At 68.1% G+C, this 54,130-nt stretch carries 56 protein-coding genes (1 of these 56 cut by a window edge); 36 read left to right on the top strand and 20 right to left on the bottom strand.

Annotated features, from left to right (window positions below; translation table 11 throughout):
• Positions 1–295, bottom strand: the beginning of a protein-coding gene (locus QYL93_RS19280) for a LysR family transcriptional regulator (protein WP_305745161.1). 683 nt of this gene lie to the left of the window's left edge; 295 of the gene's 978 nt are visible here — the first part of the coding sequence; the start codon lies at positions 293–295; the stop codon falls past the left edge of the window.
• Positions 296–442: 147 nt separating this feature from the next.
• On the opposite strand from QYL93_RS19280, the gene QYL93_RS19275 reads away from it, so the two are divergent.
• The 7 genes from QYL93_RS19275 to QYL93_RS19245 all read left to right on the top strand — a co-directional run bounded on the left by QYL93_RS19275 (position 443) and on the right by QYL93_RS19245 (position 7,545).
• Positions 443–1,453 (top strand): TRAP transporter substrate-binding protein, encoded by a 1,011-nt coding sequence (locus QYL93_RS19275; RefSeq protein WP_305745160.1) that lies wholly within the window; start codon positions 443–445, stop codon positions 1,451–1,453.
• A gap of 68 nt (positions 1,454–1,521) precedes the next feature.
• Positions 1,522–3,303: an IlvD/Edd family dehydratase gene (locus QYL93_RS19270; protein ID WP_305745159.1), complete on the top strand. Its 1,782-nt coding sequence runs from the start codon at positions 1,522–1,524 to the stop codon at positions 3,301–3,303.
• A gap of 51 nt (positions 3,304–3,354) precedes the next feature.
• Positions 3,355–4,569, top strand: a complete 1,215-nt coding sequence (locus tag QYL93_RS19265) for a fumarylacetoacetate hydrolase family protein (protein ID WP_305745158.1) — start codon at positions 3,355–3,357, stop codon at positions 4,567–4,569.
• Positions 4,570–4,607: 38 nt separating this feature from the next.
• Positions 4,608–5,192 (top strand): TRAP transporter small permease, encoded by a 585-nt coding sequence (locus QYL93_RS19260; RefSeq protein WP_305745157.1) that lies wholly within the window; start codon positions 4,608–4,610, stop codon positions 5,190–5,192.
• Positions 5,189–6,469 (top strand): TRAP transporter large permease, encoded by a 1,281-nt coding sequence (locus QYL93_RS19255; protein WP_305745156.1) that lies wholly within the window; start codon positions 5,189–5,191, stop codon positions 6,467–6,469. Before QYL93_RS19260 ends, QYL93_RS19255 begins: the two co-directional genes overlap by 4 nt.
• A 114-nt stretch (positions 6,470–6,583) precedes the next feature.
• A complete protein-coding gene (locus tag QYL93_RS19250) occupies positions 6,584–6,904 on the top strand; it encodes a hypothetical protein (protein WP_305745155.1) in 321 nt (106 codons plus the stop codon).
• Positions 6,905–7,035: 131 nt separating this feature from the next.
• Positions 7,036–7,545, top strand: coding sequence for a low molecular weight protein tyrosine phosphatase family protein (locus QYL93_RS19245; protein ID WP_370877004.1), 510 nt, complete (start codon positions 7,036–7,038; stop codon positions 7,543–7,545).
• 22 nt (positions 7,546–7,567) lie between these two features.
• Here QYL93_RS19245 and QYL93_RS19240 read toward each other — a convergent pair whose 3' ends face one another.
• A complete protein-coding gene (locus tag QYL93_RS19240; protein WP_305745154.1) occupies positions 7,568–8,503 on the bottom strand; it encodes a class I SAM-dependent methyltransferase in 936 nt (311 codons plus the stop codon).
• Between the two features lie 247 nt (positions 8,504–8,750).
• Between QYL93_RS19240 and QYL93_RS19235 the strand changes: the two genes are divergently transcribed.
• Entirely contained in the window at positions 8,751–9,419 is a 669-nt protein-coding gene (locus QYL93_RS19235) for a CPBP family intramembrane glutamic endopeptidase (RefSeq protein ID WP_305745153.1), read from the top strand.
• Between the two features lie 27 nt (positions 9,420–9,446).
• On the opposite strand, the gene QYL93_RS19230 is transcribed toward QYL93_RS19235, so the two are convergent.
• A complete protein-coding gene (locus tag QYL93_RS19230) occupies positions 9,447–10,088 on the bottom strand; it encodes an NAD(P)-dependent oxidoreductase (protein WP_305745152.1) in 642 nt (213 codons plus the stop codon).
• Between the two features lie 124 nt (positions 10,089–10,212).
• On the opposite strand from QYL93_RS19230, the gene QYL93_RS19225 reads away from it, so the two are divergent.
• The 5 genes from QYL93_RS19225 to QYL93_RS19205 all read left to right on the top strand — a co-directional run bounded on the left by QYL93_RS19225 (position 10,213) and on the right by QYL93_RS19205 (position 14,285).
• Positions 10,213–11,115, top strand: coding sequence for a LysR family transcriptional regulator (locus QYL93_RS19225; RefSeq protein ID WP_305745151.1), 903 nt, complete (start codon positions 10,213–10,215; stop codon positions 11,113–11,115).
• Between the two features lie 156 nt (positions 11,116–11,271).
• Positions 11,272–11,568, top strand: coding sequence for an antibiotic biosynthesis monooxygenase (locus QYL93_RS19220; RefSeq protein WP_305745150.1), 297 nt, complete (start codon positions 11,272–11,274; stop codon positions 11,566–11,568).
• Positions 11,569–11,766: 198 nt separating this feature from the next.
• Positions 11,767–12,726, top strand: coding sequence for a chemotaxis protein (locus QYL93_RS19215; protein ID WP_057203486.1), 960 nt, complete (start codon positions 11,767–11,769; stop codon positions 12,724–12,726).
• A 263-nt stretch (positions 12,727–12,989) separates the two neighbouring features.
• Positions 12,990–13,514: a hypothetical protein gene (locus QYL93_RS19210; RefSeq protein ID WP_305745149.1), complete on the top strand. Its 525-nt coding sequence runs from the start codon at positions 12,990–12,992 to the stop codon at positions 13,512–13,514.
• Between the two features lie 30 nt (positions 13,515–13,544).
• The gene (locus QYL93_RS19205; RefSeq protein ID WP_305745148.1) at positions 13,545–14,285 is read left to right on the top strand and encodes a DUF4124 domain-containing protein; all 741 of its coding nucleotides are present in this window, start codon (positions 13,545–13,547) and stop codon (positions 14,283–14,285) included.
• A 213-nt stretch (positions 14,286–14,498) separates the two neighbouring features.
• Here QYL93_RS19205 and QYL93_RS19200 read toward each other — a convergent pair whose 3' ends face one another.
• A complete protein-coding gene (locus tag QYL93_RS19200) occupies positions 14,499–15,446 on the bottom strand; it encodes an SDR family oxidoreductase (protein ID WP_305745147.1) in 948 nt (315 codons plus the stop codon).
• Between the two features lie 43 nt (positions 15,447–15,489).
• On the opposite strand from QYL93_RS19200, the gene QYL93_RS19195 reads away from it, so the two are divergent.
• Together QYL93_RS19195 and QYL93_RS19190 are read left to right on the top strand one after the other, a co-directional pair.
• Entirely contained in the window at positions 15,490–16,551 is a 1,062-nt protein-coding gene (locus QYL93_RS19195) for a CDP-6-deoxy-delta-3,4-glucoseen reductase (protein WP_305745146.1), read from the top strand.
• Between the two features lie 91 nt (positions 16,552–16,642).
• Positions 16,643–17,626 (top strand): tripartite tricarboxylate transporter substrate binding protein, encoded by a 984-nt coding sequence (locus QYL93_RS19190; RefSeq protein WP_305745145.1) that lies wholly within the window; start codon positions 16,643–16,645, stop codon positions 17,624–17,626.
• Positions 17,627–17,669: 43 nt separating this feature from the next.
• Here QYL93_RS19190 and QYL93_RS19185 read toward each other — a convergent pair whose 3' ends face one another.
• Positions 17,670–18,983 (bottom strand): aspartate aminotransferase family protein, encoded by a 1,314-nt coding sequence (locus QYL93_RS19185; protein WP_305745144.1) that lies wholly within the window; start codon positions 18,981–18,983, stop codon positions 17,670–17,672.
• 116 nt (positions 18,984–19,099) lie between these two features.
• On the opposite strand from QYL93_RS19185, the gene QYL93_RS19180 reads away from it, so the two are divergent.
• Positions 19,100–19,828: a TetR/AcrR family transcriptional regulator gene (locus tag QYL93_RS19180; protein ID WP_305745143.1), complete on the top strand. Its 729-nt coding sequence runs from the start codon at positions 19,100–19,102 to the stop codon at positions 19,826–19,828.
• 264 nt (positions 19,829–20,092) lie between these two features.
• Here the strand turns inward: QYL93_RS19180 and folK are convergent, their stop codons facing one another.
• The 4 genes from folK to hda are packed head-to-tail and all read right to left on the bottom strand — an operon-like array spanning position 20,093 to position 23,702.
• The gene (gene folK, locus QYL93_RS19175; RefSeq protein WP_305745142.1) at positions 20,093–20,593 is read right to left on the bottom strand and encodes a 2-amino-4-hydroxy-6-hydroxymethyldihydropteridine diphosphokinase; all 501 of its coding nucleotides are present in this window, start codon (positions 20,591–20,593) and stop codon (positions 20,093–20,095) included.
• Positions 20,594–20,607: 14 nt separating this feature from the next.
• Positions 20,608–22,260, bottom strand: coding sequence for a polynucleotide adenylyltransferase PcnB (gene pcnB, locus QYL93_RS19170; RefSeq protein ID WP_305745141.1), 1,653 nt, complete (start codon positions 22,258–22,260; stop codon positions 20,608–20,610).
• Entirely contained in the window at positions 22,257–22,961 is a 705-nt protein-coding gene (locus QYL93_RS19165; RefSeq protein WP_057264727.1) for an HAD family phosphatase, read from the bottom strand. Before QYL93_RS19165 ends, pcnB begins: the two co-directional genes overlap by 4 nt.
• 42 nt (positions 22,962–23,003) lie before the next feature.
• Positions 23,004–23,702 carry a DnaA regulatory inactivator Hda gene (gene hda / locus QYL93_RS19160; protein ID WP_057203477.1) on the bottom strand — a complete coding sequence of 233 codons (699 nt, stop codon included), beginning with the start codon at positions 23,700–23,702 and terminating at the stop codon, positions 23,004–23,006.
• A gap of 476 nt (positions 23,703–24,178) precedes the next feature.
• Here hda and purM point away from each other — a divergent pair, with 476 nt between their 5' ends.
• Together purM and QYL93_RS19150 are read left to right on the top strand one after the other, a co-directional pair.
• A complete protein-coding gene (gene purM, locus QYL93_RS19155; RefSeq protein ID WP_179683866.1) occupies positions 24,179–25,222 on the top strand; it encodes a phosphoribosylformylglycinamidine cyclo-ligase in 1,044 nt (347 codons plus the stop codon).
• A 14-nt stretch (positions 25,223–25,236) separates the two neighbouring features.
• Complete coding sequence (locus QYL93_RS19150) at positions 25,237–26,382, top strand: AI-2E family transporter (protein WP_305745140.1); 1,146 nt, start codon at positions 25,237–25,239, stop codon at positions 26,380–26,382.
• 125 nt (positions 26,383–26,507) lie between these two features.
• On the opposite strand, the gene QYL93_RS19145 is transcribed toward QYL93_RS19150, so the two are convergent.
• A complete protein-coding gene (locus QYL93_RS19145; protein WP_305745139.1) occupies positions 26,508–27,614 on the bottom strand; it encodes a PHB depolymerase family esterase in 1,107 nt (368 codons plus the stop codon).
• A 296-nt stretch (positions 27,615–27,910) separates the two neighbouring features.
• Here QYL93_RS19145 and QYL93_RS19140 point away from each other — a divergent pair, with 296 nt between their 5' ends.
• The 3 genes from QYL93_RS19140 to QYL93_RS19130 are packed head-to-tail and all read left to right on the top strand — an operon-like array spanning position 27,911 to position 29,810.
• Positions 27,911–28,477, top strand: a complete 567-nt coding sequence (locus QYL93_RS19140; RefSeq protein ID WP_305745138.1) for a cysteine hydrolase family protein — start codon at positions 27,911–27,913, stop codon at positions 28,475–28,477.
• Positions 28,478–28,491: 14 nt separating this feature from the next.
• Positions 28,492–28,800: a DUF1272 domain-containing protein gene (locus tag QYL93_RS19135; RefSeq protein ID WP_305745137.1), complete on the top strand. Its 309-nt coding sequence runs from the start codon at positions 28,492–28,494 to the stop codon at positions 28,798–28,800.
• A gap of 17 nt (positions 28,801–28,817) precedes the next feature.
• Positions 28,818–29,810, top strand: coding sequence for a GlxA family transcriptional regulator (locus QYL93_RS19130; protein WP_305745136.1), 993 nt, complete (start codon positions 28,818–28,820; stop codon positions 29,808–29,810).
• Between the two features lie 55 nt (positions 29,811–29,865).
• Here QYL93_RS19130 and ppk2 read toward each other — a convergent pair whose 3' ends face one another.
• Positions 29,866–30,780: a polyphosphate kinase 2 gene (gene ppk2, locus QYL93_RS19125; RefSeq protein ID WP_305745135.1), complete on the bottom strand. Its 915-nt coding sequence runs from the start codon at positions 30,778–30,780 to the stop codon at positions 29,866–29,868.
• Between the two features lie 142 nt (positions 30,781–30,922).
• Here ppk2 and QYL93_RS19120 point away from each other — a divergent pair, with 142 nt between their 5' ends.
• The gene (locus QYL93_RS19120) at positions 30,923–32,005 is read left to right on the top strand and encodes a transporter (RefSeq protein ID WP_305745134.1); all 1,083 of its coding nucleotides are present in this window, start codon (positions 30,923–30,925) and stop codon (positions 32,003–32,005) included.
• A 77-nt stretch (positions 32,006–32,082) separates the two neighbouring features.
• Positions 32,083–32,919, top strand: coding sequence for a plasmid replication/partition related protein (locus tag QYL93_RS19115; protein WP_305745133.1), 837 nt, complete (start codon positions 32,083–32,085; stop codon positions 32,917–32,919).
• 36 nt (positions 32,920–32,955) lie between these two features.
• Here the strand turns inward: QYL93_RS19115 and QYL93_RS19110 are convergent, their stop codons facing one another.
• On the bottom strand, positions 32,956–33,807 hold the full coding sequence (locus QYL93_RS19110; protein ID WP_305745132.1) for a SirB1 family protein: 852 nt from the start codon (positions 33,805–33,807) through the stop codon (positions 32,956–32,958).
• Positions 33,808–33,896: 89 nt separating this feature from the next.
• Positions 33,897–35,468, bottom strand: coding sequence for a murein biosynthesis integral membrane protein MurJ (gene murJ, locus QYL93_RS19105; protein ID WP_305745131.1), 1,572 nt, complete (start codon positions 35,466–35,468; stop codon positions 33,897–33,899).
• A gap of 293 nt (positions 35,469–35,761) precedes the next feature.
• Between murJ and rpsT the strand changes: the two genes are divergently transcribed.
• On the top strand, positions 35,762–36,061 hold the full coding sequence (gene rpsT / locus QYL93_RS19100; protein ID WP_057203467.1) for a 30S ribosomal protein S20: 300 nt from the start codon (positions 35,762–35,764) through the stop codon (positions 36,059–36,061).
• A gap of 195 nt (positions 36,062–36,256) precedes the next feature.
• Here the strand turns inward: rpsT and QYL93_RS19095 are convergent, their stop codons facing one another.
• Positions 36,257–36,592 (bottom strand): DUF3579 domain-containing protein, encoded by a 336-nt coding sequence (locus QYL93_RS19095; protein WP_057203466.1) that lies wholly within the window; start codon positions 36,590–36,592, stop codon positions 36,257–36,259.
• 246 nt (positions 36,593–36,838) lie between these two features.
• Here QYL93_RS19095 and QYL93_RS19090 point away from each other — a divergent pair, with 246 nt between their 5' ends.
• From QYL93_RS19090 to QYL93_RS19075, 4 genes are read left to right on the top strand one after another with little or no spacing between them, the layout of a single operon-like run.
• The gene (locus QYL93_RS19090; protein WP_305745130.1) at positions 36,839–38,035 is read left to right on the top strand and encodes an aspartate aminotransferase family protein; all 1,197 of its coding nucleotides are present in this window, start codon (positions 36,839–36,841) and stop codon (positions 38,033–38,035) included.
• A 33-nt stretch (positions 38,036–38,068) separates the two neighbouring features.
• Positions 38,069–38,977 (top strand): ornithine carbamoyltransferase, encoded by a 909-nt coding sequence (argF, locus tag QYL93_RS19085; RefSeq protein ID WP_305745129.1) that lies wholly within the window; start codon positions 38,069–38,071, stop codon positions 38,975–38,977.
• Positions 38,974–39,138 carry a hypothetical protein gene (locus QYL93_RS19080; protein ID WP_305745128.1) on the top strand — a complete coding sequence of 55 codons (165 nt, stop codon included), beginning with the start codon at positions 38,974–38,976 and terminating at the stop codon, positions 39,136–39,138. Before argF ends, QYL93_RS19080 begins: the two co-directional genes overlap by 4 nt.
• Before the next feature lie 11 nt (positions 39,139–39,149).
• Entirely contained in the window at positions 39,150–39,830 is a 681-nt protein-coding gene (locus QYL93_RS19075; RefSeq protein ID WP_305745127.1) for a hypothetical protein, read from the top strand.
• 20 nt (positions 39,831–39,850) lie between these two features.
• On the opposite strand, the gene QYL93_RS19070 is transcribed toward QYL93_RS19075, so the two are convergent.
• Genes QYL93_RS19070 through QYL93_RS19060 form a run of 3 tightly spaced genes read right to left on the bottom strand, consistent with a single transcriptional unit; the run spans position 39,851 to position 42,479 of the window.
• On the bottom strand, positions 39,851–40,225 hold the full coding sequence (locus tag QYL93_RS19070) for a copper-binding protein (RefSeq protein ID WP_305745126.1): 375 nt from the start codon (positions 40,223–40,225) through the stop codon (positions 39,851–39,853).
• Between the two features lie 25 nt (positions 40,226–40,250).
• Positions 40,251–42,215 (bottom strand): S9 family peptidase, encoded by a 1,965-nt coding sequence (locus QYL93_RS19065; RefSeq protein WP_305745125.1) that lies wholly within the window; start codon positions 42,213–42,215, stop codon positions 40,251–40,253.
• A gap of 42 nt (positions 42,216–42,257) precedes the next feature.
• Positions 42,258–42,479 carry a hypothetical protein gene (locus QYL93_RS19060; protein WP_305745124.1) on the bottom strand — a complete coding sequence of 74 codons (222 nt, stop codon included), beginning with the start codon at positions 42,477–42,479 and terminating at the stop codon, positions 42,258–42,260.
• Positions 42,480–42,581: 102 nt separating this feature from the next.
• Between QYL93_RS19060 and QYL93_RS19055 the strand changes: the two genes are divergently transcribed.
• From QYL93_RS19055 to QYL93_RS19025, 7 genes are all read left to right on the top strand, one after another.
• Positions 42,582–43,238 carry a response regulator transcription factor gene (locus tag QYL93_RS19055; RefSeq protein ID WP_305745123.1) on the top strand — a complete coding sequence of 219 codons (657 nt, stop codon included), beginning with the start codon at positions 42,582–42,584 and terminating at the stop codon, positions 43,236–43,238.
• Positions 43,235–44,668, top strand: coding sequence for a HAMP domain-containing sensor histidine kinase (locus QYL93_RS19050; protein ID WP_305745122.1), 1,434 nt, complete (start codon positions 43,235–43,237; stop codon positions 44,666–44,668). The genes QYL93_RS19055 and QYL93_RS19050 overlap by 4 nt, the downstream gene beginning before the upstream one ends.
• An 11-nt stretch (positions 44,669–44,679) precedes the next feature.
• The gene (locus QYL93_RS19045) at positions 44,680–45,012 is read left to right on the top strand and encodes a YkgJ family cysteine cluster protein (RefSeq protein WP_305745121.1); all 333 of its coding nucleotides are present in this window, start codon (positions 44,680–44,682) and stop codon (positions 45,010–45,012) included.
• Between the two features lie 110 nt (positions 45,013–45,122).
• A complete protein-coding gene (kynB, locus tag QYL93_RS19040; RefSeq protein WP_305745120.1) occupies positions 45,123–45,779 on the top strand; it encodes an arylformamidase in 657 nt (218 codons plus the stop codon).
• A 25-nt stretch (positions 45,780–45,804) separates the two neighbouring features.
• Positions 45,805–47,112, top strand: a complete 1,308-nt coding sequence (gene kynU / locus QYL93_RS19035; protein ID WP_305745119.1) for a kynureninase — start codon at positions 45,805–45,807, stop codon at positions 47,110–47,112.
• 3 nt (positions 47,113–47,115) lie between these two features.
• On the top strand, positions 47,116–48,006 hold the full coding sequence (kynA, locus tag QYL93_RS19030; RefSeq protein ID WP_305745118.1) for a tryptophan 2,3-dioxygenase: 891 nt from the start codon (positions 47,116–47,118) through the stop codon (positions 48,004–48,006).
• Positions 48,007–48,109: 103 nt separating this feature from the next.
• Entirely contained in the window at positions 48,110–49,366 is a 1,257-nt protein-coding gene (locus QYL93_RS19025; RefSeq protein WP_370877003.1) for a nitrate/nitrite transporter, read from the top strand.
• Here the strand turns inward: QYL93_RS19025 and QYL93_RS19020 are convergent.
• Complete coding sequence (locus QYL93_RS19020) at positions 49,338–49,796, bottom strand: hypothetical protein (protein WP_305745117.1); 459 nt, start codon at positions 49,794–49,796, stop codon at positions 49,338–49,340. The genes QYL93_RS19025 and QYL93_RS19020 overlap by 29 nt on opposite strands.
• 86 nt (positions 49,797–49,882) lie before the next feature.
• Between QYL93_RS19020 and QYL93_RS19015 the strand changes: the two genes are divergently transcribed.
• Complete coding sequence (locus tag QYL93_RS19015; RefSeq protein WP_305745116.1) at positions 49,883–50,236, top strand: MerR family DNA-binding protein; 354 nt, start codon at positions 49,883–49,885, stop codon at positions 50,234–50,236.
• Here QYL93_RS19015 and QYL93_RS19010 read toward each other — a convergent pair.
• On the bottom strand, positions 50,233–51,471 hold the full coding sequence (locus tag QYL93_RS19010) for an FAD-dependent monooxygenase (RefSeq protein WP_305745115.1): 1,239 nt from the start codon (positions 51,469–51,471) through the stop codon (positions 50,233–50,235). The two genes, QYL93_RS19015 and QYL93_RS19010, sit on opposite strands and share 4 nt — an antisense overlap.
• A 37-nt stretch (positions 51,472–51,508) precedes the next feature.
• Positions 51,509–54,073, bottom strand: coding sequence for an EAL domain-containing protein (locus QYL93_RS19005; RefSeq protein ID WP_305745114.1), 2,565 nt, complete (start codon positions 54,071–54,073; stop codon positions 51,509–51,511).
• Positions 54,074–54,130: the final 57 nt, after the last annotated feature.

Below are 54,130 nucleotides of genomic sequence, written 5' to 3'. Positions count from 1 at the left end.
ATTTGCGGTGCCCGGCCAGCGAGGAGGCGGCATAGCGCAATGTGAACAGGCCCAGTTCGTTGGGCCGCATGCCACGCGACAGGCGCTCGAACAGGCGCGATTCGAGGATCTCCTCGATGTCCATCAGGATCTTGGTGGCCGCTGGCTGGGTGATGTGCATCTGCTCGGCCGTCAGCCGCAGGTTGCGCGTCTGGCCCAGGATGTCCAGAAACTGCAGGTGCCGGAAACGCAGCCTCGCGCAGGCCTGGGCCAGGGACAGGGGTTTACCCGGAAACGGGCCTGAAGTCATAAGCATTTGGAATGGATGCTAGCAAAAAAGTGAGTGGACCCGGCAAGGCCCAAAACCTAATCTCTGCCTTGCGTTCAGGAGGGTCCGTGAGAGACCTGATGGCGCCGATGGGGCAGCCCACCGTGTCCAGCCATTCCATATTTGGAGACATTCATGAAGTTCAAAACACTGGCCCTGGCGGCCACGATCCTGGCCGCCCTGGCCACTCCGGTTTCTGCACAGATCAAGGAACACGTGTTCAAGGTGGGCATCGGCCTGAACGATGACCACCCTCAGGCGCTGGCCGTCAAGCACTTTGCCGAGCAGTTGTCGGCCAAGAGCGGCGGCAAGCTGGTGGCCAAGCTGTACGCGAGCGGGTCGCTGGGCAACGACGTGACCATGACCTCGGCGCTGCGCGGCGGCACCCTGGAGATGACGATTCCCGACAGCTCGACCCTGATGTCGCTGATCAAACCCTTCGGTGTGCTGAACCTGCCCCTGACCTTCAACACCGAGCAGGAGGCCGATGCCGTGCTCGATGGCCCCTTCGGCCAGAAGCTGCTGGCCAAGCTGCCTGAAAAAGGCCTGGTGGGCCTGGGCTTCTGGGAGAACGGGTTTCGCCACGTCACCAACTCGCGCCGCCCGATCACCAAGGCCGATGACCTGGCGGGCCTGAAGCTGCGCGTGATCCAGAGCCCCCTGTTCCTGGACACCTTCAACGCCCTCGGGGCCAACGCCACGCCCATGCCGTTCACCGAGCTGTATTCGGCGATGGAGCAGGCCGCCGTGGATGGCCAGGAGAACCCGCCCGCCACCATCCTGTCGAGCAAGTTCTACGAGGTGCAAAAGCACCTGGTGCTGTCGCGCCACATGTACAGCGCCTGGGTGCTGTTGATGTCCAAGAAGGCCTGGGACGGCCTCTCGGCCCAGGAGCAGAAGATCGTGCAGGAGGCAGCCCGCGAGGCCACGCTGTTCGAGCGCAAGACCATCCGCGCCTTCAGCGAGACGGCCCTGGGCGAACTCAAGAAGGTGGGCATGCAGGTGACCGAACTGTCGCCCGCTGAACAAGCCAGGATGCGCACCAAGCTGCAGCCGGTGCTGGCCAAGTACGGCAAGGAATTCGGGGAAGAGACCACCGGCGAGCTGAACGCCGAACTGGCCAAGGTGCGCGGCACTGCCAAGTGATCCGGCCGGCGCGGGCTCTGCCCCGCGCCAACGCGACAGCCCTTCTCCCCTTTTTCAGAAGCCACGCCATGGACAAGACACCCCGCCGCCCGTTTCGCTCGCGCGAGTGGTTCGCCGACCCCGAGCGCTCGGACATGACCGCGCTCTACCTCGAACGCTTCATGAACTACGGGCTCACGCCCGAGGAACTGCGCTCGGGCCGGCCCATCATCGGCATTGCGCAGACCGGCAGCGACCTGTCGCCCTGCAACCGCATCCATGTGGACTTGGCGCGGCGCGTGCGCGATGGCATCCGCGATGCCGGCGGCATTCCGATGGAATTCCCGGTGCACCCGATCTTCGAGAACTGCCGCCGCCCCACGGCCGCGCTGGACCGCAACCTGGCCTACCTGGGCCTGGTCGAGATCCTGTACGGCTACCCCATCGATGCCGTGGTGCTGACCACGGGCTGCGACAAGACCACGCCGGCCGGCATCATGGCGGCCTCCACCGTGGACATACCGGCCATCGTGCTCTCGGGTGGGCCCATGCTGGATGGCTGGCACGACGGCGAGCTCGTGGGCTCGGGCACCGTGATCTGGCGCAGCCGGCGCCAGCTGGCGGCGGGCGAGATCGGCGAAGAAGAATTTCTGCAGCGCGCCTGCAGCAGTGCCCCGTCTGCCGGCCACTGCAACACCATGGGCACGGCCTCCACCATGAACGCGGTGGCCGAGGCGCTGGGCCTGTCGCTGCCGGGGTGTGCCGCCATACCGGCGCCGTACCGCGAACGCGGCCAGATGGCGTACGAGACCGGGCGGCGCATCGTCGAGATGGCCTTCGAGGACCTTCGGCCCTCGCGCATCCTGAGCCGTGAGAGCTTTCTCAACGCGCTGTCGGTGGTCAGCGTGGCGGGCGGATCGAGCAATGCGCAGGTACACATCATGGCGATGGCGCGGCATGCCGGTGTGGACCTGCGCGCGCAGGATTGGACCACGCACGCCTACGACCTGCCGCTGCTGCTCAACATGCAGCCGGCGGGCAAGTTCCTGGGCGAGCGCTTCTTTCGCGCCGGGGGCGTGCCGGCGCTGATGTGGGAGCTGCAGCAGGCCGGGCGCTTGCGCGGCGACTGCCTGAGCGTGACCGGCAAGACCGTGGCCGACAACCTGCAGGGCCGCGAGACCCGTGACCGCGAAGTGATTTTCCCCTTTGAAGCGCCCTTGATGCACAAGGCCGGCTTCCTGGTGCTCAGGGGCAATCTGTTCGACTTCGGGATCATGAAGACCTCGGTGATTTCCGAGGCGTTTCGCCAGCGTTACCTGAACCGACCCGGGGCAGAAGGCGTCTTCGAGGCCCGTGCCGTCGTGTTCGACGGTGCCGACGACTACCACGCGCGCATCAATGATCCGGCTCTAGACATCGACGAAGGCTGCATCCTGGTGATGCGCGGTGCCGGCCCCATCGGCTGGCCGGGCTCGGCCGAGGTGGTCAACATGCAACCACCCGACGCCCTGATCCGCCGTGGCATCACCACCTTGCCCACCCTGGGGGATGGCCGCCAGTCGGGCACGGCCGACAGCCCGTCGATCCTCAACGCCTCGCCCGAAAGCGCGGTAGGCGGCGGCCTTTGCTGGCTGCAGAGCGGCGACACCATCCGCATCGACCTCACGGCCGGCCGCTGCGATGCGCTGGTGGCGCCCGAAGAGATCGCACGCCGCCGCCGCGAGCTGCCGGCGCCCCCGGTGCCCAAAAGCCAGTCGCCCTGGGAAGCGCTGTACCGCGAGAAGACCGGGCAACTGGTCGATGGCGCCACGCTGGACTTTGCCCTCGACTACCGCCGCATCTCAGAAACGACACCGCGCCACAACCACTGACCGGCCCCCGGGGCGGGTTGGCACCGATCTCGAACTTTCAAGGACTTCCCGATGAGTGAAACAACAGCGGCCACCGTGGCCGGTGCGGCGATGCACGCCCATATCCTGCCCGAAGACGGCCTGGCCGGTACCCTGGTAGGCCGCGCCTGGGTCGATGGCAGCCCGCCTGGGCCCGCCGTGGTGGCATTGCGCGCCGATGGCGTCTATGACCTGAGCCAGCACTACCCCACCATGAGCACCCTGCTGGACACGCCCCGGCCCGCCGAGGCGGCGCAGGCGGCCCCGGGCCGGTACCTGTGCAGCGTGCTCGAACTGCTTGCCAACAGCCAGCCCGGCCTGCGCGACACCGCACGCCCCTGGCTGCTGGCACCCTGCGACCTGCAGGTGGTGAAGGCGGCTGGCGTGACCTTTGCGGCGAGCCTGATCGAACGGGTGATCGAAGAGCAGGCACGGGGCGACGCCAGCCGCGCCCAGGGCCTGCGCAGCCAGGTGATCGGCCTGATCGGCGACAGCCTGGCCGACATCCGCCCGGGCTCTGAGCAGGCCATGGCCTTGAAGGCCCTGCTGCAGCACAAGGGCCTTTGGTCGCAGTACCTCGAAGTGGGCATCGGCCCCGATGCCGAGGTGTTCACCAAGGCCCCGGTGCTGGCCTCGGTGGGCACTGGCGAGGACATCGGCATCCGCGCCGACTCGGCGTGGAACAACCCCGAGCCCGAGGTGGTGCTGGCGGTGAACAGCCGTGGCGACATCGTGGGCGCCACCCTGGGCAACGACGTCAACCTGCGCGACATCGAAGGCCGCAGCGCGCTGCTGCTGGGCAAGGCCAAGGACAACAACGCCTCCTGCGCCATCGGCCCCTTCATCCGCCTGTTCGATGCCAGCTTCGGCCTGGACCAGGTGCGCAGCGAGACCGTGCACCTGCACGTGGCGGGTGCGGACGGCTTCGAGCTGCGCGGCATCAACACCATGGCCAGCATCAGCCGCGACCCGGTCGACCTGGTGGCCCAGACCCTGGCCGCGCACCAGTACCCCGATGGTTTCATGCTGTTCCTGGGCACCCTGTTCGCTCCCATCGAGGACCGCGACCAGCCCGGCAGCGGCTTCACCCACAAGCTGGGCGATGTGGTCACCATCCACAGCGCCTGGCTCGGCGCACTGCACAACACGGTGACCCACAGCGAGACGGCACCGCCCTGGCGCTTCGGCCTCAGGGCCTTCATCGCCAACCTGGCCGCGCGCGGCCTGCTGCGCAACGCGGTGCTCTGAAGAGCCGCTGGTTCCACCACCCAGGAGGCAATCAACACATGCTCGACCGCTTCATCGACCGGTACGTCCGGGCCCTCAACCTGATCATCGCGCTGGCGCTGGCCGCCATGGTGGTGCTGGTCTTCGGCAACGTGGTGCTGCGCTACGTTTTCAACTCCGGCATCACGGTCAGCGAAGAGCTTTCGCGCTGGCTCTTCATCTGGATCACCTTCCTGGGCGCGGTGGCCGCCATCAAGGAGAACGCCCATCTGGGCACGGACATGCTGGTGTCCCGGCTGCCCGTGAAAGGCAAGAAGGTCTGCATGGTGATCGGGCAGGTGCTGATGCTCTACATCACCTGGCTTTTCTTCGAGGGCAGCTACAAGCAGATGAAGATCAACTGGGATGTGGAGGCGCCGGTCACCGGGGCCTCGATGGCCTTCTTTTACGCATCGGGCGTGGTGTTTTCGGTGTGCGCAAGCTTTCTGCTGGTGCTGCAGTTGTTGCGCGTGCTGACCGGCAAGCTCAGCGAGGCCGAACTGGTGATGGTCAAGGAGTCCGAAGAGCAGGCCGAACTGGAGGCCCTGCAGGCCGAACTCGCACGCGAGAACGCCGCCCCCGGAAAACCGGAGACAAGACCATGACCGTGCTGATTTTTCTCGGTGGCCTGCTGGGCGCCATGGCCCTGGGCATCCCCATCGCCTATGCGCTGCTGGCCTCAGGCGTGGGCCTGATGTGGCACCTCGATCTGTTCGACTCCCAGATCCTGGCGCAGAACTTCATTAACGGCGCGGACAGCTTTCCGCTGCTGGCCGTGCCCTTCTTCATGCTGGCGGGCGAGATCATGAACGTGGGCGGCCTGTCGCAGCGCATCGTGAACTTCGCGCTGGCGCTGGTTGGGCATGTCAAAGGGGGCCTGGGCTATGTGGTGATCCTGGCGGCATGCTTGCTGTCCTCGCTGTCGGGCTCGGCCGTGGCCGACGCTGCGGCATTGACGGCACTGCTGCTGCCCATGATGGTCAAGGCCGGGCACAAGAAGGAGGTGTCGGGCGGGCTGATCGCGGCCTCGGGCGTCATCGGGCCCATCATCCCTCCGAGCATCGGCTTCGTGATCTTTGGCGTGGCGGCCAACGTCTCCATCAGCAAGCTGTTCATCGCCGGCATCTTTCCGGGCATCATGATCGGCCTGGGCCTGGCGGCCACCTGGTGGTGGGTGGGGCGCAAGGAGGAGCTGGCCCTGCCCGAGAAAAAGAGCACTGCCGAGCTCTGGCGCGCCGCACGCGAATCGGTCTGGGCCCTGACGCTGCCGGTGTTCATCCTCGTGGGCCTGCGCATGGGCGTCTTCACGCCCACCGAAGCCGCCGTGGTGGCGGCCGTGTACTCGCTGTTCGTGGCCAGCGTCATCTACCGTGAGCTGCCGCTGTCCGCCCTGCTGCCGATCTTCACCACCGCCGCCAAGACCACCGCCGTGGTGATGTTCCTCGTGGCCGCGGCCATGGTGTCGTCGTGGCTGATCACGGTGGCCAACCTGCCGGCCCAGATGGTCGAGCTGCTCAAGCCACTGATGGGCAACCAGACGCTGCTGCTGATCGCCATCATGGTGCTGGTGATGCTGGTGGGCACCGCGATGGACATGACGCCCACCATCCTGATCCTGACCCCGGTGCTGATGCCCGTCATCAAGGCGGCGGGGATCGACCCGGTCTACTTCGGCGTGCTGTTCATCATCAACAACTCGATCGGCCTGGTCACCCCGCCGGTGGGCACCATCCTGAACGTGGTGGCCGGCGTGGGCCGCATGAAGATGGACGAGGTGACCCGGGGCGTGCTGCCCTTCATGGCAGCCCAGTTCGCCGTGCTGTTCATCATGGTGCTGTTTCCGCAGACGGTGCTGGCGCCGCTGCGCTGGCTCACGGGCTGACCCGCAGGCGCGTGCTCCGGAGCAGGAGATTTGCCAGAATTTTCTGGATCGAAAGCTGCTTTTGGCGTGCAATCCCTTCTTCTGCCGCAGCCAACCCACCTGGAGATATGCGCCATGCCCGATTTCTACATGCCCTTGTCCGGCCCCGTGAACCAGGCCTTCCAGTACTGGACCAAGATGACGATGGGCCAGGTGGGCCTTATCAACATCAACATGGGCAAGTCTTCGGACCCCGCGCTGGAGCAGAAGATCATCGAGGACGTGGGCAGCTATGGCCGCCAGATCGGGCAGTTGAGCGACGCGCTCCTGGCCGTGCTGCAGCACATGAAAACCGACACCTGGGACGCGGAATCGAAGGAGGCCGTGGAGGCCTTCCGGCTGCAGGTGAAGGAGGTGGCGAAGCTCAAGGAGCGCCATCACCGCGCCAGCCAATGACACCAGGCCCATGCCAAGGCGCAATCGCCGCATCCGGCTTTGAAGGGTGTTGCAAGCGCAGGACACCCGGCTTGGAAGCGCTCCGCAGTGGCGCTACAGTCGGTCGATGACTCCACTTCGACCCTTTCTGCATGCCCCCTGACCCCCAGCGCGACAAGAACTGGAAACTTCTGTACCGCCAGGCTGTACAACGCGCACGGGCGCCAGACCCCAACCAACTCGCCACCTTTAGTGAACCGCTGCCAGGTCAGCCGTTGAGAGACCGCCCTGATCGGCCTGCGCTCCAGCCCGAACAACGGCTCCAGGTACTGTTCATCTGCAGCCGCAACCAGTGGCGCAGCCCTACCGCCGAAAAAGTCTGGCGCAGCCATCCCCAGCTGTCCGTGCGTTCTGCGGGCACCAGTCCCAGCGCGCGGCACCATGTATCCGAAGAGGACTTGCGCTGGGCCCAGGCCATCTTCGTGATGGAAGAAAAGCACAAATCCCGCCTCCTGGCGGAGTTCGGTCGGATCCTGGAGCACAAACCCATCCACGTACTCGACATCCCCGACGAGTACCAGTACATGGACCCGGATCTGGTGGCAGAACTGGAGCGCTCGGTCGGTTCCGTGCTGGGAATCGATGGCGACACCACGCCTTGATCACTCCCACGTGAGCGGCTGATCAGTCCGCCGAGCGATAAGCCAGCACCTTGAGCGAGCGTTCCTGCGACACATCGGCGAACACCGCCGGATTCGCCACGCGCTCGACAAATTCCAGCTCCGGTGCGATCTCGCGCATCTGGTCCTGCAAAAAGGCCAGGCCCAGCTCGGGCGCGTTCAGGCACAGCAGCGCATGGCCCCCAGGGGCCAGCAGGTCGGGCAGGCGGCGCATCAGGCGCGCGTAGTCCTTGGTGGCGACAAAGCTGCCGCGCTGAAAGCTCGGCGGGTCCACGATCACCAGGCCGTAGGGCCCGCCGCGCGTGATCTTGCCCCAGGTGGAGAAGATGTCGTGCGCCAGGAAGCTCGCGCCGGTGGTGATGCCGTTGAGCTGGTGGTTCTGCTGGCCGATGGCGATGGCGCCCTGGGCCATGTCCACGTTGACCACCTGCCTGGCGCCGGCCTGCAGGGCCACCACCGAGAAGGCGCAGGTGTAGGCGAACAAGTTGAGCACCTTGAGGCCGTAGCGGTCGGCGCTTCGCGCAGCGGCGTAGTCGTGCACCCAGCGGCGGCCCTCGGCCATGTCGAGGAACAGGCCGTGGTTCTGGCCCCGGGCCACGTGCACGCGGTAGCGGGCGCCCTGCTCGGTGACGACATGCGGGTCGGGCACGCTGCCGGCCATCAGCCGCGTTTCACTGCGGCCTTCGTGCCGGGTCTGGAAGACCCAGCTCAACGGCTCGCCCGGGTGCAGTTGCTCCCAGCGCGCGGCCAGGGCGGCGCCGATGGTGTCCAGTTCCTCTTCGGCCACGGGCTGGAAGCTGGTGAGCACCCACACGGGCGGGAACACGTCCAGCACCCAGTGCTCGCAGCCCGGGTGCAGGCCGCCACGGCCATGGAACACGCGCTGGGCGTCGGTGGGCATGGGGGCCATCACGGCGATGGCGTTCAACAGGGCTTGCATGGGAGCGGGGATCTACGAAATCTGGAAGGGGGGCAGGACGCACATGCAGCCGGCAACAGGGAGTGTATGCACAGCGCGACTTTGTTCACGAAAGGCTTGCGGCATTGGCGGCCCCGCCTGCGAGAAGGCATGAACATGGCGCCCTGGATCGTACCTGCGACTTTGCGAGCGACGCCAAGGCACATCTTCCACGCCCTTGGCACAGCCTCTGCCGGAGAAACCCTTGCCACCTCCGTCGACCACACCCATGCGCATCGATCAGCGCCAGCAGCGGGTCGTTGCCTGCGCCCTGCTCCCCGTTCTGGCGATCTGGCAGGCCAATGGCCTGTACCTTCCCGCGCTCGCCCAAGGGGGCATGCATCTGTTCTGGATGGCGGATCTGTGCGAGTGGGTGGTCTTGCCCGCAGCATTGTTGTGGCTGCTTGCGCGCGCGGCCTCGCTGCGACCCCGCCACTACGGCCTGGCCGCACCGGCCATGGATTGGCGATTCCTGGCATGGCGGGCCCTTGCGGTCTTCGTGACAGCGGGGCTGGCATTTCTCGTGGCGCGCAACCTGGCGTGGACGCTGCTCCGGCCACCGGCAAGCTCCTGGCCGTTGGCGCAGATGTTTCCGGGTGGCCTGGCCGGGGCGGCCGCCCGCGCCTATGCGGCCTTCAGCGCGGGGCTGGTGGAAAGCATCTTCTTCATCGGACTGCCCTGGCTGCTGTACGCCAGCTACCGCCCAAGGCCCTCGCAGCAATGGTTCGTGCTGGCCGTATCGGCCATCTTCGCGTCGACCCATTGGGAACAAGGCGGCCACCTGGTGGTCGCAGCGTTCTTCGCCCACCTGGTGCTGTGTGCCTGGTTCATCCGCTGGGAAACGCTGTGGCCGGTAGCGCTCGGCCACAGCATGGTGGATCTGGCAAGCTTTGCCTGACCCCAGGACCAGCGCAGCACAGCGGGATCAGCTGGCCACGGTGAAGCGCTGCTGCAGGTGGCGCGGGCTCTCCAGTTCGTCGCCGATGGCAACGGCCAGATCGGCCACGCTGATGCCGCCGGGCGCGTCGCCGTTCATCAGCGGCGCATCGGTACCCAGGCGGTACTGGCCGGTGCGCTCGCCGGGGGCCAGCAGGATGGGGGGCGACAGGAAGGTCCAGTCGAGCGTGGTTTCATTGCGGATCAGGTTCAGCGCTTCGCGGGCAGCCAGGGCGCCTGCCTTGTATTCGGCGGGGAAACCGGGGGTATCCACGAGTTGCACGCCAGGGGCGACATACAGGCTGCCCGCGCCTCCCACCACCAGCAGGCGATTGACGCCGGCCTGTTTCACACCCGCATAGATGGCGCGCGTGCCGACGAGGAACTGGTCGTGGATGTCGGGCACGGTCCAGCCGGGGTTGTAGGCATTGACCACGGCATCGTGGCCAGCCACGGCCTTGGCGACCTGGGTGGCATCCTGGGCATCGGCCTGCACCACGGTGAGGCCATCACGTGCAGCCAGTTTGCCGAGGTTGCGGGCCAGCGCGGTCACGCGGTGCTGGCGGCGCAGGAGTTCTTCGAGCACGGCTGAGCCGACGAAGCCGGTGGCTCCGATCAATGCGATGTTCATGTCATTTCCTTGGGAGTTGAAGTCGATGGAGTGAGAATATGGGCTTGATAAAGATCCCGGTAGAGGCCAAAACCTGCCTTCTCCTTGAAGTACAACTTCACAATCCTCGCAAGAATGGGCATTCATGGATGACCTCAAACGCATGGCCGTGTTCGCCTGCGTGGTGCAGCACGGCTCGATGAGCGGGGCCGCCCGTGCCCTGGGCATGAGCACTTCGGCCGTGAGCCAGCAGGTGCGCAAGCTCGAAAGCGATGGCGGCGTGACCTTGCTGCACCGATCCACCCGCCAGTTGGCGCTGACCGAGGCGGGCCAGCGCTACCACGCGCGCTGCGCGGCCATGTGCGCGGCGGCCGACCAGGCGCGGGCCGAGCTGGCGGCATCGCGCGATGCACCGAGCGGCGAACTGCGCCTGTCGGCCACGGTGGGCTTTGCACGCCACATTGCACCGGCCCTGGGCGACATGCTGGCGGCCAACCCGGCCCTGCGGCTGCGGCTGCTGGTGGATGACTCGCCCATCGACCTCATCAACGCACGCATCGACCTGGCCGTGCGCTTTGGCCGGCTGCAGGACTCCACCTGGGCGGCACGGCGCCTGTGCGCGATGAATGTCTACCTGTGCGCCTCGGCCGATTGGGTGGCGCGGTACGGCATGCCTGCGCACCCCGATGCGCTGCTATCGCACAGCTGGCTCGGGCTGGTACGCGATGGCGAGGCCATGTTCGCCGAGCTGCGCAACACCATGGGCGAGGCGCGCGCGCTGCGCATGGAGCCGCGCATCGCCAGCAACAACCAGCTCTCGCTGCAGCAGATGTGCGAGGCCGGCCTGGGCGTGGCCATGCTGGGCAGCAGCGATGTGCACGACGCCCTGCAGACCGGGCGCCTGGTGCGGCTGCTGCCGCAGTGGGAGCTGGGCACGCTCGACGTCTGGGCCGTGACGCCCCAGCGCGATGCCCAGCCCGCCAAGGTGCGCCAGGCCATCGCGGCACTGCACGCCTACCTGCGCCAGGTACCGGGCATGCTGGACTGATACGGTTTTGCATTCAACCGCATAGCGTCGTTGGTTCGCCTCGCCGTGCTACACCAATGGCTGCGGCGTCCCGCCCAGGTATCCGATGGAATGCAAACCCGTCAAAGGGCCCGTTGCGGTACAACCGGTGCTGCACCCACACCGACAGGCCACCCGATGATCCTGGAAATTGCCCAATTGACCATCCGCCCCGGCCAGACCGGCGCCTTCGAGCAGGCGTTTGCCCAGGCCCAGCGCATCATTGCCTCGATGCCGGGCTATCAATCGCACGAACTGCAGCGCTGCATCGAGCGCCAGGATGACTATGTGCTGCTGGTGCGCTGGGCCACGCTGGAGGACCATGAGGTAGGTTTTCGCCAATCCGCGCAGTACCAGGAGTGGAAAGCCTTGCTGCACCACTTCTATGACCCTTTCCCCACCGTGCTGCACTACAGCCCGGTGGCAGGCGTGTAGCACAATGGCCGTGCCAGGGGCCTGTGCGCCACGCCGGGCGGGGGCTGGCATGGGGAGTGCATGGTCATATGTCTCGGCGCCGCGACGCTTGGGGGTGGCCAGACCCCATTCGGGTACGACCTGACAATTTAACGTGCTGCGAACACCGTTCTGATCCTAAAATTTGTAAACGCGCGTATCCGCGCAAAGGATATCCCCATGAAAGCAGTGCAGCAGGACATCGACGAGCGGACCAACCTCACCAGCACGAACAAATTCGAGCTGCTGCTGTTTCGCCTGGGCACCGACAGTGCCCTGGGCAAGTCCGAGCTCTTCGGCATCAATGTGTTCAAGATCCGCGAGATCGTGGCCATGCCCAGCATCACCCCCATCGCGGGCACCACGGCCCACTCGCTGGGCGTGGTCAACCTGCGCGGCCAGGTGATCCCCGTGCTGGACCTGCCCTCCATCGTGGGCTGCAAGCCCCAGACGGGCCTGAACATCATGTTGGTGACCGAATATGCCCGCACCACCCAGGCCTTCGCCGTGGAATCGGTGGAAGACATCGTGCGGCTGGACTGGAAGCAGGTACTCTCAGCCGAAACCAGCGGCGCCGCCGGCAAGCTGGTGACCAGCATTGCCCGCCTGGACGGCAACACCGACGAATCGCGCCTGGCCCAGGTGCTGGACGTGGAAGCCATCCTGCAGATGGTGTCCCCTTCGGACGGCCACGAGGTCACCGAAGAGAAGGTGGGCGCCAAGCTCAAGCTCAAGCCCGGCAGCATCATCCTGGCGGCCGACGACTCCTTCGTCGCACGCTCGCTCATCGAGCAGGAGCTCAAGGTGCTGCACGCCCCCTACGAGATGGTGAAGTCCGGCAAGGAGGCCTGGGACCGCCTGAACGCGATCGCCAAAAGCGCCGAGGCCGAAGGCAAGACGGTGCTGGACCGCGTGGCCATGGTGCTGACCGACCTGGAAATGCCCGAGATGGACGGCTTCACGCTGACCCGCAACATCAAGCAGGATGCGCGCTTCCACGGCCTGCCGGTGGTCATCCACTCCTCGCTCTCGGGCTCGGCCAACGAAGACCACGTGCGCAGCGTGGGTGCCGATGGCTACGTGGCCAAGTTCGTGGCGGAAGACCTGGCGGAGACCATTCGCCGCGTGCTGCCGAAATAAGCCATCCAGCGGCGGCCGAGGCCGCCACCGCTTCTTTTGCGTGAACGATGTCACGCCACCTACCCGGCAAGTAGCCTTTGGCCTACCCGGGAGGGCTATCGCTGCGCGCCCGTCTGCGGCAAACTGGGCGCCGGTCAACCAAATGCAGGGCTCAAACGTCAAGTTGCAATCTGCCTGTGCGATGTAATACCTGCTTGGTGTTGTTTTCGTGGGCTTTACCTGCAACGCGGAACGCGCCTTGTGCGCCGGGAGTCTGAAACCACATGACAAATACCTTAGCCCGCGTTCTATCCGCCACGGTCCTGGGCGCCGTGCTGACTGGCTGTGCCACGGTACCGGGCGACCCGTACTACGCGCCAGCCCCTGCTTACTACCCGCCGAGCTCGTCGACAATCATCTACGACTCGCCGCCGGTCTACCGTTCGGCGCCACCCGTGTACGTGGCACCGCCACCACCGGTGTACTACGGCAACCGCCGCGACGAGCGCGACTGGGCGCGTGAGCGGGAACGCGAGCGTGCGCAGCAGCAATGGCGCGAGCAAGCCGAGCGCGAACGCCGCGACCGGGACCGTGATCGCGACCGTGACAATGCCCGCCGAGACCAGGATCGCCGCAATCAGGCCATGCAGGAACAGGCTCGCCGCGAGCAGGCCGAGCGTGACCGGCGTGCGGCCGAAGATCGCCGCAATCGCGAGTCCCGCCCAGGACAGATGGCCCCCGGAAGTTACACGCCTGCGCCGAATGACTGGCGTGCACGCCAACAGTCGAACAGCGCCGACAAGCCCTGATCGAAGGGTGGCGGCTCATCAGGACGCACCATGATCCAGGCACGCCACCTTTTTGCAGGCCTTTTCGCGGCTTGCCTGGGCCTTGGCGCGCAGGCCCAGGTCACGCGCTGCACCGATGCACGCACCGGCAAGGTGACTTACACCGACGGCGCATGCAGCAGCAGCGAGGCCGCGCGCGAGGTAGAGCCACGCCGCTCCCCTGAGGAAATTCTGCTGGACCGGCAACTCTCCGCCGAGGCGTTGGAACGTAAGCAGCAGCGCCAGCAGGCAGAGAACGATGCAGCGGATGCCGAAGCCCGGCGTGCCGATGAGCGCAACCGTGCGCGTGCCGCCAACGCCCCGCTGCCGCAGGACTATGCGCGCTCGCCCGAGTGCGCACGCTCGCGCCGCAGCTACGACATGCTGGCCAGCGAAGGCCCCCGCTCCACCCAGGAGCACGGCCAGCGCCTGGAAGCTGCCCAGCGGCAGATGGACCTCGATTGCCTGGGGCCCCAAGGCTATGCCGAGGTGGAGCGTGCCCGCGCCGCGCAGCCCCGCGTGGTGGTGGTGCCGCCCCGCTACGGCCCGGGCTACCCGGTGCCCTACCCGCCCCCTGCGGTGTTCCCGCAGCCCTTTCCCACCGTGCCCCAGCCACCGCCGCCACGGCTCACGCAGTGCTCGGACTACCGCTGCACGGACAACCAGGGCAATACCTATCCACGCAACGGGCCGGGTCGCTTCCCTGGCACTGGCGGTGTGTGCCGCTCCAACGGCGGGCAGGCGCCCTGCTGAACCGGAGCCGGCCGGGCACACGGTTCACGCTTGGGCGCACGCTCTGCGGGGCGAGTTGCGGCGTCACGGATGCCATGGGCAGGCCCGGCGCGGGCCGGTGGCTCGCAGACTGCGCAATGGTGCCGATGGCGACGCACACCCAAGCAGGCGGCGGGCTCTGCCCCGCAGCCTCCTAGGCCGGGAGGCGGGCATGGACGAAAGATTCTCAGACTCTCAGGCGCGCAAGCCCTCAACCACACTGGGATAGCGCAGCCGCAGGCCCAGCTCCTGCAGCATGCGCCGGTTGTCCAGCCGGCGCGACTCGCTCATGAAGCTCAGCAGCACCACCGGCAGTTCGTTCTGCGCCGTGCTGCGCGGCAGGCGCCGCGGGCGCGGCAGGCCATAGAGGTCGGCCGCCAGGTCGAAATAGTCGCCCATCTTCAGGTGGCTTTCGTCGCTGATGTTGTAGATGCGCTGCGGGCGCCCCTTCCACAGGGCGCGCAGGCAGGCACGGGCCAGGTCGTCGGCGTGGATGTGGTTGGTGTACACATCGTCCTCGGCCACCAGCACCGGCGTGCCCTTGCGCAGCCGCGCCTCGGGCGTGCCGCCTGCGCGGTCGGGGGCGTAGATGCCGGGGATGCGCAATATGCTGGCACGCACGCCCGCACGGCCCAGGTGGCGCACGGCGCGCTCGGCATTCACACGGCGCTGCGCGCGCGGTGTGGCGGGCCCGAGAGCCCGGGTCTCAGGCACCAGGGCACCCTGGCAGTCGCCATACACACCGCTGGTGGAGGCGTACACCAGGGAGGCCGGCTGGCTGCGCAGGCGCAGCGCGCGCGCCAGCGCCACGGTGCGCGGGTCGCGCCACCAGCTACCGCTGCCAGCGCCTTCACCCGGGGGCGGCGCCAGGTGCATCACCCGGGTCGCTACTCCCGACAGGCGCCTCAAGGTGGCCGCGTTGTCCAGGTTGCCCAAAAGCGGGACGATGCCCTGCGCACGCAGGCCCTCCACGCGGTCAGGGCTGGAGGTGAGCGCCAGCACGCGCAGGCGCGGGGCAGCTGCACCGGGCGCCTGCAGCTGGCGCACCACGCGCTGGCCCACGTCGCCGCAGCCGACGATCAGCAGGCGTTCGCGGCGAAAGCGCGCCGGCAGGGCGCCAAGGGGGCTTTGGTTTGAGGGCAAAATCGGATACGCGAAGAAGACAAGTTCCAAGGATACCCACAACATGACCAGCGCCGAGGCGGCCCCCGCGTCCAGTTTCCAGATTTTCGTGCAGCCCAGCGGCCGCGCCTTTGCCGCACAGGGCGATGAATCCATCCTGTCCGCCGCCATCCGCAGCGGCGTGGGCCTGCCCTATGGCTGCAAGGACGGTGCCTGCGGCTCCTGCAAGTGCAAGAAGCTCAGCGGCGCGGTGGTCCACGCCAACCACCAGTCCAAGGCGCTCACGGCTGACGAGGAGGCCGCCGGCTTCGTGCTGACCTGCTGCGCCACGCCCCTGACCGATGTGGTGCTCGAATCACGCCAGGTCACGGACGAGAGCGCCTACCCGGTCAAGAAGATGCCGGTGCGCGTGTCCACCCTCACGAAGAAGTCGCACGACGTGATGCAGGTGCGCCTGCAACTGCCGGCGGCCGACACCTTCCGCTACCACGCGGGGCAGTACATCGAGTTCATCCTGCGCGACGGCGCGCGCCGCGCGTACTCCATGGCCAATGCCCCCCACACCCAGGGCGACGCACCGGGGGTGGAGCTGCACATCCGCCACATGGCGGGCGGTCGCTTCACCGACCATGTGTTCGGCGCCATGAAGGAAAAGGAGATCCTGCGCGTGGAAGGCCCGTTCGGCAGCTTCTTCCTGCGCGAGGACTCGGACAAGCCCATCGTGCTGCTCGCATCGGGCACGGGCTTTGCGCCCACCAAGGCGCTGATCGAGCACCTGCAGTTCAAGGGCAGCACACGCCCTACCGTGCTCTACTGGGGCGGGCGCCGCCCCGGGGACCTGTACATGGCCGACTGGGTGCAGGAGCGCGTGGCCGAGATGCCCAACCTGCGCTACGTGCCCGTCGTCTCCGACGCGCAGCCCGACGACGGATGGACGGGCCGCACAGGCTTCGTGCACCAGGCGGTGATGGACGATTTTGCCGACCTCTCGGGCTACCAGGTCTATGCCTGCGGCGCGCCCATCGTGGTCGAGTCGGCACGCGACGCATACAGTGCCCACCGTGGCCTGCCGCCCGAAGAGTTCTTTGCGGACGCCTTCACCTCCGAGGCCGACAAGCACGGTTGAGGTGGAGACCACACCCCGGGCGATGGGGGTATTCCCCGATGGCTGGCCCTATTTTTTGTAGTGGCCGCTCCATTTTTTGCACAATGGCACCATGAACCGCAGAAACCTTACCACCCTTCTCGCCAGCGCCGCCGTCGTGGCCGCTGCCCTTCCACACGCCGCGATGGCCCAGGACTCGGGCCAGCCGATCCGCCTGATCGTGCCCTACGCGCCGGGCGGCCCCATCGACGTGACGGCGCGCGCGCTGGCCGAGCGGGTGCGCGACTCGCTGGGCACGGTGATCATCGACAACAAGGGCGGCGCGGGCGGCAACATCGGTGCCGACGCGATCGCCAAGGCGGCGCCGGACGGCCTGACCATCGGCATCTCGGCCACGGCCACGCACGCAGTGAACCCCTGGCTGTACAGCCGCATGCCCTACGACGCGGCCAAGGATTTTGCCGCCATCACGCAGATGGTGCGCGTGCCCAACGTTCTGGTGATCAACGCCGCCAAGGCCGAGCAGCTCAAGATCCACAACCTGGCAGACCTGATCGCCTATGCCAAGGCCAACCCGGCCAAGCTCAACTACGGCAGCGGCGGCAACGGCAGCGCCGGCCACCTGGCGGGCGAGATGTTCAAGCAGCGCGCAGGCATCTTCGCGCTGCACATCCCCTACCGCGGCGCCAACCCTGCGCAATTGGCCCTGCTGGCCGGCGAGGTGGATTTCAACATTGACAATCTGGCGGCTGCGGCCCCCAACATCCGCGCCGGCAAGCTCAAGGCCCTGGCCGTGACCTCGCTGGCCGCCAGCCCGAACTTGCCAGGCGTGCCCCCGCTGTCGGACACCTTCAAGGGCTTTTCGATCGACACCTGGTGGGGCCTGGTGGCCCCTGCGGCCACGCCCAAGCCGGTGATCGACAAGCTCAACAAAGCCTTCGTGGCGGCGCTGAATGCGCCCGAGACCAAGACCCGCTTCGGCCTGCTGCTGGCCGAGCCCGTGCCCACCACGCCCGCGCAGTTCGAGGCCTTCATGGCCAGCGAGCGCGCCAAGTACCAGCAGGTGGTGAAAGCCTCGGGGGCAAAGGTCGACTGACCGCCCCACCGCCCCCTTCTTCAGCGCCCCGCGGGGCGCTTTTTCATGCCCGGGCCGGCAGCACGTTGCGGTGCCTTGCCACCACGGCCTCCAGCGCGGCCACCATGGCATCGCATTCAGCGTCGCCCACGGGCAGTGACAGCGCGATCAGGCCGCGCCGGGCCATGAAAACGCCCTCTTCCAGCAGGCCGAAGAACAGCAGGTCCTTGGCGCGCCCGTCGGTGCCCTGCAGGTCGGCGGGTGAGTGCACGGGCGCGGCCGTGGCGTGCAGCGTCATCAGCGATCCCGTGCCGGTGAAGGCCATGTCCACACCGTGGCCGGCCAGCACCGCGTTGAAGCGCGCGCGCAGCTGCTCGCCGCGTGTATTGAGTGCCTGCACCACCTCGGCAGTCAGCACTTCGCTGAGGCCCGCATGCCCGGCGGCCATGGTGAGCACGTTGTTGTTGAAGGTGCCGGCGTGTGCCAGCGCGTCAGGGCGGCGCGGGTCGAAGCGCTCCATGACGTCGCGGCGCCCGCCGAACACCCCGAACGACATACCCCCGCCCAGGTACTTGCCCGCCGTGGTGAGGTCCGGCCGGATGGACAGCAGCGCCTGCCGGCCACCGAAAGACAGGCGCGAGGTCATCACCTCGTCAAACACCAGCAGCGCACCGCAATCGTCGGCCAGGGTGCGCAGCGCCTGCAGGAAGGCCGACTCGCCAGGAATGCAGCCTCCGGCACCGAGCATGGGCTCGACCAGGATGGCAGCGATTTCCGCCCCCTGCGCGGCCACCAGCGCGCGTACGCCGTCGGCATCGTTGTAGCGCGCCAGCACGAAATCGTGCGGCACGTTCATCGGCGAGCCCCCGCCCGCGAAGGTGAGCACGCCGCCGTGGTAGGCCCCGTCGAACACGATCACCTTGCTGCGCCCCGTGTGGGCCTTGGCGGCGGCCAGGGCCAGCAGATTGGCCTCGGTGCCCGAATTGGCAAAGCGCATCAGCTCCATGGAGGGAAAGCGCCGCTGTATCTCGTGCGCCAGCAGGCCCTCGCGCGCCGTGTGGGACGAGAGGTTGATGCCGCCGGCCAGCGCCTCCTGGATGGCACCCATGATCACAGGGTGGGAGTGGCCATAGAGCCCCGCCGTGAACTCGCCCAGCGCATCGATGTATTCATGCCCGTCGGCATCCCACACCCTGCAGCCAGCGCCGCGCGCCATGCTGAGCGGGAAGGGGGCGTGGAACAGCACGCTGCGGGTATTGCCGCCGGGCAGCGCCGTTTCCGCTTCGGCCAGCAGGGCGGCGCTGCGTGGGTTGCGTGCGCGGTACTTCTCCACGGCCTGGAACAGGGCTTGGTCCACGGGAGACTGGGTAGCGTTCATGCGATCTCCTGTACGGTGTACAAGAAATTATGGATGCCGGAGGGCGATCTGGCAAGTGGCAGCGTTCGGCGCTGCCGGATGCCCGACAATCCGGCAACTGTCCCCGCCCTTTCCCGATGCCCCGCGCCCGCACCAAAGCCCCCGTTACCCCCGATGCCGCAGCCGGGACGCCCCTGTCGCGCGAGAGCGTGCTGGCAGCCGCCCTGGCGCTGATCGACCAGCGGGGGGTGGAGGGTTTCAGCGTGCGCGACCTGGCCCGCTCGCTGGGCGTGTACCCCACGGCGCTGTACTGGCATGTGCCGGGTGGGCGCAACGCGCTGATCGCCGGCGCGGTGACGGCCGCCGTGGGCGCGCTGGAACCACCCGACGCGGCAGGAGACTGGCGCACGGAGCTGCGCGCCCTGTTCGCGCGCTATCGGCGGGCCGTGCACCGGCACCCGCGCATTGCCCCGGTGCTCGGTGCGCAACTGGTCTCCAACGCCAGCCTGAACCCGCTGCTGCTGGACCGCATCCTGGCGTTGCTGGAATCGGCCGGGTTCGCGGACCAGGGCCTCTTCGATGCCTACAACGTGGTGATTGCCGCCATGGTCAGCTTCGTGACCCTGGAGCTGGCGCCGCAGCCCGATGACGACCCCGACGGCTGGGCCGCAGGCCACCAGGAGCGCTTGGCGCAGATCGATGGCGAGGCCTGCCCCACCCTGGCGCGCCATCTGCCACAGATGGCCAACCGCGCCTTCGTGGTGCGCTGGAGCAGCGGCAGCACGCACCCGCTGGATGCGGGCTTCGATGCCTGGACGGAGGTGGTGGTGCAGGGGCTGGCCGCGCGGCTGCCCAGGATTGTTTAGGGCCTGTTCACACTAATTTCGGGGTCGCGAAGGCCCTTACCGGCGTGCCAGTCTAGGCGCGTGACGCAGCGTGTGCATGTGCACACGCAAGGAGCGCAACGACGAGTGGCGCGCCGGCAAGGGCCTTCCCTTCGGGTTGCCCGGCCTGGGGGCCGTCTGCGGCGTTGTCCGCGCTTGCAAGGTGCACACCTTGCTGCACGCGGGCGCCTTGCATCCAGCCCCCAGGCCGGGCAACGCGATCCCCGAAATTAGTGTGAACAGGCCCTAGCCGCTGGAGCCTGCCACTGGCCAGAGCAATGCGTCTGTCCGCTCAATGCGCTGGCTGGCAACGGCATCGAGCTGAGCTGGCGTGACGCGCTCGGGCGCCAGCTCGGACAAGGGCAGCAGCACGAAGGCCCGTTCCCCCATGCGCGGGTGCGGCACGGTGAGATCGGGCGTGGCGATGGCCTCGTCGCCGTAGAGCAGGATGTCGAGGTCCAGCGTGCGCGGCGCATTGCGGTACAGGCGTTCGCGGCCCGCTGCCACTTCGATGGCCTGCAGGGCCTGCAGCAGGGCCTTGGGGGTCAGCTCCGTGGCCAGCTCGGCCACGGCGTTCAGGTAGTCGGGGCCATCGGCATCCACCGGCGCGCTGCGGTACAGCGAGGAGACCTGGCGCACCTCTGTCTGCGGCAGGGCCGCCAGGGAGGCCAGAGCCTGTTGCAGGGCGGCACCCCGGTCACCGAGGTTGGCGCCCAGGCCGATGAAGACCGCTGTGGTGGCGCCCATGCCGGCGGCCTGGCTCACTCTGCCGCAGGCGCGGCAGAGCCTTCTCCGCCACCACCGCCCGTGGGCTTGCGGCGACGGCGGCGGCGCTTCTTGGGGGCGCTGCCGTCCGGGGGAATGGCGTCGCCACCCTGGTCGGGAGCGAAGTCGTCTGCATCGTCCTGCCCGCCATCGGCAGCGGCAGCGCGGGGCGCACGTGGCTTGGGTTGCGGGGCCGCCGGGGCTTGGCCCTCGCCGTCCGGCGATGCCTTGGGCACGCGGCGCGCCGTAGGCTGGCTCACACGCTGGCGCGCCTTCTGTTCTTCGCGGGCCTGGTCCATCAGGTCTTCGCGGCGGTCGTCGTCGGCGGCCTGGAAGTCCTGCCACCACTCAGCCAGGGCCTCGCCGATCTCGCCCACGTCGGCACGCAGGCGCAGGAAGTCGAAGCCGGCGCGAAAGCGCGGCTGCATGACCATGCCGAAGGGCGTGCTGCCCACGCGCTTTTCAAAGCGCGGCTGCATGACCCAGATCTCGCGCATGTCGGCCGCCAGCTTGCCGCGTCCCGACACGTCGCCGATGCGCTTGTCGAACACCTCGTCGATGGCCTCCTGCAGTGCCGGCAGCGCATGCTGGCGCTGGTTGGTCATGCGCTCGTTCCAGCCGTTGCGCACGTCTTCCCACAGCACGCAGGCGAGCAGGAAGCTCGGCGCCACGGGCTTGCCCTCACCCACGCGGCGGTCGGTGTCGGCCAGCGCAGCGCTCACGAAGGGGGTCTCGGCGCGCTCCACCGCCACGTCCAGCAGTGGGTAGATGCCCTTGGACATGCCGAGCTTCTTGAGCTGTGCGATGGTGGCGATGGCATGGCCGGTCTGCAAGAGCTTGAGCATCTCGTCGAACATGCGGCTTTGCGGCACGTCGGCGAGCAGCGTTTGCGACTGCACCAGGGGCGCGGCTGTCTTGGTCTCGATGGTGAAGCCCAGGGCGCTGAGCTTGGCGGCAAAGCGCACGGCGCGGATGATGCGCACCGGGTCTTCGCGGTAGCGCGTGGCGGGGTCGCCGATCATGCGCAGCGTCTTCTTCTTGGCGTCCTGGATACCCTTGTGGTAGTCCACCACGATCTGACTAACCGGGTCGTAGTACATGGCGTTGACGGTGAAGTCGCGGCGCGTGGCGTCCTCGTCCTGCGGGCCCCAGACGTTGTCACGCAGCACGCGGCCGCTGGCGTCCACGGCATGCTGCATGCCTGACAGCTGCTGCTTGCTGGTCTTCTCGTTGCCCGCGACCTGGCCGGCGGCGGCGTTGTCCAGGTAGGCGCGGAAGGTCGACACCTCGATCACCTCGTGCTCGCGGCCCCGGCCATGCACCACGTGCACGATGCGAAAGCGCTTGCCGATGATGAAGGCCCGGCGGAACAGCCCCTTGACCTGCTCGGGCGTGGCATTGGTGGCCACGTCGAAGTCCTTGGGGCGCAGGCCCAGCAGCAGGTCGCGCACGGCGCCACCGACGATATAGGCCTCGAAGCCGGCCTGCTTGAGCGTGGCCACGACCTCGGCCGCCCGGCGGTCCACCAGCTCGGGGTTGATGCCGTGCACGGTGGCGGGCACCTCTTCGCGCTTGCCGAAATGCGGCTTGCCGCCCGAGGTGCCGGGCGTCGATTTGCCCAGCAGTTTGTCGATGAACTTCTTGATCATGGGTGTGCAGTAAACAGGTCCAGTATGCGCCAGCCACGCTCCTGGGCCAGCGCCCGCAGGCGCGGGTCGGGGTTGGTGGCGACCGGGTGGTCGACCTTTTCGAGCAGGGGCACGTCGTTCATAGAGTCGCTGTAGAACGTGCTCTCGACATCACCCCAGGTGAGCTGGCGCTGGGCCAGCCATTGTTCCATGCGCGTCACCTTGCCTTCGCGCATGGTGGGCACGCCGTCGATCTCGCCGGTGTACCAGCCAGCCGCATCGCGCACCAGTTGCACGGCCAGCAGCTCGCCCACCCCCAGCGCCTTGGCGATCGGGGTGGTCACAAACTCGTTGGTGGCGGTGACGATCAGCACCTCGTCCCCCGCGTCCAGGTGCTGCTGCACCAGGGCCAGGGCCTGGGGTTGTATCGCCGGGGTGATGACCTCGCGCATGAACCGTTCATGCGCGGCGGCCGCAGCATCGGGCCCGCGCAAACGCACGGCCTCGGTGGCAAAGCGCACGTAATCGTGTACGTCGAGTGTACCTGCCTGGTAATGGGCGTAGAACTCGCCGTTGCGGCGCGCGAACTCGACCGGGTCGTTCCAGCCGATGCGGATGGTGAACTCGCCCCACTCGTAATCGGAGTCGAGCGGCAGCAGCGTGTGGTCCAGGTCGAACAGCGCGAGCCGGGGGCGGCTGGCCAGGGAAGCGGGGGTGGTCATTCGGTCAGGTGCGGGCATGCGCCAGCAGGTGGGTGCGCGGGATCATTCGGACTCGAGCATCGTCTTGAGCAGCGGAATGGTGATGGCGCGCTGGGTGCGCAGGGCAAAGGCGTCGAGCTGGTCGAGCAGTTGCATGAGGCTGCCCAGGTCGCGCGAGAAGCGGTTGAGCATGTAGTCCATGACTTCGTCGCCCAGGAACACGCCGCGCGCGTCAGCCTCCTGGCGCAGCACCGCGCGCCGCTCGGGCTCGCCCAGCAGCTGCAGCTGGAACACATGACCCCAGCCCAGGCGGCTGCGCAGGTCGTCACGCAACGGCAGGTCTGCCGGCGGCAGGCTGCCGGCAGCCAGCACCCAGCGCTGGCTGCCACTGGCCGGGCTGATGGCGTTGACGAACCAGTTGAATGCCGTGGCCTGCTGGGCCGTGCTGTACAGGTGCACGTCGTCCATGAGCACGGCGGACCAGCCTTCGTCGAACTCGGGCGGCTCGGCCACGGCAGGGTCGAGCCAGCCGACGCTGTCGCCCTGGTCGCGCAGCGCCTGGCGCACGGCCTTGAGCAGGTGCGATTTGCCGCTGCCGGATTCGCCCCAGAGGTAGGTGGGCACCGGCGAGCGGGTGGCCTGGCTGCTGCCGACCCCGGCCGCCAGGCGCAGGTGTTGCAAAGAGGCCTCATTCGGGCCGGGGAAGAAGCGGGAAAGCGTTGGCCCCGTGGCCAGGCCGATGTCGAGCGCCAGTTGCTTCATGCGCGGCACCCAGGCAGCAGGGGCCGGCCCGTGGCGGTGGGCGCGAAAGCGGCGGGCAGGGAGAAGATCAGCAGCGGCATCACAGGTGGCATTGAAAGATGTCTGGCCGTAGGTGACTGCGGCGGAACGCGGCAAAAGTGGCGGCACAGGGGCCGTTGCATCGCCCCGGGACGCCTCTTGCGAAAGATCCCGGCAGCGACAATATGACCGATTTTAGTCTCCTGCCGGCGCCATGATGCAAGCACACCACGCTGCTCGCCTGGGGCCTGGTACTGCTGATCGCCGCCAACGCGCTGTCGGCCCTGCGTTACCAGGGCATCGCCGCCTGGCTGGGCGCCAGCGGCGTGGCGGGCAGACCTGTCGCGCCGCCCTCCAAAGCCCCCGTTTCGACAGGGCTGAGAGCCAGCCGCGGAGCATGCCCCTTAAAATCCCCGGATTCCAGCCCGCCGTGCGGGCCTACCAGCACCACACCATCCATGAGCTCCTCCGCCACCCCCACCCCCCTTTCCTACAAAGACGCCGGCGTTGACATCGACGCAGGCGACGCGCTGGTTGAACGCATCAAGCCCCTGGCGAAGAAAACCATGCGCGAAGGCGTGCTGGCCGGTATCGGCGGCTTTGGCGCGCTGTTCGAGGTGCCCAAGCGCTACAAGGAGCCCGTGCTGGTCTCCGGTACCGATGGCGTGGGCACCAAGCTCAAGCTGGCCTTCGAGTGGAACATGCACGACACCGTGGGCATCGACCTGGTGGCCATGAGCGTCAACGACGTGCTGGTGCAGGGCGCTGAACCGCTGTTCTTCCTCGATTACTTTGCCTGCGGCAAGCTCGACGTGGATACGGCAGCGGCCGTGGTGGGCGGCATCGCCCGGGGCTGCGAGCTGAGCGGCTGCGCGCTGATCGGCGGCGAAACCGCTGAAATGCCCGGCATGTACCCCACAGGCGAATACGACCTGGCCGGCTTTGCCGTGGGCGCGGTCGAAAAATCCAAGATCCTCACCGGCAAGGACGTGCAGCCCGGCGACGTGGTGCTGGGCCTGGCCAGCCACGGCGTGCATTCCAACGGTTTCAGCCTGGTCCGCAAGTGCATCGAGCGCGCCGGCGCCGACACCCCCGCCACGCTAGACGGCAAGCCCTTCAAGCAGGCCATCATGGAACCCACGCGCCTTTATGTGAAGAACGTGCTGGCCGCGCTGGCCGCCCACCCCATCAAGGCGCTGGCCCACATCACCGGCGGCGGTCTGCTGGAGAACATCCCGCGCGTGCTACCCGAAGGCACCGCCGCCCACCTCACCAAGGGCAGTTGGCCCCAGACCGAGCTGTTCGCCTGGCTGCAAAAGACGGCCGGCATCGACGACATCGAGATGAACCGCACCTTCAACAACGGCATCGGCATGGTGGTGGTGGTGGATGCCGCCAACGCTGCCGCCACGGCCGCCACGCTGGCGGCTGCGGGCGAAAAGGTGTACACCATTGGCGCCATTGCGCCACGCGGTGACGGCGCCGCCGTGGTCGTCGCCTGAGGCGGCCACGCGCCATGGCGCAGCCACCGCTGGAACCGCCTGAAGCGGGCAGGAGCATCGTGCCCGCCCACCAAACCGGCACGCCCGCTGTACCTGTCACGGGGGCCGGCATCGGCGCACCCGCCCCTTTTGCAACGCTGCCGCGCGGCGTGGCACTGGCCAGCTACCTGCTGATGGCCGGCGCGCTGCTGCTGGTGATGTGGCGCAACCTGCTGCCGGGCCTGCTGTGCGTGTGCCTGGGTTTCCTCGCCACGCGCGCGCTCGCGGCCTGGCTGGCGCAGTTGGCCCGGCGCCGGGACCCACCTGCCTCCAGCGTGCTGCCGCGCCTGGCGGAACTGACCGCGGCCGCCGTGGTCATGCTCTCGCCGCTGGTGCTGCTGGCGATAGGGGTCACGCATTCGCGCGGCTACCTGGTGGAGGCGCCGCAGCAATACCGCGAACTGCTCGACTACATGGCGCGCACGGTGCTGGAGCTGCGGCTGAAGCTGCCGACCGACATGGCCAGCCACCTGCCCGAAGGTGCGGCCGAGATCCAGCGCATCATCGCCAGCTACCTGGGGGCCAAGGCTGGCGCGCTGGCCATGGCCGGGCGTGCCTGGCTGGCGGGGCTGCTGTTCGCCTACGTAGGTCTGCTGATCGGCTCGCTCGCGGCGGTGCGGCCGCCGGCACCGCCGCGCGGGCCCCTGGCCGCCGCCCTGCAGCAGCGCATCACGCTGCTGGGCGAGGCCTTCCGCCAGATCGTGGCCGCGCAGTTCTGGATCGCGAGCTTCAACACCCTGCTCACCGCCCTGTTCCTGCTGTTCATCCTGCCGCTGTGGGGGCTGGAACTGCCCTACACCCCCGTGCTGATCACGCTGACCTTCGTGGCCGGGCTGGTGCCCATCGTGGGCAACCTGCTGTGCAACGCGGTGATCACCATCGTCGGCCTCTCGGTATCGCCCATGGCCGCTGCAGCCTGCCTGGGCTTCCTGATCCTGATCCACAAGGCCGAGTACGTGATCAACGCCAAGGTCGTGGGCCGGCGCACGCACATGGGCGTGTGGGAGCTGCTGAGCGTGATGTTCGTGGCCGAGGCCGTGTTCGGCCCCGCCGGGCTGGTGGCGGCCCCGCTGTTCTACGCCTATCTGAAGAAGGAACTGGTGGCTGCGCGGCTGGTGTGATACGGATTTGCCTTCAACCGTCTAACTTCGTTGGTCCGCCTTGCCGTGCTACAGCACTGTCTGCGGCCTCCCGCCTAGTTATACGATTGAATGCAAATCCGTATGAGCCAGCCGGCGCGGCCCGGTCATTTGCGCGCGAACTGCTTTTCCACGAAGGCCCACACCAGCGTGGATGCGTCCGGTCCTTGCGGGTCGCTGTAGGGCAGGCTGGGGGTTCCGCCGCTCCAGGCATGGCCCAGGCCCACGATTTCGCGCAGCGCCACCACCGAGCGGGCGCGTGCCCGGTATTCAGTCACCCGCGTCGCATGGCGCTTGCCGCGCTGCAGCATGCGCGCCGTGCCGGCCCGCGCGCCCAGCGACTCGGCCCACAGCGTGGCCGTGGCCACCGCATTGCGCACGGACACCACGCCGTCGGCATCGCCATGCAATATCAGCAAGGGGGGCAGTGGCGGCAGCGGCGTGCCGTCGACGCGCAGGCCCGGCACCAGGGCACTGGCGCCTGGCGGCTCGGGCAGGTGCGCCTCGCGCTTGCCGTGCATGGCGGCCATGGCCGTGGCGGCCGACTCGGCCGTGCCCGGTGCCACGCCGGAATGCATGGCCACGGCGCAAAAGCGCTCCGGGTAGGTGGCGCCCAGCAGGGCTGCCATGCTGGCGCCTGCCGACAGGCCTGCAACCGCCACGCGATTGAGGTCCACCGGATGCCGGCGCGCCACCTGGTCCACGGCCGCCAGCAAGGTGGCGGCTTCGGCAGCGGCCTTGCCATTGCGCCGCTCGAACCAGTTCCAGCAGCCGTGGGCGTTGGCCATGCGCTCCTGCTCGGGGTAGAGCACCAGGAAGCGCTTGCGCGCCGCCAGCCGGTTCATGCGCGAACTGGCGGCCAGATCACGCCCGGTCTGCCCGCAACCATGCAGCATGACCAGCAGCGGCAGTGTCTCGCCCTTCTTGAGCGCCAGCGCGGGCGGAATGTACAAATGGAAGCGCCGCGCTCCCGCCGGCCCCGGCGCAATGCCTGCCAGCCACTCGCCACTGACGGGCTGGGGCTTGCGCGGGCGCGGCGCCACAGAGCGGATGGGCTGCGGCGTGGCCACCTTCTTGGCCAGCTTGGGCACGGCCCGCAGCGCCGTCACTGCTTGCGCACGCATGGGTTTGGCCGCCTTTTCAAAGGCCTTGAGGTTGCGCTGGTAGGCGCGGGTGAGCGCTGACAGCGAGAAGAGACGGGAACGACGGGCCATGGGCAGAAGATATGCTGGTGCTATCCATATATAGGGAAAACCCTATGCACCATAGCAGCTTATGGCTTCATGCGCCTGACGCTATGCAATCAATAGCATCCAGGCCCTGCCAACAAAGGCTGATGCCGGCTGTATTCACAGACCAAGGGTATTTGGCGCAACCAGGCGTCCACAATAGCCGGCCACAACGGAAATCATGGCAGAAATTGATCGATACATGTCCAGAGCCGGCAGGACTTCGTCAGCCTACAAAAGGAAGATCACGCCATTGCAACCCGAACCCGAAGGCCTTGACCATGAAAACCTGTCTGATTGTGATTGATGTGCAGGAATCCTTCCGCCAGCGCCCCTATTTCACGGCCAACGACCTGCCGGCCTACTTGGCGGCGCAGAACGCGCTGATCGAAGGCTGCGTGGTACAGGGCGTGCCCATGGTGCGCATCTTCCACAGCGACGGCCCGGCCGACGCCAGCAACGCCTTCGCCGTCGAATCCGGCCATGTGCGGGCGCTCGACGGCCTGGTTGCCTTCGACGCTGCGGCCACCTTCACCAAGTCGCGCCACAGTGCGCTGGTGGGCACGGGCCTCGAAGTCTGGCTTACCCGCAACGGCATCCAGCGCCTGATCGTGAGCGGCATCCGCACCGAGCAGTGCTGCGAAACCACCACGCGCCACGCCTCGGACCTGGGCTGGGAGGTGGACTTCGTGACCGACGCCACGCTGACCTGGGACATGCTGCAGCCCGATGGCCGCACACTGCCCGCCGCCGACATCAAGACCCGCACCGCCACCGTGCTGGCAGGCCGCTTCGCCACCGTCTGCACCGCCGAACAGGCGTTGGCACGACTGGCCCAAGCTTACTGAATCAGGGAGCGACCATGCTGGAACTGCGCCCCTGCTGCGAGCACTGCAACAGCGCCCTGCCCCCTGCATCTCTGCAAGCGCGCATCTGCAGCTTTGAATGCACCTTTTGCGCAGACTGCGCCGAGCAAGTGCTCGGCAACGTCTGCCCCAATTGTGGCGGCGGTTTCGCGCCGCGCCCCATCCGCCCCGCGCAGGACCGCATCAACGGCAACTACCTGGGCAATGACCCGGCGGGCACCCAGGTACGCCACCGTCCGGTGGACCTGCAGGCACACGCCGCCCTGGCTGCCAGCCTGCGCGGCCTGGCGCCCGAGCAGCGGTAAGCTCCGCAGGCCCCGCCATGAACAGCCCGCCGCCTCCCATCCACGTCTACTTCGCCCTGCTGCCCGGCAGCCTGGTGCTGGACTGGGCCGGCCCGGCCGAGGCGCTGCGCATCGCCAACCAGTTGCTGCGCGCCCAGGGGCAACCCGAGCGCTTCGTGCAGCACTTCACCAGCCCTACGCCCGAGGCAGTGACATCGGTGGGCGCCATGCTGACCGGGCTGGAGCCCCTGCCCGCCACCCTGCCCCAGCCGGCCTGGGTGGTGCTGGTGGGTCTGCCGGGCAAGGCCATCGCGGTAGACAACAGCGAGGCCCGCGACCTGCTGCACTGGCTGCGCGGCATGCGCCTGGCCACGGGCCGGCTCGAGCTGGTGACCATCTGCGCGGGCGCGGTGCTGGCTGCCCACGCCGGGCTGCTGACCGGCCGGCGCGCCACCACGCACCACCAGCACCTGGGCGAGCTGGCCATGGTCGACCCGCACTGCGATGTGGTGTCCAACCGGGTCTTCGTACACGACGGCGCGCTGCACAGCAGTGCCGGTGTCACCACCGGCATCGACCTGGTGCTGTACCGCATTGCCGACACGTGCGGCCCGGCGATTGCCGCCCAGGTGGCCCAGACCATGGTGGTGGCCTTGCGCCGCGGCCCGCAGGACCCGGAGTTCTCGCCCTTTCTGCACCACCGCAACCACCTGCACGGCCCCCTGCACCGCGTGCAGGACGCCGTGGGCCAGCAACCGCAGGCGCCCTGGAACGCGACCGCCATGGCCGAGGTGGCGCACACCTCGCCACGGCACCTGAACCGACTTTTCTTGGAGCATGCCGGCATCGCGCCGCTGCAGTACCTGCGCCGCATCCGCCTGGCCGCCGCCGAGGCGGCCCTGCAGTCGGGCCACAACGTGACACAGGCGGCGGCGCTGGCCGGCTTCAGCTCGGACACGCAGTTGCGCCGCGCCTGGCACCAGTTCGGCCGACCAGGTACGCCGGCCCGGGATGCTGTGAACTGCCACTGACCGAGGGCCTGGTCCCACCTGGACCACAAGCGGCCCCTTCCAGCCCGGTGGCGCCTCAGTAGATTTCTGGCACGTACATGCCTGCGGACACCGGCTGGCGCAGGTACTCGGGGTTGCGCACCCGGTCGGGCAGCACCACGGGCGGGTGCGGCACATCCTGGTAGGGCAGTTGCGACAGCAGGTGCGCAATGCAGTTCAGGCGCGCCTTCTTCTTGTCCACGGCCTGCACCACCCACCACGGGGCTTCGGGGATGTGGGTGCGTTCGAGCATGGTTTCCTTGGCCTTGGTGTAGGCCTCCCAGCGCACACGGCTTTCCAGGTCCATGGGACTCAACTTCCACTGCTTGAGCGGGTCGTGGATACGGCCCAGGAAGCGCAGGTGCTGCTCTTCGTCGGTAATGGAGAACCAGTACTTCACCAGAGTGATACCCGAGCGCACCAGCATCTTCTCGAACTCGGGCACGGTGCGAAAGAACTCTTCATACTCGTCGTCGGAACAAAAGCCCATGACGCGCTCGACACCGGCGCGGTTGTACCAGCTGCGGTCGAACAGCACCATTTCGCCAGCGGCAGGCAGGTGAGCCACATAGCGCTGGAAGTACCACTGTGTTCTTTCGCGGTCGTTCGGCGCGGGCAGTGCCGCCACGCGGGCCACGCGCGGGTTCAGGCGCTGGGTGATGCGCTTGATGACGCCGCCCTTGCCGGCCGCGTCGCGCCCCTCGAACAGGATCACCACCTTCTGGCGGCTGTGCTGCACCCAGTCCTGCAGCTTCACGAGCTCGCCCTGCAGGCGAAACAGCTCCTTGAAATACTGCTGGCGTGCATGCCGGTCGGTCGGCACCAGGTCACCGGCATCGTCCACGTTGCGGTCCTCGATCTCCAGCTCCAGCTCTTCGTCGTAGCTGTCGATCAGGTCGTTGGCGATGCGCTGCATCAGGTCCTGAGCATCGATGGGTGAGTTTTGGAACATGGCTTCGAAGGAGCAAATAGGGTCTCCCATGATGCGCCCTTCCAGTGACAAATGCATGACACCTACATGAAGTGTCACATCGCTGTCATGTCGTAACGGCAGCATTCTCGACCATGCCTTCGTTGTTGCGCCGCCCTTGCCCATGAACACACCTGCCGCCGGCACTGCCGGCCAGAACTACGGGGGCGATGCGGCAGGCCTGATCTGCGGCTACCGCATGGACGCCACCGGCGGCCCTGCACAGGCCATCGACTCGGTGGAGGCCGCGCAATGGCTGCAGTCGCTTGCCGATGCCCAGGCACTGGAAGGCCACCCGCCCGCCGACCCGGCCGAGGAGGCAGAGCCCCAGCCCTTCGTCTGGCTGCACTTCAACCTGAGCCATACCCAGGCGGTGCGCTGGATGGAGCGCCATGCCGGCCTGCCCGACGCCTTTTTCGAGGCGCTCAAGGACGGATCGCACTCCACCCGAATCGAGCGCGACGATGACACCCTGATCGCGGTGCTCAACGACGCGCATTTCGACTTCGCCTTCGAGCCTTTCGACATCGCCACGCTGTGGATCAGCGTGGCGCCGCAGCTGGTGGTGACGGCCCGCGCCCACCCCCTGCGCTCGGTGGACGCGCTGCGCACGGCGGTGCGCGACGGGCAATCGCCGCGCTCCAGCGTGGCACTGCTCGAGCAGCTCATGCGCACCCAGGCCGGGGGGCTGGTGGACATCGTGCGCGGCGTCACGCAGCGCATCGACCGCATCGAGGACGAGTTGCTGGCCGGCCGGCTGGACCACAAGCGCGCGCGCCTGGGTGTGCTGCGCCGGCTGCTGGTGCGGCTGCAGCGCCTGCTGGCGCCTGAGCCGGCGGCCCTGTTCCGCCTGCTGCAGAACCCACCTGCCTGGATGGGCGCCGAGGACGCGCAGGAGCTGCGCGACTCGACCGAAGAATTTTCGGTGGTGCTGCGCGACATGCAGGGCCTGCAGGAGCGCATCAAGCTCTTGCAGGAAGAGGTGGCGGCCAACGTGCAGGAGGCCAACAGCCGCAGCCTGTTCGTGCTGACCGTGGTGACGGTGCTGGCCCTGCCCATCAACATCATGACCGGCCTCTTGGGCATGAACGTGGGCGGCGTTCCACTGGCGGACAGCCCCCACGGCTTCTGGAGCATCGTGGGCATCCTCGTGGTATTCACCGCAGTGGCGGCGTGGATCGCCCTGCGGGGTACCCGGGACCGGTAGGGACGGGCAGCGACTGCCGCAGGCGGGCCATTACAATCGCGCCCCTTGTCTTGCTGCTCCCCGGATTCCGCGCCACCATGAACATCGTCGTCAACGAAGAACTCAAAGCCTACATCGATCCCCTGACCCGCGACGAACACGACGCCCTGGAACGCAGCCTGCTGGCCGAGGGCTGCCGCGATGCCCTGGTGCTCTGGGGTGACGTGCTGGTGGATGGCCACAACCGCTACGGCATCTGCCAGAAGCACGGCCTGCCTTTCCAGACGGTGCAGAACACGCATTTCCAGAGCATGGAAGACGTGCACCTGTGGATGATCGATCAGCACCTGGGCCGCCGCAGCGTCTCGGACTTCCAGCGCGGCGTGCTGGCCCTGCGCAAGCGCGAAATCGTGGCCGCCCGCCGCAGCCGTGCCGCCGCCATCCCGCCCGAGCCTGTGGACGAGGCCGACCTGCCCTGGTCGTCCGACGGCCCGGTGGCCGCGCCACCGCCGCCCGCCCCCGAGCCGGACGTGCCCTCCGAGACCCTGAGCAGCCGCGAGGCCATTGCCCGGGCGGCCCGCCTGAGCAGCAGCCAGGTCGTGGCGATCGAAAAGATCCAGAAGCAGGCGGCCCCCGAACTGGTGGCGGCCGTCAAGTCCGGCACCATCTCGCTGAACACCGCCGCCGCCGTGGCCACCCTGCCGGCCGAAGAGCAGGTGGCCGCCGCCAAGGGCGGCAAGGACGAGCTCAAGCAGGCAGCCAAGCGCGTGCGCGATGCCAAGCAGCGCAAGCCGCGCCAAGAGAAGGAAGAAGCGGCGCCAGAGAGCGAGGCATCCGATGCAGGCAGCGAGCTGCAGGCCCTGCGCCTGCGCGTGGCCGAGCTGACCGCCGAGAACGAAGCGCTGCGCGCAGAACTGGCACGGCTGCAGGGCTGATTGGCGCCCAGGAAAGCGCGAATGCGCTTTCGCAGCCTACTCGTTGGCGCTGCGCAGGGCGCTCAGCCGGTCGGCCACATGGTCCAGGTCCAGGCCGTCGTCCGCATGGTGGAGGTAGGTCTCCAGGTCGGAAATGGCCTCGGTCAGGTTGCCCCGCTCGGCGTGCGCGAGCCCGCGATCGCGCCACTCGCCCCAGGCCTGGGGCTGCAGCACGATCAGGCGGTCCTGCACCGCGATCAGCCGCTGCCAGTCCTGCTGGGTGCGGTGCACCTCCTTGAGGTTGCGCAGCATGCGCGCGATGATGTCGCGCGGCGTGGCCGCCTGCAGGTACAGGCCCAGGGGCACGTCGTAGTCGTCCACCAGGCCGTTGCGGCGCTTGTAGGGCTCCAGCCGCTCACCCAGCTCTTCGCGGCTCAGGGACTGGCCGGAGATCGGGTCCAGCACCACCTGCCCCTTGGGCAGCAGCACCTTGACCATGAAATGCCCCGGGAAGGCGATGCCCCGCGCATGCAGGCCCAAGCCCTGGGCCAGCTCCATCCACAGCACGGCCAGGCTGATGGGAATGCCCCGGCGCGTGCGCAGCACGGCGTTGAGGTAGCTGTTCTCGGGGTCGTAGTAGTTGTTGATGTTGCCGGCAAACCCCATGTCGGCAAAGAAGAACTGGTTGAGCGTGCGCAGGCGCTGCAACGCGGGCGCATCGGCCGGGAGGCGGCGCTTGATGCGCGCCAGCAACTGGTCCACGTCGCCCAGCAGCAACTGGACGTCGAATTCGGGGTACTCGTCCTGCGCCAGACTGGCGGCGGCCTCCAGCAAGGGGAAGTGGTCGTCGCTTTGCACCAGCGAAGCAAAATACTCCAGCGAGGTCGGTACGGTCAGGCTCAGTGGCATGGCAAGGTTGTAAGGTTCTGACCCGGCCGCGTCAAGCTGCAAAAGTCACGCGGGACAGGGTTATTTCGCTTTGCCACGGCCAGGCCGCTTCAGCGCCGCAGCATTTTGCGCAGCTTGAGCCCGGCCGCCCACAGGGCGCCGAAGTACAGCGCGGCCGATGCCGCCATGAGCGCCGCCAGCAGGCCGATGCGCTGCCACTTGGCGGCGCGCAGGCCCAGCCAGTCGAAATGGTACGACGACCACACCAGCAGCGTGGCCAGCAAGGCACTTGCAGCCACCACCTGCAGGATGAAGCGGCCCCAGCCCGGCAGCGGCTGGTAGCTGCCGCGCCGCAGCAGGCCAATGAGCAGCCACAGCGCGTTGATGAGGGCCCCCAGGCCAATGGACAGGGCCAGGCCGGCGTGCCCAATCCGAAGCCACCACACCAGCGCCACGTTGAGCAGTTGCGTGATGACCAGCACCGAAATGGCGATCTTCACTGGCGTGCGCACGTCCTGGCTGGCGTAGTAGCCCGGCGCCAGCACCTTGATGGCCACCAGTCCGAGCAGGCCCGCGCCGTAGCCCGACAGGGCCATCGCGATCTGGCCCACGTCGCCATCTTGCAGCTTGCCGTAGTGGAACAGCGTGGCCACCAGCGGCTTGGAAAAGGTGAGCAGGGCCACGGCGCAGGGCACGGCCAGCAGCACCACGATGCGCAGGCCCCAGTCGAGCATGGCGGAATACTTGTCCGAATCGCCCGCAGCCTTGGCCGCCGTGAGCTGCGGGGTGAGCACCACGCCCAAGGCCACGCCCAGCAGCGCTGTCGGAAACTCCATCAACCGGTCGGCATAGAACAGCCAGGTGACGCTGCCCGGCGCCAGGTAGGACGCTATCTGGGTATTGATCATCAGCGAGATCTGCGCCACGCCCACGCCCAGCAGGATGGGGCCCATGAGCGACAGCACCTTGCGCACGCCCGGGTCGGCCCAGGCCGCGCGAATGGCGCGCCAGGTCACGCCGATGCGCGGCAGCAGGCCCATGCGTGCCAGCACCGGAATCTGCACTGCCAGTTGCAGCACGCCGCCCAGCAGCACGCCGCCGGCCATGGAGTAGATGGGCTCGATGCCGCGCGCCTCCAGTTGGGGCGCGCCGAGCAGGGCCGCGCCGATCATGGACAGGTTGAGCAGCACCGGCGACGCTGCGGGCACGGTGAAGTGCTTCCAGGTATTCAGAACGCCGGCCGACAGGGCCACAAGGGACATGAAGCCGATGTAGGGGAACATCCAGCGCGTCATGAGCACGGCGGCGTCGTAGGCCTCGGGGCTCTGGCGCAGGCCGCTGGCCAGGGCCCAGACCAGCACCGGGGCCCCCACCACGCCGAGCACGCAGGTCAACAGCAGCACCCAGGTGAGGGCCGTGGCCACGTTGGCGATGAGCACGCGCGTGGCGTCCTCGCCCTGCTGCGCCTTGCTGGTGGCCAGCACGGGGATGAACGCCTGGCTGAACGCCCCCTCGGCAAAGAAGCGGCGAAACAGGTTGGGGATGCGGAAGGCGACGTTGAAGGCGTCCGTCAGGGCATTGGCCCCGAAGAGAGAGGCCATCAGAAGATCGCGCGCCAGGCCCGTCACGCGGGAGGCCAGGGTCAGCAGGGAGACAGTGGAAGCGGCTTTGAGCAATGACACCGCCGGGAGTGTATGCGCTGGCGGGTGGCCGGCGGCGGCAGCCACCGCCGGAGATTTGGGCAAAAGGGGGGCCAAGAGAGTCTCCGCGTGAAATGGACAAGGCAGTCTTGGCGGCGACCGTGAAGTGAAGATGAAGTCTGCGAGGCGGGCGTGAAGTGGCGCCCAGTGTTTCACCCGCTTACCAAAAGCCCTGTTTCGGGCGTTCATATGCCGCCCTCTGGGCCCGGTTGGCCGACTGGGCTATAATCGCGGGCTTTGCTGGCATCATCCTCAGACCTTAAGGAAACACATCAATGGCATCCGCTAAACCCAAGAAGAAGAACCCGCGCCTGGCGTCGGGCCGCAAGCGCGTCCGTCAGGACACGAAACTCAACGCCGCGAACACCTCGCTGCGTTCCAAATACCGTACCGCTGTGAAGAACGTCGAAAAGGCTGTTCTGACCGGTGACAAGACCAAGGCGTCCGAACTGTTCGCCAAGATGCAAGCCGTGGTGGACTCCGTGGCCGACAAGGGCATCTTCCACAAGAACAAGGCCGCTCGCGACAAGAGCCGTCTGTCTGCCAAGGTGAAAGCCCTGGCCCTGGCCGCCTGACCCTCTTCAGGCAAACAGCCCGAACGGCCCGCGCCGTTCGCCGTTTGTAACGGGTGCGCTGCCAGCAAAAAACGAACGAACCGCCCTCTGGGCGGTTTTTTCGTTTCCGGGGCACAAATGCGGCAGATGCCATGCCCCGTCCAGGCACAAAAAAAGCCCCGAGGGGGCCTTCATGCTTGCAATGCGGGCGCCCTTTCAGGGCTTGACGGGAGGGGGCAGCACAGGAGCATCCGGCACCAGGCAGGCCTCGGCCACCTGCAGGTTGTTGTCGCGCGCGAAGTTGACGACGAAATCCCAGGCCATGGGCTCGTGGTCGCGCAGGTCGCGGTGCACCACCACGCACTTGATGCCATTGAGGGTGGTGGGAATGCACCAGGGCGAATAGCTCAGGTGGCTGCCCGGCCGCGCGCCCCCGGGGCGAAAACTGCTCATCACCCCCGCCAGACGCTCAGCCCAGTCGCTGGGACGGAAGGTTTTCCCGTCGTGGGTGACGCCTTGGATGAAGATCTCTTTGGAGGTGGGGGAAACCATCGGGTCGAAGTGTAATGGACAGTCGGCAGCCACAGGATCACTGCATGCTGCACTGCAGCGTAGCATTCTAACTCTTATATAAGAGCTACCTCCCTATTTCCTACCAGCGCTCAAGGCATCGCCGGCCACGCGCATTGCAGTGATGCGCAATCGTCAACAGCGGGTCATCGCATGGCCCCTAGAATCGTGCTTCGTTTTCGGGGTGGACAAGCCCACCCTCTCACCGCACCGCCAGGAGATTTCTGCATGACCGCTTTCATTGAGGCCGCCTCGCCCCACGTGATGAACACCTATGGCCGCGTGCCGATTGCGCTGGCCCGCGGTCAAGGCTGCCGCGTGTGGGACGTGAACGGCAAGGAATACCTCGATGGCCTGGGCGGCATCGCCGTGAACACGCTGGGCCACAACCACCCCCAGCTGGTGCCCGCGCTGCAGCACCAGATCAGCCAGATCATGCATTCCTCCAACTACTACCACGTCCCCCTGCAGGAGACCCTGGCGGCCAAGCTGGTGGAGCTGTCGGGCATGACCAACGTGTTCTTCTGCAACTCGGGCCTGGAAGCCAACGAGGCGGCCCTGAAGATCGCGCGCAAGTACGGCGTGGACAAGGGCATCGCCAAGCCCGAGATCGTGGTCTACGAGAAGGCCTTCCACGGCCGCTCCATCGCCACCATGTCGGCCACCGGCAACCCCAAGATCCACAACGGCTTCGGCCCGCTGGTGGAAGGCTTCGTGCGCGTGCCGCTGAACGACATCGAGGCCATCAAGCAGGCCACCGAGGGCAACCCCAACGTGGTGGCCGTGTTCTTCGAGACCATCCAGGGCGAAGGCGGCATCAACCCGATGCGCGTCGAGTACCTGCAGCAACTGCGCAAGCTGTGCGACGAGCGCGGATGGCTGATGATGATCGACGAAGTGCAGTGCGGCATGGGCCGCACCGGCAAGTGGTTCGCGCACCAATGGGCCGGTATCGTGCCGGACGTGATGCCCCTGGCCAAGGGCCTGGGCTCGGGCGTGCCCATCGGCGCGGTGGTGGCCGGCCCCAAGGCCGCCAACGTGCTGCAGCCGGGCAACCATGGCACCACCTTCGGCGGCAACCCGCTGGCCATGCGCGCCGGCGTGGAGACCATCCGCATCATGGAAGAAGACGGTCTGCTGCACAATGCAGCCACCGTGGGTGAGCACCTGAAGGCCGCGCTCGTGCGCGAACTGGGCAGCCTGCCCGGGGTCAAGGAAGTGCGCGGCCAGGGCCTGATGCTTGGCGTGGAACTGGACAAGCCCTGCGGCGTGCTGGTGGCCCAGGCGGCCGAAGCTGGCCTGCTGCTGAGCGTGACGGCCGACAAGGTGATTCGCCTGGTGCCCGCACTGATCCTGTCCACCGCCGAGGCCGACGAGATCGTCGCCAAGCTGGTCCCGCTGGTCAAGGCCCTGCTGGCCGAATAAACCCTGGGCGCGCATGCAGCGCGCCGCAATGCCATGAAACATTACCTGCAGTTCAACGATCTCAGCGCCGACGAGTACACCTACCTGTTCGAGCGTGCCGCGCTCATCAAGAAGAAGTTCAAGGCCTACGAAAAGCACCACCCCCTGGTGGACCGCACGCTGGCCATGATCTTCGAGAAGGCCAGCACCCGAACGCGCGTGAGTTTCGAGGCCGGCATGTACCAGTTGGGCGGCAGCGTGGTGCACCTGACCACGGGCGACAGCCAGCTCGGCCGCGCCGAGCCCATCGAGGACAGCGCCAAGGTCATCAGCCGCATGGTGGACCTGGTGATGATCCGCACCTACGAGCAGACCAAGATCGAAAGCTTCGCGGCGCACTCGCGCGTGCCCGTGATCAACGGCCTGACCAACGAGTTCCACCCCTGCCAGATCCTGGCCGACATCTTCACCTTCATCGAGCACCGCGGCTCGATACAGGGCAAGACGGTGGCCTGGGTGGGCGACGGCAACAACATGGCCAACACCTGGCTGCAGGCAGCGGCGCTGCTGGGCTTCAAGGTGCATGTAAGCACACCGCGCGGCTACGAAGTGGACGAGAAGCTGGCCGGTGCCACTGCCGGCAGCTACCAGTTCTTCAGCGACCCGCTCGAAGCCTGCAAGGGCGCCGACCTGGTGACCACCGACGTGTGGACCAGCATGGGCTACGAGGCCGAGAATGAAGAGCGCAAGAAGGCCTTCGCCGACTGGTGCGTGGACGCCGAGATGATGGCCGCCGCCAAACCCGATGCGCTGTTCATGCACTGCCTGCCTGCGCACCGGGGTGAAGAGGTGGAAGCCGATGTGATCGACGGGCCGCAGTCCGTGGTCTGGGATGAGGCAGAAAACAGGATGCACGCGCAAAAGGCACTCATGGAGTACCTTTTGCTCGGCCGTGTCGCATGAAATGCGGCACGGTGGCGCGACAGCGCCAGCAGACTGTTTCGGCGCAGGCCCATGTCCGCAACGCGGACGTGAAGCAGTCGCAGACTGCGTGCCGCAGCCAGAACAGGATGCACGCGCAAAAGGCACTCATGGAGTACCTGCTGCTGGGCAAGGTGGCCTGAGTCTCTTCACCATGCCCTGGCGCCGCCAGCCCGCCCATTGCGCCGAACTGCTGGCGCACTGGCAATCGCTGGGCCAGGCCCTGGGCCGGGATACGCCCGCCTGGCGCAGCGAAGGCCGGCGCCTGGTGCTGGCCTGGGCGCGGTGGCCGCGCGCCTACCACGACACCACGCACCTGTGGGCCTGCCTGCGCCACCTGCAGGCGGTGCAGACCGCCCTGCCCGACGCGCTGCAGCAGCCCCATGCCGTGGCGCTGGCGCTGTGGTTCCACGACGCCGTCTACCGGCCCTGGGGCCGCCTGAACGAAGAAAAGAGCGCCGACTGGGCCAGCCGCTTCCTGGCCGCGCAGGTTCTGCCGCCCCCACTGGTGCAGGCCGTGCACCAGTTCATCCTCGACACGCGCCACAACCCCGGCCCGCTCACCGGCGATGCGCAGTGGGTGGTGGACATCGACCTGGCCGTGCTGGGCCAGAGCGACGCGGTGTACCGCCAGTTCGAGCGCAATGTGCGGCGCGAATACTTCTTCGTGCGCTGGCCGCGCTATGTGGCGGGCCGCAGCGCGGTGCTGCGGGGTTTTCTGGAGCGGCCGCGCATCTATGGCACCGACTGGTTCCATGGGCGGTATGAAGCCCAGGCCCGCACCAACCTCGCCAACGCCCTGGCCGCCCTGGAAAACGGCGCGCTCTACGGGTGAGGAGCGCCGGCGCTGGCGCTTCAGTCACAGGGCTGAAAGCGCTTGCACTCCTCGGCCACCTGGATGGACGTCAAGGTGTTCTCGCCGTCCACGCTCTTTGCGGTGAACTTGACCCAGGCCCCTTCGGCAATACCGGCCAGCAGCGTACGGTCGACCACCGTGAAGCGCTGGGTCGTGAAGGGCAGCTTGGCCCGCGGCAGCAGCTTCAGGCGCACATACAGCGGCCCTCCCGGCTCCTGCTGGACAGAGACGACCCGCGCCCGCGTGAGCACCGGCGCGGCCTGGCCGTCCGCCTGCGCCGGCACTGCGGGTTGGGCCAACGCACTGCAGACCACCAGGGCGGCAGCAGCCACGCCGGCCAGGGCCAGGCACCGGGCCTGCTGAACCATGGCCATTCTCCGTCGATCCATACATCCTCCTTCAAAAAGCCCAGGAAGCCAGCTGGTAGTAATCGAACCCGCCCGTGCGCCCGCCCAGGCAACTGGCCAGGAACTCCTCGGTCTTGCGGTACATGGTGAGGTTGTTGCTCCACTTCTGGTTGCCGTGGCCGTCGCCCTGGAAGGTGACGTAGTCCACCGGCCGCCCGGCGCGGCGCAGGGCAGCCACCATCAGCTCCGACTGCTCCAGCTTCACGCGCGGGTCGTTCACGCCGTGCATGATGAGCAAGGGGCTGGTGGCGGGCCCCACCTTAAACAGGGGCGACTTGGCATCCATCACGCGCCGGTCTTCGGGCTTGGCGGGGTCGCCGATGTAGCGCCGCCAGCCGACCATGCCCATCTCCCAGTAGGGCGGCACGGTTTCCATGAAGCGCGCCAGGTGCGACAGGCCCACCACGTCCACCGCGCAGGCAAATACCTCGGGCGTGAAGGTCGCGCCCACCAGGGCGGCATAGCCGCCGTAGCTCGCACCGTAGATGGCCACGCGCCGCGGGTCGGCCACGCCGGTCTGCACCGCCCACTGCACGCCGTCGACCAGGTCGTCGTGCATCTTGCCGGCAAACTCGCCGATGGCCTTTTCCATGAAGGCGCGGCAATAGCCCGACGAGCCCCGGTAGTTGACCTGCAGCACGGCATACCCCCGGTTGGCCAGAAAGTGCTGCAGGCTGCGGCTGGTGGCGCTGTCGCCCCAGCGGTCGCGCGCCCAGGGGCCGCCGTGCACCAGCAGCACCATGGGCAGATTCTTCGCGGCCACGCCGGCGGGCAGGGTCAGGTAGCCGTGCAGGGTGAGACCGTCGCGGCTGGCAAAAGAGACGGGCTCCGTGGCGGTCAGCGCCGAGGCCAGTTGGGCCATGCGGCTTTCGCCCAGGAACACTGGCTCTCCCCCTTCGCCGGGCAGCAGGTAGCTCCTGGTGCTGCGCTCCGTGGTGACGGCCACGGTCAGCGTGCGCTCCTGGTCGTCGCTGCTGGTCACGGCGATCTCGGCGTTCTGGCCCTTGTCCAGCACGGCCAGGCGCTGGCGCAGCGCGGCATCGAACACCTCGCGCCGGGGGTAGCCGGGCATGGAATAGGCAATCAGCGGCTGCTGCGTGGTGCGGCTGATGAGCACGTAGTCCAGGTCCACCTCGGGCGTGGCATGGACCAGCGTCTCGGCGCCGGTGGCCAGGTCCATGCGCACCAGCGCCACCTTGTCGCGCCCGCGGTTGGACAGGGCCCACATGGCTTGGCCGCTGGCATCGGGCTCCAGCAGGCGCAGGCCCTCGAAGCGGCCCCATTCGGCGATGGAGGTCCAGGCACTGTCTGCCGCCGCGCCGGGGCGCTGCAGCTGGCTGGCCGTGTCCGACACGATGAGCCGTGTGCGCAGGCGCCCCTGCCGGTCCACGCCCCAGGAGGCCACGTTGCCCGGGTTGGTGGCCACCACGGTGTGGGCACCGGTGCGCGGGTCCACGCGGTGCAGGTCGAACACCTTCTTGTCGCGGCGGTTGGTCGTGACCATCAGGTCGGGCCCGCCCTCCACCGTCTGCAGCAGGTGGGACGCGGTCTTGTCGAACGGCGTGAGGTCCACCCAGGCTGCGCCCTGGCGGTGCACGGCAACCGCATGCACATGCGTGTTCTCGTCGCCCGAGCCATCGACCACGGCCGCCAGGTACTGGCTGTCCGCAGTCCAGCGGAAAAAGCGCGCGCGGATCGGGAACGCACGGGCATCATCCTTGCCGAGCGTGCGCACCCAGATGGCGGGGCTCACGCCCTCGGTCCCCGTCCAGGCCAGGTGTTTGCCATCGGGCGAGACGCGGTAGCTGCCCGTGGCCTGGCGGTTGGCCACGAAGTCACGCACGGGAATCAGCTCGGGCAGGGGCGCGCCGGCCAGTGACGGGTGCGTGGGCCCCGTGGCGCAGCCCGCCAGGGACGCCAGCAGGGCCAGACAACTCAGTGATCGAATCAGCAGCATGCAGGACTCCTCAGGATGCCACCGATTGTGCTGGGCCTTTGCTTAAGCCCAGCCAAAGGCGCTGCTCGGCGGCACCGCACCAGCGCCTGGGCCATGCTCGCGGACCGGCGGCGGCAGCCAGGGGGCGGTGCGGCCCTGCCGGGTCCAGTGGTCCGTGGACGAGCAGGCCAGCGGGGCAAGGGCCGGCCCTGCAGGGGCGCCGCCCAGAGGGGCACACGCCAGCCAGGACAGTGCCAGCAGCGCATGGAAGTGGGTACGTGCCATGCAGTGGATTCTGTCCAGCCCATGCTGTGGCAATGCCAAAGCCCAAAGCCCACTGCCCTCGCCTTTGGCCGGCCTTAAGCCCGCAGGCGCCACAATCGCGCGATGCACATCCTGCTGATCGAGGACGATTTGGACCTGGGCCGCGCCCTGCAGTCTGCCCTGAAGGTGGAGGGGCTGAGCAGCGAGTGGCTGCGCCGCGCGGTGGACGCCCCCGCCACGGTGGACGCCACCACCATCGACTGCGTGCTGCTGGACCTGACCCTGCCCGACGGCAGCGGCTTCGATCTGCTGGCGCGCTGGCGCGGCCAGGGCGAGCAGGTGCCCATCATCGTCATCACCGCGCGCTCGGCGGTGGAGGACAGGCTGGCCGGGCTTGATGGTGGGGCTGACGACTTCGTGGTCAAGCCCTTCGCCACGGCCGAGCTGATGTCGCGCATCCGCGCCGTGCTGCGGCGCAGCGCGCGCCAGGCCAGCGACTGCTGGACGCTCGGTGACCTGGTGATCGAGCCCCGGCGCCACACCGTGCAGCGCGGTGGCGCGCCGCTGGACCTGTCACCGCGCGAGTTCCAGTTGCTGCTGGAGCTGGCGCGCGAGCCCGGCGCAGTGGTACCCAAGGGCGTGCTCGCGCAGCGGCTCGACCCGCTCGGTGACCCCGTGGACTTTGGCGCCATCGAGGTGCATGTGTCCAACCTGCGCCGCAAGATCGGCGCGGAGCTGATACGCACCGTGCGCGGCGTGGGCTACCTGCTGCAGCCATGAGCAGCGCAGGGCAACACCACCCCCACCGGCTGCGCGCGCTGTGGCAGCGGCTGGCAGAGCCCACGCTGGTGCGCCGCAGCGTGGCCTCCGTCATGGCGGCCTTCGTGCTGGTGTGGGCCGTGCTGCTGGGCTACAACTACCTGAAGTACAAGCAGGCCATCACCTACGACCCGGGCATGCTCAAGTACGGCGACGCCGTGCTGGAGTCGCTGGCCGACCTGCCGGATGCGTCACACGCGGCCGCCGCCCTGGCCTCGACCGACCACTGGACCAATGTGCGCCGCCGCCAGACCGGCCTGCTGCCCGGCGCCCTGGTGCACGAGTTGCGCGACGGCACCTCCGGCCAACTGGTCTATGCCGCCAGCGGGCTGCAGGGCATGGACCTGCCGCCGCCCGTCCCCATCGCTGGCTCGTCCCTCACGGACGCCACCGTGCAGGGCCAGCCTTACCGTATCTATACCGGCCATGGTGCGCGCTGGGCCTTGCGCATCCTGGAGCCCAAGCGTGCCGATGCGGACTACCTGCACTACAACGGCCGCACCCTCGTGCCCTACCTGCTGCTGGCAGCCCCCTTCGTCCTGCTGCCCGTCTGGCTGTCCGTGCGCAATGGCCTGCGGCCGCTGCAGCAGTTGGCCCAGCGCATTGCCCTGCGCGGCAGCGACGAGCTGCAGCCCGTGGGCTTTGATGCCCGGCACCGCGAGCTCAAGCCGCTGGAGCAGTCGCTCGACGCCCTGCTCGCCCGCCTGCGCCAGAAGGTGGAGCGCGAGCGCGCCTTCGTGCAGGACGCCGCCCACGAGATACGCACACCGCTGGCGGTGATCACCGCGCAAGCCCATGTGATGGCGCGATCAGAGAGCGCAGCCGAGCGCACCGAAGCCCAGGCGCACCTGGAGCAAGCCATCGCCCGCACCTCGCACCTGGCGCAGCAGCTGCTGGACCTGGCCGCGCTCGACGACGCCCAGCGCCCGGCCCCGCGCGACATGGACGTGGCGCAGTGGCTGCGCGCTGCGCTGGCGCAGGCGGCGCCCGGTGCCATGGCGCAGCGCATCGAGCTGTCGCTGGACGCACCCGACAGCCTGCCGGCGCGGCTCGACGCAACGGCACTGGAATCGGTGGCGCACAACCTCATCGACAACGCTGTGCGCTACGCCCAGGCCGGTGGCTCGGTGGCCGTGGGCCTGCGCAGCGAATCCGGCATGCTGCACCTGTCGGTGCAGGACGATGGCCCCGGCATTGCGCTGGCCGAGCGCGGCAAGGTGTTCGAGCGCTTCTACCGTGGCACAGGGCATGCCGCCAATGGCTCGGGCCTGGGGCTGGCCATCGTGCGGCAGGCGGCGCGGCGCATGGGTGGGCAGGTGCAGATCGGCGACGGGCTGAACGGTCAGGGCGTGGGATTTTTCGTTAGCATTCCACTCCCGAGCCCTGCCTGAGTGCCCTTTTTATGCCCGACTCCGTCCACCCCTGCCTGACGTGCGGCGCCTGCTGCGCCAGCTTTCGCGTGGACTTTGCGGTGGAGGAGACGCAGGCCATGGGCGGCACGGTGCCCAACGGGCTGGCGGTCGAGGTCACCGGCAGCACCTGCCGCATGCGCGGCACCGACCATGTGCCCGCGCGCTGTGCCGCCCTGACCGGCAAGGTGGGCGACAAGGCGGCCTGCGGCATCTACGAGTGGCGGCCCTCGCCCTGCCGCGAGTTCGAGGCCGGCGACCATGCGTGCAACCGCGCACGCATGCGCCACGGCATGCAGCCGCTGCAGGATGGCATCATTTTCTGAAGGCCGCGCCAGGGCAGCACAGGCCAGGTAGTTGAGGCTTCAACAAAAATCCCCCTGCTGTTGGAATTAACCGACACCACGGGTTTTGCGGGACATGCAAACTTTGTCCCATGCAAGCCAGCCACACCCCCACCGCCCGCCAGCTCTGGGACATCTCGCCACCCGTGCATGCGGGCAGCCCGGTGTTTCCCGGCGACACGGCCTATTCGCAGCAGTGGTGCGCCACCATCGGGCCGGGCTGCCCGGTGAACGTGAGCGCCATCACCCTGTCGCCCCACGTGGGGGCACACGCCGATGCGCCGCTGCACTACGACGCCGATGGCGCCACCATCGGTGACGTGTCGCTCGAGCCCTTTCTCGGCCCCTGCCGCGTGATCCACGCCATCGCGCGCGGCCCGCTGATCGAGTGGGCGCACATCGCCCACGCGGTCGATGCCACCCTGCCCCAGCGCGTGCTGGTGCGCACCTACGAACACATGCCGGTGGACCGCTGGGACGGCGCCCTGGCCGCCTATGCCCCCGCCACCATCGCGCGCCTGGCCGACCTGGGGGTGCTGCTGGTGGGCATCGACACCGCCAGCATCGACCCGGCCGACAGCAAGACGCTGGACAGCCACCAGGTCATCCGCCAGCGCGGCCTGCGCGTGCTCGAAAACCTGGTGCTCGACGAGGTGCCCGAAGGCGACTACGAGCTGATCGCCCTGCCGCTCAAGCTCACCACAGCCGATGCCTCCCCGGTACGCGCCGTCCTTCGCGCACTGACCTGATTCCGAGAACCACCCTGCCACTCCCATGACCACCTTGCAAGACTGCCGCGCGCTCGACGCGCAAGACCCCCTGGCCCCGCTGCGCGGGCACTTCAGCCTGCCCGAGGGCGTGATCTACCTGGACGGCAATTCCCTGGGCGTGCTGCCCAAGGCCGCCGCGGCCCGCGTGGCCGACGTGGTCTCGCGCGAATGGGGCACCGACCTCATCCGCTCGTGGAACACCGCCAGCTGGTTCGACCTGCCCCAGCGCCTGGGCAACCAGCTCGCGCCCTTCATCGGTGCCGGCAAAGACGAGGTGGTATGCACCGACAGCACCTCCATCAACCTGTACAAGGTGCTGAGCGCCGCGCTCAACATCGCCCGCGAGGACAGCCCCGCGCGCAAGCGCGTGGTCAGCGAGCGCAGCAACTTTCCGACCGACCTGTACATCGCCGAAGGCCTGTGCAGGGAGCGCGGGCTGGAGCTGGTGCTGGTGGAGCCCGAGGAGATCGCCGCCGCGCTGACCGCCGACGTGGCCGTGCTGATGCTCACGCACGTGAACTACCGCACCGGCGCCATGCACGACATGGCGGCCACCACGGCGGCAGCGCATGCGGCCGGCATCCTCACCGTGTGGGACCTGGCGCACAGCGCGGGTGCCGTGCCGGTGGACCTGAACGGTGCGGGCGCCGATTTCTCCATCGGCTGCGGCTACAAGTACCTCAACGGCGGCCCCGGCGCGCCGGCCTTCGCGTGGGTGCACCCGCGCCACGCCAACCGCTTCTGGCAGCCGCTGTCGGGCTGGTGGGGCCATGCCGCGCCGTTCCAGTTCACCCCCGACTACCAACCGGCCCCCGGCATCACGCGCTACCTGTGCGGCACGCAGCCCATCATCAGCCTGTCGGCCCTGCAGTGCGGGCTGGACGTGTTCGACGCAGCCCAGCCCCTGGGCGGCATGGCCGCGCTGCGCGCCAAGTCGCTGGCGCTCACCGACCTGTTCATCACCCTGGTGCAAGAGCGCTGCGCCGGCCACGGCCTGGGCCTGGCGACCCCGCGCGAGCACGCGCAGCGCGGCTCGCAGGTGTGCCTGACGCGCGACGAGGGCCAGGGCCTCAATGGCCAGGGCAGCGGCGCCTACGCCATCGTGCAGGCGCTGATCGCGCGCGGTGTGATCGGCGACTTCCGCAAGGGCGACGGCGGCCAGGGCCCGCACAAGGACATCCTGCGCTTTGGCTTCACTCCCCTGTACATCGGCTACGAGGACGTGTGGAATGCCGTGGAGCACCTGCGCCAGGTGCTCCACGCGGCCGAGTGGCAACGCCCCGAGTTCAACCAGATCCACGCGGTGACCTGAGCCATGTGCCCCTTCTCCAACACCACTTCGGAGCCCGGTGAGGCAGCGCCCGCCACAGGCAAGCCCGAATCCATCGTGCACGAAGAACGCGCCCAGCTCGACTTCAGCAAGAGCATGAGCTATGGCGACTACCTGCAGCTCGATGCCATCCTGACGGCGCAAAAGCCCCTGTCGCCCGCGCACGACGAGATGCTGTTCATCGTGCAGCACCAGACCAGCGAGCTGTGGATGAAGCTCATGCTGCACGAGCTGCGCGCCGCCATCGGCCACATCGCCCGGGATGAACTGCAGATGGCCTTCAAGATGCTGGCCCGCGTCTCCAAGATCATGGAGCAGCTGGTGCACGCCTGGGACGTTCTTGCCACCATGACGCCGCCCGAGTACAGCGCCATGCGGCCCTACCTGGGCCAGTCCAGTGGCTTCCAGAGCTACCAGTACCGCAGCATCGAGTTCTCGCTGGGCAACAAGAACCGCGCCATGCTCAAGCCGCACGAGCACCGCGCCGACCTGCTGGCCCAGGTGCAGGCCGCCTACGAGGCTCCATCGCTGTATGACGAAGCCCTGCGCCTGCTGGCACGCCGCGGCATTGCCGTGCCGGCCAGCCATACCCAGCGCGACTGGACCCTGCCTTACGCCGAGAGCGATGGCGTGGAGCAGGCCTGGCTCACCGTGTACCGCGCGCCCGAGAAGCACTGGGACCTGTACCAGTTGGGCGAGGAACTCACCGACCTCGAAGATGCCTTTCGCCTGTGGCGCTTTCGCCATGTGACCACGGTGGAGCGCGTGATCGGCTTCAAGCGCGGCACCGGTGGCACGGGCGGCGTGAGCTACCTGCGCAAGATGCTCGACGTGGTGCTCTTCCCCGAGATCTGGAAGCTGCGCACGGACCTCTGACCCCGGAAGGCGACCCCCTCCGCATGGGGGACAGCCAATCACTGGCGCACCGTGTACCCTCGGCAGGGGCGACGCACTGTGCGCGCCCTCCCGGAGACCCCCCTTGCCGCCCCAGACCGCAGAGTCCGCCCACACGTCCCCACCACCACCCTTGCTCGCACCCCGTGTCGCCTGGGTCATGCTGCTGGCCCTGGTCTCGGGCTTTGCGCTGAGCCAGGCCTTTCGCACCATCACCGCCATCATTGCCACCGGGCTGCGTGCGGAATTCGGGCTCTCGGCGCAGGCACTGGGGGCGTTTGCGGGGGCCTTTGCGTTTGCGTTCGGCAGCATGCAGTTGTTCATGGGGGTGGGCATCGACCTGTATGGCGTGAGGCGCACACTGCTCACGGCTTTTCCGCTGACGATTGCGGGCTCGCTGCTGTCGGCATTGGCCCCGGGCTATGGCGCCGTGCTGCTCGGGCAGGTGCTGATCGGCGTGGGTTGCGCACCCGCTTTCCTGGTGTGCACCGTCTTCATCGCACGCTACTTTCCCGCGGCCCGCTTCGCCATGGTGTCGGGCGTGGCCATGGGCGTGGGCGGCCTGGGCATGCTCTTCACGGGCACGCCGCTGGCCTGGCTGGTACAGCACTCGTCGTGGCGCACGGGCTTTGGCGTGCTCGCGGGCCTGGCCGTGCTTGCCTGGCTGCTAATCTGGTGGAAGGTGCATGAGCCGGCAAAGCAGCAGCACCTGGACGGCGCACCACGCGAGTCCGTAGGCTCCGCCGTGCGCGGCTTTGGCGCGCTGTTCCTGCTGCCGCACACCGTGGGCATCATGCTGCTGGCGCTGACCACCTACGCATCCTTCCTGACCCTGCGCGGGCTGTGGCTGGGGCCGTTGCTGATCGAGCGGCATGGCTATTCGCTGGTGGCCAGCGGCAACGTGGCCGTCATTGCGTCTCTGGTGTCCCTCTTCAGCCCTGCCTTCTTCGGGCGGCTGGACCCAGGGCCGGCACACCGCAGGCGCTGGATCATGGGCTTTACCGTGGTGCTGTCCGGATTGTTCCTGGCCATCGGCCTGCTGCACCAGGAATGGCTGGACGTGGGCGGCCCCATCGCGGTGGGCCTGCTCTCGGGCTACATGGTGCTGCAGTATGCGGACGTTCGCTCTGCCTACCCGACGGCCATGACCGGGCGCGCCATGGCGGTGTTCACCATGGCGCTGTTCCTGGGCGTGGCAATGATGCAGTGGCTCACGGGGCTGGCGGCCTCGCTGGCCTCTGCGCATGGCGTCGATCCGTACGTGGCCGTGATGCTGACCATCTCGGCGCTGCTGGCGGCCGGGGTGCTGTCGTTCAGGCTGCTGCCGGCGCCCGCGCATTGATCTGCGGCGGGCACACGGCCCCCTGCCCCGCCACGCGCCACCACTGCAGCACGCCGAACAGCAACTCGAACGCAGTGAATCCGAGAACGATGGCGTTGGCGCCATGGGCTACCGCATAGATTTGCCAGGCGGCAAACAGCAAGCGCGCAAGCCCATCGAGCCGGCCCAGCAGCATGCCGGGTGCCGCAATGCGCGCGATGGACCAGACCACCACCACCGAGCCGAGCAGATTGGCCAGCAGCATGTGCGTGCCATCGAGCGGGTGCAGGGTACCGGGCAGGCCCAGTGTGGTGGACACCGAAGTCAGCAGGCCATAGAGCCAGGCAAAGGTCCACGGCAGCGCGAAGGGCCAGGTGACGAACAGGTCGTACCAGCCGCCGGCGCGCACGATGGTCAGGTAGCGCGGCGAGGAAAAGGCAGGGATGTGCATGGTGCAAAACGATCTAAGTGAAGAAGGCTCCTAGCTTCCACCTTGAAGTACGCTTCAGGGTCAAGCACTTTTTGAAAGACGCGCCCATGCTGATCGGAGAACTCGCCACCGCCGCCGGACTGAGCCGCGAGGCCTTGCGCTTCTATGAGCAACAGGGCTTGATCCGCGCACGCCGCCTGCCCAATGGCTACCGCGACTACCCCGATGAGGTGCTGATGCTGGTGCAGTACATCCGCACCGCGCAGCAACTGGGCTTCACACTGGCCGAAATCGGCGACCGCCTGCCCGCGATCTGGGATGCACCCGACCCAACGCATGCCATTACGGAGGTGCTGTCGGCCAAGTTGCTGGAGATCGACACCCGCATCGCCGCGCTGCAGGCTCTGCGCCAGACCCTGGCCGAGCGGGTGCTTGCGGACTGCCCGCTGGTGGTTTCTTAAAGCGAGCTGGCCACGGAGCCGTCGCCCCGGTAGAGCCAGGGCAGGTCCAGCACGCGCGCGCCCAGCAGGCGCAGCGAGGCATCGCGCCCCCAGCGCACGGGGCCCATGGCGTGGAAGATGCGGCCATTGCGCGTGGCGCGGGCCTGCACGCGGGCGTTGCGCTGCCAGCGGTTCAGGGCATAGCGCGTCAGGCGCAGCGGCACCTCCAGGTCGTGCATCGACAGGGCCCGCTGCAGTTCGGCCGCGTCCTCGATGGCCATGCCTGCGCCCTGGGCCAGGTAGGGCACCATGGGGTGGGCGGCGTCACCCAGCAGCGCCACCAGGCCCTGCGCCATATCGCCGGGGCCGCGCACTGGCGGGCGGTCGCACAGCGGCCACAGGCGCCACCCGCCGCCGGCTGCGGCCACGCCATACACCGCATGCTGAAGTGCCGGGCAGGCGCCCTGCAGGGCCTGCTCCAGGTCGGCGGCATTGGCGGCATGGTCCCAGCCCTGCATGTCCTCGGGCGCCCGGCCTTCGATGATGACCACCAGGTTCTGCAGCTCGCCGCGCCGCACGGGGTACTGCACCACATGCAGGCGCGGGCCCAGCCAGGCGGTGATCTGCTGGGTGCGCAGGGCATTGGGCAGGGCGTCCTGCGGGACCAGGGCGCGGTAGGCCAGGTGGCCCGTGGCGCGCGGCGGCACATCGCCCAGCAGCTGCAGGCGCGTGCCGCTCCACAGGCCGTCAGCCCCGACCAGCGCATCGCCCTCCACCTCCTTGCCCCGGCTGGTGTGCACGGTGATGGCGGTCTCGGCACCCGGAATGGCGTTCACGGCCGCGCTGCCGTCGGTAAAACCTTCGATGGCGTGCGCCAGGTTCAGCTGGGTGTCGGTGTACTTGGTGACGGCCGCCAGCAGCAGCCCATGCAGGTCGGCACGGTGGATGGTGGCGTAGGCGGCGCCATAGCGCTCGATGGCGGTGGTGCCCAGCGGCAGCTCGGCCAGTGCGCACCCCGAGAGCGCGCTGCGCACCTGCAGCCGGGCCGGGAAAGCCGCCACGGCCTGCAGCGGCTTCTGCAGGCCCCAGGCCTGCAGCCGGCGCACCACGTTGGGCCCCAGTTGCACGCCCGCCCCCACTTCGCTGAAGGCGGCGGCGCGCTCGTACAGCCGCACATCCCATCCGGCACGCGATGCGCCCAGGGCTGCTGCCAGCCCCCCTATGCCACCACCCGCCACCAGCACCTGTTTCTTCATGCGCCGATTGTCGCCCGCTCGGTACGCCCTGCGTTTGTCATTGCGCAGGAAGCAGCGCGCGCTCCAGCATCTCGGCTGGCATGGGGCGAGCGAACAGATAACCCTGGAAGGCCTGGCAGCCATGGCGCTGCAGGAACTCGAACTGGCCCGGCGTCTCCACCCCCTCGGCCACCACGGAGAGGTCCAGGCTGCGCGCCAGGGCCAGGATGGTGCGCACGATGGCGGCATCGTTGGGATCGGTCTGCAGGTCGCGCACGAAGCTCTGGTCGATCTTGAGCTGGTCCAGCGGCAGGCGCTTGAGGTAGGACAGGGACGAGTAGCCGGTGCCGAAGTCGTCCATCGAAAAGCCCACGCCATGGCGGCGCAGCTGCTCCATGCGGGCGATGCTGTCCTCCACGTCGGTGAGCAGCAGGCTTTCGGTCAGCTCGAAGCGCAGGCGCTCGGGGTTGGCACCGCTGGCCTGCAGCACGCCCAGCACCTGGGCCACGAAATCGGGCTGGCGGAACTGCCGCACGCTGACGTTGACCGACAGGAAGAAGGGCCGCGTGAGCGCGCTGTGCGACCACTGCACGAGCTGTGCGCAGGCAGACTCCAGCACCCACTGGCCCAGCGGCAGGATGAGCCCCGTCTGCTCGGCCAGCGCAATGAACTCGCCCGGCAGCACCAGCCCCCGGCGCGGGTGGTTCCAGCGCACCAGGGCCTCGGCACCGAGCAGCTTGCCGGTTCCATCCACCACGGGCTGGCAATACAGCAGCAACTCCTGCTGGTTCAGGCCGCGGCGCAGGTCGGCCTCCAGCGCCGCGCGCGCGCTCACGGCGGCCTGCATGTCCGGATCGAAGAAGCGCTGGGTGTTGCGCCCCGCCGCCTTGGCCTGGTACATGGCCAGGTCGGCGTGTTTGAGCAGCTCATCCGGCGTGCTCGGGCGCTGGCCGAACAGCGCGATGCCGATGCTGGGCGTGCTGTGGTGGCTGACGCCCTCCATGTCGTAGGGCCGGCCGAGCGCGGCCAGTTTCTGCTGCGAAATGGCAGCGGCCTCGCTGCTGGCATGCGCCACGTCGGTGTGCAGGCCGTCGAGCAGCACCACGAACTCATCGCCGCCGAAGCGGGCCACGGTGTCGCTCTCGCGCACGCTCTCCAGCAGGCGCCTGGCCACGCGCACCAACAACTGGTCGCCGGTGTCATGGCCGAGGGTGTCGTTGAGGTCCTTGAAATTGTCGAGATCGATGAACAGCAGCGCACCGTGCGCATGGCTGCGTCCGGCCGCCACGGTGGCGCGCTGCAGGCGGTCCATCAGCAGGCGGCGGTTGGGCAGACCGGTGAGCGCGTCGAAGAAGGCCAGCCGCTCGATCTGCAGCTCCGCCTCCTTGCGCTCGGTGATGTCCCGCCCCACGCCCCGGTAGCCGCGCAGCACGCCCTCTGCGTCGAACACCGGCACGCCACTGACCGAGATCCAGTGCATGCTGCCGTCGGGGCGCTGGCGCTGCAGCTCCAGGTCCCGAAACGGCTGCTGCGCCGCGAGCACCGCGCGGTGGGCGTCCCACTCGACATCGGTCATGTTCAGCGCACCGATCTCCCAGCGGGTGCGGCCCATCACACTCGACAGGGGGATGCCGTTGACGCTGAGGTCACCCGCCAGCTGCACGAAGCGGCCGTCCGCATCGTGCTCCCAGTACCAGTCGGACGACAGGTCGCTCAGGCCGCGAAAGCGCGCCTCGCTCTCGCGCAGCTCGTTCTGCACGCGCACGTAGTCGCTCACATCGGTGAAGGTGCGCACGATGCCGCCGTCGGACAGGCCGGTGGTGCGCACTTCGAACGTGCGCCCGTCGCGCGTGGTACGCCAGTACACCGCGGGCGAGGGCCACACCACGGCGTGGGACACGTATTCGCGCCCCCGGTCGTCGACCAGGGTGAAGCCGGGGCCGAAATCGCCGCGCTCGGACTGCAGCTGCGTCAGCTCGATCAGGGTGGGCCGGGCTGCCATGATCGACTCGGGCAGGTTCAGCAGCTCCAGTACACGCTGGTTGTAGATGGTGATGCGCCCGTCCGGCCCGGTCTTGAAGATGCCCTGGCTCATGCTGGCCAGCGCGATCTGCAGGCCCTGGCGCTGGTCCTGCAGCAGCGTGAGGGCCTCGTGCCAGAGGCGTGCGTCCACAGTGCGCAGGGGCTGGCCCGACGGCGAAGCGGCGCTACGGCCCTGCCGGCCGACCATTGCGGTCAGCCGGTGCACCAGCTCTTCAAGGTGGCGGCCATCGGCAGCGCGCAATGCATAGTCGCCCAGGCCGGCACGAAAGCCGCGGGCAGCCAGAGCCTCCTGGTGCGGGTCCAGGCACAGCAGCACGGGTCGGCCGGCACACAGCTCCAGCAGGCTGGGCAGCTCCTGGATCTGCGGGTCCAGGCACAGCACCAGCGCGTCCCAGGTCTGCGCCGCCAGCAGCAGCGAGGCGGCCTCCGCAGAGGGGCTGTGCACCACATGCCAGCCCGTGCAACGCAGGGCCAGCAACTGCAACGCCGCCTTGGCGTGCAGGGCATCGCCGTCCACCCACAGCACGCTCGCGGCGAGGTTGGCGGGCGCCACGATGGAGTTCATGCGCTCGGAGATCATGGCGCCGCACCAGCCCCGGGAGGCCGCGGCTCGGGCAGGTGCTCGCGCTCGAACAGG

Origin of the sequence: Acidovorax sp. A1169 (assembly GCF_030704685.1) — a bacterium.
Taxonomy (GTDB): domain Bacteria; phylum Pseudomonadota; class Gammaproteobacteria; order Burkholderiales; family Burkholderiaceae_C; genus Acidovorax.
The sequence above is the reverse complement of the archived record's forward strand: the minus strand, read 5'-3'. Positions and strand labels throughout refer to the sequence as shown.

What these genes read in the sequence shown, in the direction of transcription:
- QYL93_RS19275 (WP_305745160.1), top strand. Translation starts at nt 443, where the DNA reads ATGAAGTTCAAAACACTGGCCCTGGCGGCCACGATCCTGGCCGCCCTG.
- QYL93_RS19270 (WP_305745159.1), top strand. Translation starts at nt 1,522, where the DNA reads ATGGACAAGACACCCCGCCGCCCGTTTCGCTCGCGCGAGTGGTTCGCC.
- QYL93_RS19265 (WP_305745158.1), top strand. Translation starts at nt 3,355, where the DNA reads ATGAGTGAAACAACAGCGGCCACCGTGGCCGGTGCGGCGATGCACGCC.
- QYL93_RS19260 (WP_305745157.1), top strand. Translation starts at nt 4,608, where the DNA reads ATGCTCGACCGCTTCATCGACCGGTACGTCCGGGCCCTCAACCTGATC.
- QYL93_RS19255 (WP_305745156.1), top strand. Translation starts at nt 5,189, where the DNA reads ATGACCGTGCTGATTTTTCTCGGTGGCCTGCTGGGCGCCATGGCCCTG.
- QYL93_RS19250 (WP_305745155.1), top strand. Translation starts at nt 6,584, where the DNA reads ATGCCCGATTTCTACATGCCCTTGTCCGGCCCCGTGAACCAGGCCTTC.
- QYL93_RS19245 (WP_370877004.1), top strand. Translation starts at nt 7,036, where the DNA reads ATGCCCCCTGACCCCCAGCGCGACAAGAACTGGAAACTTCTGTACCGC.
- QYL93_RS19240 (WP_305745154.1), bottom strand. Translation starts at nt 8,503, where the DNA reads ATGCAAGCCCTGTTGAACGCCATCGCCGTGATGGCCCCCATGCCCACC.
- QYL93_RS19235 (WP_305745153.1), top strand. Translation starts at nt 8,751, where the DNA reads ATGCGCATCGATCAGCGCCAGCAGCGGGTCGTTGCCTGCGCCCTGCTC.
- QYL93_RS19230 (WP_305745152.1), bottom strand. Translation starts at nt 10,088, where the DNA reads ATGAACATCGCATTGATCGGAGCCACCGGCTTCGTCGGCTCAGCCGTG.
- QYL93_RS19225 (WP_305745151.1), top strand. Translation starts at nt 10,213, where the DNA reads ATGGATGACCTCAAACGCATGGCCGTGTTCGCCTGCGTGGTGCAGCAC.
- QYL93_RS19220 (WP_305745150.1), top strand. Translation starts at nt 11,272, where the DNA reads ATGATCCTGGAAATTGCCCAATTGACCATCCGCCCCGGCCAGACCGGC.
- QYL93_RS19215 (WP_057203486.1), top strand. Translation starts at nt 11,767, where the DNA reads ATGAAAGCAGTGCAGCAGGACATCGACGAGCGGACCAACCTCACCAGC.
- QYL93_RS19210 (WP_305745149.1), top strand. Translation starts at nt 12,990, where the DNA reads ATGACAAATACCTTAGCCCGCGTTCTATCCGCCACGGTCCTGGGCGCC.
- QYL93_RS19205 (WP_305745148.1), top strand. Translation starts at nt 13,545, where the DNA reads ATGATCCAGGCACGCCACCTTTTTGCAGGCCTTTTCGCGGCTTGCCTG.
- QYL93_RS19195 (WP_305745146.1), top strand. Translation starts at nt 15,490, where the DNA reads ATGACCAGCGCCGAGGCGGCCCCCGCGTCCAGTTTCCAGATTTTCGTG.
- QYL93_RS19190 (WP_305745145.1), top strand. Translation starts at nt 16,643, where the DNA reads ATGAACCGCAGAAACCTTACCACCCTTCTCGCCAGCGCCGCCGTCGTG.
- QYL93_RS19185 (WP_305745144.1), bottom strand. Translation starts at nt 18,983, where the DNA reads ATGAACGCTACCCAGTCTCCCGTGGACCAAGCCCTGTTCCAGGCCGTG.
- QYL93_RS19180 (WP_305745143.1), top strand. Translation starts at nt 19,100, where the DNA reads ATGCCCCGCGCCCGCACCAAAGCCCCCGTTACCCCCGATGCCGCAGCC.
- folK (WP_305745142.1), bottom strand. Translation starts at nt 20,593, where the DNA reads ATGGGCGCCACCACAGCGGTCTTCATCGGCCTGGGCGCCAACCTCGGT.
- pcnB (WP_305745141.1), bottom strand. Translation starts at nt 22,260, where the DNA reads ATGATCAAGAAGTTCATCGACAAACTGCTGGGCAAATCGACGCCCGGC.
- QYL93_RS19165 (WP_057264727.1), bottom strand. Translation starts at nt 22,961, where the DNA reads ATGACCACCCCCGCTTCCCTGGCCAGCCGCCCCCGGCTCGCGCTGTTC.
- hda (WP_057203477.1), bottom strand. Translation starts at nt 23,702, where the DNA reads ATGAAGCAACTGGCGCTCGACATCGGCCTGGCCACGGGGCCAACGCTT.
- purM (WP_179683866.1), top strand. Translation starts at nt 24,179, where the DNA reads ATGAGCTCCTCCGCCACCCCCACCCCCCTTTCCTACAAAGACGCCGGC.
- QYL93_RS19150 (WP_305745140.1), top strand. Translation starts at nt 25,237, where the DNA reads ATGGCGCAGCCACCGCTGGAACCGCCTGAAGCGGGCAGGAGCATCGTG.
- QYL93_RS19145 (WP_305745139.1), bottom strand. Translation starts at nt 27,614, where the DNA reads ATGGCCCGTCGTTCCCGTCTCTTCTCGCTGTCAGCGCTCACCCGCGCC.
- QYL93_RS19140 (WP_305745138.1), top strand. Translation starts at nt 27,911, where the DNA reads ATGAAAACCTGTCTGATTGTGATTGATGTGCAGGAATCCTTCCGCCAG.
- QYL93_RS19135 (WP_305745137.1), top strand. Translation starts at nt 28,492, where the DNA reads ATGCTGGAACTGCGCCCCTGCTGCGAGCACTGCAACAGCGCCCTGCCC.
- QYL93_RS19130 (WP_305745136.1), top strand. Translation starts at nt 28,818, where the DNA reads ATGAACAGCCCGCCGCCTCCCATCCACGTCTACTTCGCCCTGCTGCCC.
- ppk2 (WP_305745135.1), bottom strand. Translation starts at nt 30,780, where the DNA reads ATGTTCCAAAACTCACCCATCGATGCTCAGGACCTGATGCAGCGCATC.
- QYL93_RS19120 (WP_305745134.1), top strand. Translation starts at nt 30,923, where the DNA reads ATGAACACACCTGCCGCCGGCACTGCCGGCCAGAACTACGGGGGCGAT.
- QYL93_RS19115 (WP_305745133.1), top strand. Translation starts at nt 32,083, where the DNA reads ATGAACATCGTCGTCAACGAAGAACTCAAAGCCTACATCGATCCCCTG.
- QYL93_RS19110 (WP_305745132.1), bottom strand. Translation starts at nt 33,807, where the DNA reads ATGCCACTGAGCCTGACCGTACCGACCTCGCTGGAGTATTTTGCTTCG.
- rpsT (WP_057203467.1), top strand. Translation starts at nt 35,762, where the DNA reads ATGGCATCCGCTAAACCCAAGAAGAAGAACCCGCGCCTGGCGTCGGGC.
- QYL93_RS19095 (WP_057203466.1), bottom strand. Translation starts at nt 36,592, where the DNA reads ATGGTTTCCCCCACCTCCAAAGAGATCTTCATCCAAGGCGTCACCCAC.
- QYL93_RS19090 (WP_305745130.1), top strand. Translation starts at nt 36,839, where the DNA reads ATGACCGCTTTCATTGAGGCCGCCTCGCCCCACGTGATGAACACCTAT.
- argF (WP_305745129.1), top strand. Translation starts at nt 38,069, where the DNA reads ATGAAACATTACCTGCAGTTCAACGATCTCAGCGCCGACGAGTACACC.
- QYL93_RS19080 (WP_305745128.1), top strand. Translation starts at nt 38,974, where the DNA reads ATGAAATGCGGCACGGTGGCGCGACAGCGCCAGCAGACTGTTTCGGCG.
- QYL93_RS19075 (WP_305745127.1), top strand. Translation starts at nt 39,150, where the DNA reads ATGCCCTGGCGCCGCCAGCCCGCCCATTGCGCCGAACTGCTGGCGCAC.
- QYL93_RS19070 (WP_305745126.1), bottom strand. Translation starts at nt 40,225, where the DNA reads ATGGCCATGGTTCAGCAGGCCCGGTGCCTGGCCCTGGCCGGCGTGGCT.
- QYL93_RS19065 (WP_305745125.1), bottom strand. Translation starts at nt 42,215, where the DNA reads ATGCTGCTGATTCGATCACTGAGTTGTCTGGCCCTGCTGGCGTCCCTG.
- QYL93_RS19060 (WP_305745124.1), bottom strand. Translation starts at nt 42,479, where the DNA reads ATGGCACGTACCCACTTCCATGCGCTGCTGGCACTGTCCTGGCTGGCG.
- QYL93_RS19055 (WP_305745123.1), top strand. Translation starts at nt 42,582, where the DNA reads ATGCACATCCTGCTGATCGAGGACGATTTGGACCTGGGCCGCGCCCTG.
- QYL93_RS19050 (WP_305745122.1), top strand. Translation starts at nt 43,235, where the DNA reads ATGAGCAGCGCAGGGCAACACCACCCCCACCGGCTGCGCGCGCTGTGG.
- QYL93_RS19045 (WP_305745121.1), top strand. Translation starts at nt 44,680, where the DNA reads ATGCCCGACTCCGTCCACCCCTGCCTGACGTGCGGCGCCTGCTGCGCC.
- kynB (WP_305745120.1), top strand. Translation starts at nt 45,123, where the DNA reads ATGCAAGCCAGCCACACCCCCACCGCCCGCCAGCTCTGGGACATCTCG.
- kynU (WP_305745119.1), top strand. Translation starts at nt 45,805, where the DNA reads ATGACCACCTTGCAAGACTGCCGCGCGCTCGACGCGCAAGACCCCCTG.
- kynA (WP_305745118.1), top strand. Translation starts at nt 47,116, where the DNA reads ATGTGCCCCTTCTCCAACACCACTTCGGAGCCCGGTGAGGCAGCGCCC.
- QYL93_RS19020 (WP_305745117.1), bottom strand. Translation starts at nt 49,796, where the DNA reads ATGCACATCCCTGCCTTTTCCTCGCCGCGCTACCTGACCATCGTGCGC.
- QYL93_RS19015 (WP_305745116.1), top strand. Translation starts at nt 49,883, where the DNA reads ATGCTGATCGGAGAACTCGCCACCGCCGCCGGACTGAGCCGCGAGGCC.
- QYL93_RS19010 (WP_305745115.1), bottom strand. Translation starts at nt 51,471, where the DNA reads ATGAAGAAACAGGTGCTGGTGGCGGGTGGTGGCATAGGGGGGCTGGCA.
- QYL93_RS19005 (WP_305745114.1), bottom strand. Translation starts at nt 54,073, where the DNA reads ATGATCTCCGAGCGCATGAACTCCATCGTGGCGCCCGCCAACCTCGCC.